Raw genomic sequence first — 56,060 nt, 5'->3', positions numbered from 1 at the left:
TAATGTTCGTGATCTATCAACGCAGTCGGACTCTTTATGCTGCCAGAGCAATCAATGAAATGCTTGTAGCAATGGCTAAAAAATTTATTTCATATAGACCCGACGTCCCAGAAGATATTTTTGACAAGATCACTATTAAGGTTAATGAACCAGCAATCCATGCATTGAGAGCTGCGAACCATTCGCTACACTTTGCCCTGGACTTGTCATGTAAATTGCTTCTCGCGAAAAAAGGGACAGAATTTATAACATCTGATAATCCCGTGGTGTTCTACAATCAAGCTTTGGAAGGATGCCACTCTCACCAAGGAATAGGTACAGCGTCTAAAGGACTACAAATTTTCTTCCCGATTTCCCCAGAAATATCGATATTGTTCTATGACGCCAGCATCTATAAAGTTGGTGGCAGACGCGAACAGACAATCCAAATTACCGAACAGCACGACATGGATCAGATCAACATCCTGATGCTAGCGAATGCCGAAGAGAACATTTATTTTCTTACCAGCGACCGGATAAATTTAAGGGAAATAAAGCAAGGTAAAAGATTTCGTATTGAAAATACCGGCAAGCTCCATACCCTACCTGGAAAGAGGACCGAACAGGAACACTCCGACATACTCATACATCAAGGAATTCGACCAAAAACGGGGCTTCGGCTTTCTTTTTTGAAGGAGCTAGCGACCGCCGTCGAACTGAAGTTTTTAGTTAATAGCGGACACCTTCGTAATCCTGGCTTACTTCGCGACCCCGCACTGGTGACGTGGGATAAGCGATGGCAGGAGAGTGTTGAATCAGGCAACCAACAGAATTTCTTTGAGTTCATTGCCTCTCAGTGACAAATACATCGTAGGTTCGCTAGCAAACAAACCACTTGGCCCGACGCCTCCCAATCACACACATGAAACCTTCCAAAGCTGATCAAGCTTAGTTGTGTAGTTCTGACTCATCATCTCGCGCCTCATACCCCATTGGGGATTGGTAGGTACACTGGCTGATCGCAGTGTCCCTCTACCCCACCGTTCGTTGATTTGGTCCAACACTGTCATCACCCGCGTTGCCTCTGCCGGCTGCGATTTAGCGAACAGGTCATCGATGTACTCACCAGGCTGGCATAGGTCGAGCAGCATTACCTCTGCCTTGCTATAATTGAAGCCTGGTCGAAATACACGATCAAGCGCACCTACCGCCGCCTGGATGAGCAGGCGCACGTCGTCAGTGGGGTAAGGCATATCTACCACCACACCATTGGCGTATTTCGCCTCTTCCGGATTGAACATGCCGGTACGGATGCTCACGCGTACCTTCTTGCACAGCGAGTTCTGGGCGCGAAGCTTCTCAGAAGCTCGCATCATGTAGGTGACCACCGCCTCTTTGATAGGCGGCAGCTCCGTCAGCCGCTGGCCGAACATTCGACTGCAGCAGATCTCCTGCTTTGGCGGATCCGGCTCGTCCAGCTCCAAGCAAGGCGTGCCGCCCAGCTCCCTGGCCGTCTTCTCGATCACAACGCTGAACTTCTTACGGAGCGTCCATGGTTCCGCCTTAGCCAAATCCATAGCAGACTTGATTCCCATAGTATCGAGGTGAAGTTTCATCTTTCGGCCAACGCCCCACACCTCCGCCACATCCGTATTACGCAGCACCCAGTCTCGCTTAACCGGATCAGTGATATTGACCACACCACCGGTCTGCGATTGCAGGCGCTTCGCAGTGTGGTTTGCCAGCTTCGCCAGGGTCTTTGTATAAGCGATACCAACACCAACAGGTATGCCGGTGCAGCGAAGTACTTGGGCGCGGATCTGCCGGCCTAAGGCATCTAAACCACCCACACCGGTCAGATCGGCGAATGCCTCGTCAATGCTGTACACCTCAACAGCCGGCACCAGCGATTCAATCACGCTCATGACGCGCAGGCTCATATCCCCGTACAGCGCGTAATTCGACGAGAAGGCCACAATCCCGTGCTTTCTGAGCTTGTACTTAATCTGAAAATACGGTTCGCCCATTTTGACGAAGGGAGAGGCTTCATAGCTACGCGCAATGACACAGCCATCGTTGTTACTCAAGACTACGATTGGGACGCGCGCCAGGTCCGGGCGAAACACGCGCTCACAGCTAGCGTAGAAACGGTTGCAGTCGACAAGTGCGAATACAGGCGATTTAGACATGACTGCGCACTGTGCTGGTGATCACGCCCCAGATTGATAGCTCATCCCCTTCGAGAACATAACGCGCCGGGTATTTGGGGTTCTCTGACAGGAGGATCACCTCCCGGCCGCGCTTACATAGACGTTTGCAGACGGGTTCATTGTTCAGCAGCGCCACTACAACATGCCCATGAGCAGGCTCAATGGCACGATCCACCACCGCGAGGTCTCCTTCGAAGATACCAATCCCTTGCATGCTTTCCCCGGTGATTGCTACCAGATACACATGCGGTGCGCGGATATTCAGAACCTCATCCAATGAGATGTGCTGCTCAATATGGTCCGCTGCCGGCGAAGGGAAGCCAGCCGGAACCTGGAACGAACACATAGGCAGCTTCGCGCCTGCCTCAGGGATAGGACCTAGAATGGTGAAGCTCATGATGCGGCCTTTTACATATACTGTACGAATGTACAGTTAACTTTGAAGGACGCTTGCGGTCAATTTTTCTGTAGGGGATTTCGACAGACGGAGAAGGCGTATGTGCGGGCGATTTGTGCAGTACGAAGGGATGGCGGTCTTCATTGAAGAACTGAGCCCCCAAATAGAGCTATTCAGCGGCTATGACGCTCAGCCAATTGATCGCTACAACGTCGCTCCGTCGACACGGGTTCAGTTGCTGCACACCGCAGAGGACGGGCTGCATATCGATGCAGTTAAATGGGGATAGGCGCCGTTCTGGGCCAAGGGCAAACGCCCCGACCCGATTACCCGTAAGTTTCGGAACCCCTCTCAGAAACCGCCTCTGCCTATCCAAACCCCGAAAACGCAAAAGCCCCGCAATAGCGGGGCTTTCGTGTAAATCTTGGCGGGAAACCAGGGATTCGAACCCTGGAGACGCTATTAACGTCCGCCGGTTTTCAAGACCGGTGCATTCAACCACTCTGCCAATTTCCCTTGTGCATCACAGGATTATAGTAGCCCATCCCGTGTCAGCGGGCGCCATAATACCCGAATGAAACACACTGTCAAACTCTCTGCATCGCTTGTTACAGGGCGTCTGTTATGATCTTTGCGACTGAACGTTTCAAAACTGAAGGAGTGTCGCCATGCGCGAACAGAATTACGCAGTGAATGGCAACGCGCAGGCTGAGCAGCTTGAAGTCAGCCGCGTGTTGCGCAACACCTACGGCTTGCTCGCCCTTACCCTCGCATTCAGCGGCGTGATGGCTTACGTGGCCCAGCAGATGCGCGTCGGTTACCCGAATATCTTTGTCGTGTTGATCGGCTTCTACGGTCTGTTCTTCCTGACCAACAAGCTGCGTGACTCGGCCTGGGGCCTGGTGTCGGCGTTTGCCTTGACCGGTTTCATGGGCTTTATCCTCGGCCCGATCCTTAACCGTTACCTGGGCATGGCCGGCGGTGCGGAAGTGGTCAGTTCGGCATTTGCCATGACGGCCCTGGTGTTTGGTGGTCTGTCGGCCTACGTGCTGATCAGCCGTAAGGACATGAGCTTCCTGGGTGGCTTCATCACCGCAGGTTTCTTCGTGTTGCTGGCGGCCGTGGTGGCCAGCATGTTCTTCCAGATCAGCGGCCTGCAACTGGCGATCAGCGCGGGTTTTGTGCTGTTTTCCTCGGTGTGCATCCTGTTCCAGACCAGCGCCATCATCCACGGCGGTGAGCGTAACTACATCATGGCGACCATTAGCCTGTATGTGTCGATCTACAACCTGTTCATCAGCCTGTTGCAGATCTTCGGCATCATGAGCCGCGATGACTGATCAGCCAGCGCAATAAAAAATGCCCCGTATCGCGAGATACGGGGCATTTTCATTTTCAGGCCCGATAAAGCTCAGTACTGATTGGGTTCCATTTCCAGCTCGACCTTGAAGCGCTTGAAGATATCTTGCTGGATGCTTAGCGCCAGGCTGGCAATCTCCTGCCCGGTGGCAGTGCCGTAATTGACCAGCACCAGCGCTTGCAGCTTATGCACGCCCGCATCGCCCTCCCGGAAGCCCTTCCAACCGGCCTTGTCGATCAGCCAGCCGGCGGCGAGTTTCATTTGGCCGTCGGCCTGAGGGTAGGCCACCAGGTCCGGGTACTGGCTTCGCAGCTCTACAGCCAGGGCTTGAGGTACCAGCGGATTCTTGAAGAAGCTGCCCGCATTGCCCAGCTCCGCCGGGTCTGGCAGTTTCTCGCGGCGAATGCTGCAGATCGCGCGGCTCACATCGCTTGGCGTGGCGTGGGTGATGCCCTGCGCGGTCAGGCGCTGTTGCACGGGGCCGTAGTCGAGTTTCAGGTGAGTGGCGCGGCTAAGGGCAAAGCGCACCCGCAGGATCAGCCAACGCCCGACTTCGTGCTTGAACAGGCTGTCACGGTAGGCAAAGTTGCATTCGTCCAGGCTGAAATCCCGCAGCTCGCCCGTCTGGCGGTCCAGGGCGGTGAGGCCGACGAAGACATCCTTGATTTCTACGCCATAGGCACCGATGTTCTGCATCGGCGCCGCACCGACCGTGCCGGGGATGAGGCTGAGGTTTTCCAGGCCGCAGAAGCCGTGTTCAAGGGTCCACAGTACAAACGGATGCCAGGCTTCGCCCGCTTCGGCTTCGACCACCACGTGCGTGCCATCGTCGCTCAGCACGCGAATGCCCTGGGTCGCCATACGCAACACCAGCGCCGGAATATCCTGGGTCAACAGTAAATTGCTGCCGCCACCGATCACCAGCAACGGCACCGCGTGCGCGGCGGCATAGGCGAGGGCCTCGCGCACGTCAGCATCACTGTGGGCCTCGGCGAACAATTGCGCGTTCACATCGATGCCAAAGCTGTTGAATGGCTTGAGCGATACCTGCGCAAGCACTTGCAAGGTCATAACCGCCCCTTCAATTCGATCACCAATAAATCACAGGCGCGTTCAATCAGGCCCAGGACCCGTTCGAAACCTTGCTCACCTTCATAGTAAGGGTCTGGCACTTCGTCCACTTCGCCAGCAAAGCGACGCAGGAACAAATCCAGCTCTGCCTTGCCCTGCCCCGGCTGCATGGCCTTGAGGTTGCGCAGGTTGCTGCTGTCCATGGCCAGGATCAGGTCATAGCGGGCAAAGTCCGCGCGGGAAACCTGCTGGGCACGCTGGCTCGACAAATCATAACCTCGCGCCAGCGCCGCACGCTGGCTGCGCTGGTCCGGTGGGTTGCCGACATGCCATTCGCCGGTACCGGCAGACGCCACCTCAACCTGGCCCGCCAAGCCGGCTTCGCGCAATTTATGGCGCAAGATGCCTTCAGCGGTTGGCGAGCGGCAGATATTGCCCAGGCATACAAACAGAACTTCCATCAGGCGCCCAGCAGGCGACGGACGCGTTCGAGGTCTTCCTGGGTGTCGACACCGGCTGGCGGTGCTTCCAAGGCATCGCCCACGTGGATACGCACGCCGTGCCAGAGCGCACGCAGTTGCTCAAGGGACTCGGTGTTTTCCAGCCAGCACGGGCCCCAGCTGACGAAGTCATGCAGGAAACCGGCGCGGTAGGCGTAAATGCCGATGTGGCGGCGATACGGCACACCTTCCGGCAACACGTCAGGGTGCTTGGCGAAGGCATCCCGTGCCCAGGGCAGCACTGAGCGACTGAACGTCAAGGCCAGGCCGTTGATATCGCTGACCACCTTCACCACGCTCGGGTTGAACAGCGTCTCAAGGTCTTCGATCGGCTCGGCCAGGGTCGCCATGCGCGCTTCGGCGTCGGCAGCCAGGTTGGCCGCGACCTGGTCAATGATGCTCGGCGGGATCAACGGCTCGTCACCCTGCACGTTCACCACAATGGCGTCGGGTGCCAGGCCAAGCTTGGTCGCCACTTCGGCCAGGCGGTCAGTGCCGGAATTATGGTCTTCGCGGGTCAGTACCGCTTCGGCGCCAAAACCTTTGCACGCCTCGATAATACGAGGGTCATCGGTGGCCACTACCACGCGCTCGGCGCTACTTTTGCACGCTTGCTCCCACACCAGCTGGACCATCGGCTTGTCGCCGATCATTTGCAACGGTTTGCCCGGCAGGCGCGTCGAGGCATAGCGCGAGGGAATCACAACGGTAAAGGCGGTGGTCATTTATCCAGGCGCTCATCGGTGGTCAGGGTACGGGCTTCGCTTTCGAGCATGACCGGGATGCCATCACGGATGGGGTAAGCCAGGCCGGCACCTTTGCTGATCAGCTCGGTTTTGTCGGCGCTGAGCTTGAGCGGGCCTTTGCAGATCGGGCAAGCGAGGATATCGAGCAGTTTGGTGTCCATGAGTGTTTCCTGGAAAGAAGCGTTTTAAGGCAAGAGACGGTTGGGCAGCAGACGCATCAGCTGCGTGTCGAACCAGGCGACGAACGCCGGCGACGGTACCGCATCCACCGCAAGGTACCACCAGTCGGGCTGGGCAAAGGCGCGGCACTTCACCGCGTCCTTTTCGGTCATGACCAGCGGCAATGACGGGGTAAAACTCAAGACCTCGGCGCTGTAGGGCGCGTGGTCGGCAAAAGCATGGGGCAGCGGCTGCCAGTGTAGCGTTTCAAGGGTATTGAAGAAACGTTGCGGGTTGCCTATGCCGGCCACCGCATGCACCTGCTGGCCCTGCGGGAAATAGGTGACCGGCTGGCGCTCGCCGCTGTGCAGGTTGACCAGCGCTGTGGGCTGCAGGCGGAAGGCAAAACCCTCTTCACGGTCCGAGGCGGCACCGTTATAGAGCACCGCATCCACACTGTGCAGGCGCTCCACTGGTTCGCGCAACGGCCCGGCAGGCAGGCAGCGGCGGTTGCCGAGGCCGCGGGCGGCATCGATCAGCACCAGTTCAAGGTCGCGTGCCAGGCGGTAATGCTGCAGGCCGTCATCCGAGAGGATCAGGTCCAGGGGCTCACTGGCCAGCAGGGCCTTTACCGCGCGACTGCGATCGGGGTCGATCATCAAAGGGACGCCACTGCGCTGCACGATCAGCAAGGGTTCATCACCGGCCACCTCGGCACTATGGCCAGCCTCGACCCGCCACGGCAACTGCGGCGGCTTGGCACCGTAGCCTCGACTGACCACGCCCACGCGCAAACCGCTGCGGCGGCAGTGCTCGATCAACCACAGGATCAACGGCGTCTTGCCGGTGCCACCTACAGTGATATTGCCCACCACGACCACCGGCACCGGCGCTTGATAAATCTCGCCCTCGCCCGCCACAAAGCGCGCACGCTTACGTTGCACCACGCGGCGATACAGCGATTCCAGCGGCCGCAACAATGCCAGTGCCGGGTGGCCCTCGTACCAGGCCTTGAGTAAGCGATCGGACATGGCCATCAGGGCGGGCTCGCCGCCTCGACGGTGGTCATGCGCAAATGGCTGAAACCGAGCTTGCCGGCAGCGTCCATGGCGGTGATCACCGCTTGATGCGGGGTCTTGCCATCGGCGCTGATGGACAGCGGCAACTGGGTGTCGCCGCCGGACTCCTTCTGCAAGGCCTCCATCAGGCTGGCAAGGTCGTTTTTCTCCAGCAACTGGTTATTCACCGAAAACACCCCTTCGGCGCTGATGGCGATGTCCAGTTGCTTGACCTGCTGGTCTTCGGCAGGCGAGCCGCTTACCGCTTCAGGCAAGTCGACACGCAGCTGGGTCTCGCGGGTGAAGGTGGTGGTCACGACAAAAAACAGCAGCAGGATAAACACCACGTCGATCAACGACGCGAGGTTGATATCGACATTTTCCCGTTGCTTGCGGCGAAATTTCACGCTTTGCCCTCGACCAGGTCTACATCACGGTCGCCCTGCACCACCTCTACCAGCTTGATGGCTTCCTGTTCCATGCCGACCACCAGCTCATCAATGCGCCGCTGCAGGAAACGGTGGAAGAACACCGAAGGGATCCCCACCATCAAGCCCGCTGCGGTGGTGATCAAAGCCTTGGAAATGCCCCCGGCCAGCACCGACGCGTTGGTGGTCATACCCGAGCCCGTGAACGCACTGAAGATATCGATCATGCCCAGTACCGTGCCGAGCAAACCCAGCAACGGCGCCATGGCAGCGATAGTGCCAAGGGCGTTGATGTAGCGCTCCAGTTCATGGATAACCCGGGCGGCCGCTTCTTCAATGCACTCTTTCATGATCTCGCGACCATGCTTGGAATTGGCCAGGCCGGCGGCGAGGATTTCACCCAGTGGCGAATTGGCACGCAGCTCCTTGAGTTTTTGCTTATCGAGCTGCTTGTTCTTGATCCAGCCCCAGACTTGCCCCAGCAAGTGCTCGGGGGTGACGCGACTGGCGCGCAGGGTCCACAGGCGTTCGGCGACGATGCCGAGTGCGACGATGGAGCTCAGAATGATCGGCAACATCATCCAGCCGCCGGATTTGACCAATTCCCACACAGTGAATGTCCCCTCGAAAAAGTGCGCCACTTTACCATATAGGGTCAACAGAGGGGTTCACCGGCTACAGGTCCGTCTGTCGCGGTTCGAGACCTTGGCAACGCCTGATTACGGTAACGGTTCGCGCCAGAAACGACGTTGGCTGCGCGCAACCGTCGCCGGCGCAAACGCCCCCAGGCGCAGGCGTACAGCACCCTGCTCGGCACTGTCGTACACCCGGCTGCCCAGCGTCTGGTAGCGCTCCAGGACCTGCGGATGAGGATGGCCGAACGTATTGCTGCGCCCGCGGGAAATCAACACCGAGGTGGGCGCCAACCGCTGCACGAAAGGCCAGGACGAAGAGCTGCGGCTGCCATGGTGCGGGGCTTGTAGCCAGTCGGTCGGAACGGCCAGCGGGGAAGCCAGAAATGCCTGCTCAGCAGCGCGATCAATGTCGCCGGTGAGCAGCAGGCGTTCGCCATTGGCCTGGACGTGCAGCACGCAGGACCTCGGATTGCCCTCAAGCCCACCCACCCACTGCCACAGTTCAAACGACACGCCGTCCCATTCCCAGCGCTCGCCGCTGCTACAGGGCTGGGTGGCGAGAAAGGCTGGCAAGCCCTCGGTTTCGCCGCCCACCACGCGTTTGACGGGCAGCCCCCGAGCCACTGCTGCCGCACCACCGGCGTGATCGGCGTCGGCATGGCTGAGCAGCATCATGTCCAACTGCCCTACCCCGAGTTTTTTCAACGACGGCAACACGACGCGCGCGCCGAGGTCGACAGGCCCAGAGCGCGGTCCTGCATCGTAGAGCAAGGTGTGGTGGCGGGTACGCAGGATCAGTGCTTGCCCCTGGCCGACATCCAGTTGCAGCACCTCGACCTGTCCGTGGGGCACCCACTCCCGGGGCGGAAAAACGGCCATCAACAGTATGGGCCAGCCCAACACCCGGAACGGCACCCCTTTGGGCAGCAGTAACACCACCGCGCCCACCAGGCTGACCAGCCAATACCCCTGCGGCACCTCGGGCGGCACCCAGGCCGGCAATTGCCCGGCCAGCAACGCCAGGCCCTTGAACAATCCGTCCAGCGCGCCGCCGGCCAGCCACAGCACAGCTTCCCCCGCCAGCGGCACCCACAACAACGCCGTGCCCAGCAGCGCCAGGGGCAGCACCACCAGGCTGATCCACGGCACGGCAAACAGATTGGCCACCGGTGCGCTGAGGCTGATGGGCAGACCCAGCACCAGCAACACCGGAAACAAGCCAATGGCAATCAACCACTGGGGCCGGGTCCACGCCTGCCAGACGCTCCACGGCCCCAAGCGCCCTCCAAACGCCAGCAGCAACACCGCGACCGCTGCAAACGACAGCCAGAACCCCACCTGCAGGCTGGCCAGGGGCTCCAGCACCAGCACGCCGTTCAGCGCCAGCAACAACGGCCACCACAGCCCCAAATGGCGAAAACGCAAACGCCACAGCAGCACCAGGCCGACCATCACACAGGCCCGCTGCACCGGCACACCAAACCCTGCCAGCAGGCCATAACCCAACGCTGCGCCAAATGCCAGGCCGCACGCCCACGGCAGCCACGGCCAGGTTCGGGGCCAGCAACCATAGCGCGCCAAAACCGCGACCAAGCCGTAGATCAAGCCCGCCAACAAGCCGATATGCTGCCCGGAAATCACCAGCAGATGCACCGTGCCCGTGTCCTGCAACACCTGCCAATCCTCAGGCGCCAGGCCGGAACCGTCGCCCAATACCAGCGCCGCCAAGCCTGCCTCGCGGCCTTGGGCATCCACCGCCATCAGGCGCTGGCGAACAGCATCGCGCCAGGCATTGCGGGCCGGTGCGAGACGTTCACCGTCTTTTACCGTTGCAGTGGCACCGATACGCTGGGCCAGCAGCCAGGCTTCATGGTCAACCCCATGGAAATTGAGCAGGCCCGCAGGCCGCTTGAGCGTCAACGCCAGGCGCCAGCGTTCGCCGCTGTTGACCACTGGCCCGCCGTGCCAGGACACGCGTATACGTTTGGGCAGCCGCCCCTTGCGCGACCGGCCGTCGGCCAGTTCAAAGCGCACGCCCGTGCCCGTCTGCTGGGGCAAGCCGACGATACGCCCCTCCACCCAGCGAGTCTGCCCGTCCAGGGCAGGCTGCAATCGATCATCCAGCGCCCGCTGCGCGCTGAAGCAAGCCCAGCTCAACCCCACCAGGAAAAACGCCAAGGGATAGGACCGAAAAGGCAACAGCATCAAGGCCAGCGCCAGCATGGCCAATAGCACGGCGCCGGGCGGCAGCGCCGGCAACCAACGCAACGTCAGCAACCCCAGCGCCAACGCCAACATCCCTGTCTTCATGGATCATCCTTTTCCCGTGATCCACTCAGTCTTAGCCGGCTGAACGACAGCGCCTATGATGTTTTGTCACAAAGTCTGAATTTTCTGTTTATAGAATCCGGGCATACTTGCCCCTCGAATTGACCTGGACCCCTTATGCCCCGGCGCTTATTCAAACGGTACATGCCCGATCCCAGCAGTATCAGGGAACACAAGTCATTACAGTTTCTTGGCACGCTGCTGCATGACCCCAACCTCTGGCACCTGAACCGGCACTCCGTGGCGCGCGCCATGGCGGTGGGTTTATTTGCGGCGTTTATCCCGATTCCGTTGCAGATGTTGCTCGCCGCAGTGCTCGCGATCTCGGTACGCGGCAATATGCCTATTGCCATCAGCCTGGTGTGGTTGACCAACCCCATCACCATGCCGGTGGTGTTCATCTGCACCTATATGACCGGCGCCTGGCTGATGAATGTACCGCCACGCAGCTTGCCCGATAACCTGACGTGGGAATGGATCAGCGGCCAGTTGAGCACACTGTGGCAGCCGTTCCTGCTGGGTTCGGTGGTATTGGGGGTGGTATTGGGCGCCTTGGCCTATTGCCTGACCATGGCGTACTGGCGCTGGTGGGTGGCGCACCAGTGGAAAAAACGCAAACTGCGCCGGCGCTGAGCGCTAACGGGCCAGCAAACGCAAATGCACCCGCAGGCCCTGCCCGGTATTTTCCGCCCATAAGCGACCGCCCTGGCGCTGCACGGCGTTGCGGGCAATGCTCAGGCCCAGACCGAAACCGCCATCGCCTGGCCGCGAGCCGTCTAGGCGGGTAAAGGGCGCGAAGATACGCTCCAAGTCCCCCTCGGCAATCCCCGGGCCCTGATCCTGCAGCCAGATATGCCAATAGTCGCCCTCACGACAGCCGTCGAGTTGCACGCAGCCGCCCGTGGGCGAGTGGCGTATGGCGTTGCGCAGGATATTTTCCAGGGCCTGGGCCAGTGCATTCAGGTTGCCGCGCACCCAGCTGTCTGCCGGTAGCAGGCACGGCAAGCGCGAGGCCGGCCAACCGCTTTCAAAACACGCGTTCTCACGCAATATGTCCCATAACGCCTGGAGCTGAATATCTTCCTGGGGCAGCGGCGTCGTTTCGCTGTCGAGCCAGGCCAGTTGCAGGCTGTCTTCCACCAGGCGCTGCATGGCGTCGATTTCCCGGCCCAGGCGTTCGCGCAGTCTGGCCAGGTCTTGCTCACTGTCGCAGGCCACCCGCAGGCGGCTCAAGGGTGTGCGCAGTTCATGGGACATATCGCGCAGCAACTGCTGCTGCAAACGCACCGTGCCCTGCAAGCGTTCGGACATGTGGTCAAAGGCGCGGCCCAGCTCGCCCAATTCATCCTGACGGCTGGTGGCATCACGGGACATCCGCGTATTGAGTTGGTCGGCACGCCAGGCATTGGCCTGCTCGCGCAATTGATTGAGGGGCATGATCAGCAGCCGATAGAGGCCGATGCACAGCAACAGGGTAAACAGACCGGGAATCACACCATTGGTGACCACTCGCCAGAACAGTTGATAGCGCCCTGGCATAAAGCGCTGCGGCAATTCGATCACCAGCGACCCCGCGCTAGGGTCGACCGGAAAAGGCACCTTCATCCAGGGCAAACCGATGACATGCCGGCTGACCGGCCAATCCAATCCGCGCAAGAACGTCAGGCGCTGGCTTTCCTTGTCACTCAAGGGCGTGCTGCCCAGGGACTGCAGGTCATTACCGATCACCCCGACCCAAGTGCTTTCACGTTCGGCCATCCGCTGCAGCCAGGCATCTACGCCCGCGCTGCCTTGTGTGCTCCACGCCAGTTCGGCGCCCGCGGCATAACCAGTGAGAATCTCCCGCGACTTGTCGGACAGGTACGCGCTCTGCTGCTCCATGTAGCGCCCCCACGACCAACTGAGCCAAATCATCAGCAAACAGAAGGCGATCAACAGGCAGGCCAGCTTCCAGAACAACGAGTGTTTGCCGGGCAGTCGCTCAAAGCCCTTCATCGTGACCGCTCAGCACGTAGCCCTTGCCCCACACGGTGCGCACTTCACGCTCGATGTAACCGATGGCCTTGAGCTTGCGGCGGATCTGGCTGACGTGCATGTCGAGACTGCGGTCATGGGGCGCATAACCGCGCTGCAACACCTGCTGATACAGGAAAGCTTTGCTGAGGACTTCTTCGGTATTGCGTTGCAGGGTTTCCAGCAGGCGGTATTCGCTGCGCGTGAGCCCGGCCCACTGGGCCTGGCAGCACACATCGCAGCGCTCATCATCAAAGTGCAGCACCCGGGTATCTTCGGGGGCCGGGGCACGCGGCGGCTCGGGTCGGCGGTCCAGGGCAACGCGGCGCAGAATCGCTTCAATACGCACGCACAGTTCAACCATGCTGAACGGTTTGGGCAGATAGTCGTCCGCGCCCAGGCGAAAACCGCTGATACGATCGGCTTCAGCGCCCAGGGCCGACATCAGGATCACCGGCATGGCGTGGCTCTGGCGCAAATGGGTGAGGATCGACAAACCGTCCAGCCCCGGCAGCAGAATGTCCATCAGCACCAGGTCGAAGGCCTGGGCGCGGGCCAGTTGCAGGCCCTGCTGGCCGTTCCGGCACCAGGTCACCTGGAAGCCACTGCGGCCAAGCTGCTCGTGCACATAGGCGCCCAACACCGGGTCGTCTTCGATGGTCAGGATACTGGGTAGGCCAACTGCTGCGGGAGTCATTAGCGTCTGCAAGTCATTCTCAATCACTGATTATTCAAGATTAAACGTTCACAGGCAATCGCCACCCGGCGCCGAATGGCCCGAAGATTGCCGCATGTCATTAATTTGCAAGATTCCAGGCCGCGCAAATGGCTACACTGCGCAGGTGGCGCGGGCCGGATGCCGGCGTGGATGATTGATAACAACGTGGTAGCAGGAGAGTGGCGTGCTTAGAAGAATGGGGATAAAAGGCCGCGTACTGTTGCTGACCTTATTACCGACCAGCCTGATGGCGCTGTTGTTGGGCGGCTATTTCACCTGGATGCAGCTCTCGGAGTTGCAGACCCAGTTGCTGCAACGCGGCGAAATGATCGCCGAGCAATTGGCCCCCTTGGTGGCACCTGCCCTGGGCCACAACAACACCGACCTGCTGGAGCGCATCGCGACCCAGTCCCTGGAGCAGCCGGATGTGCGCGCGGTGTCGTTCCTGGCGCCAGACCGCTCCTCCCTGGCCCACGCCGGCCCGACCATGCTCAACCAGCCACCCACCGGCAACAGCTCGCACCTGTTGCAGCGCACCGGCAACGATGCCACTCGCTATCTATTGCCGGTGTTTGGCCGCCATCGCAACCTGGCGGGCGAGCTGATTCCGGATGAGGCCGACCGCCTGCTGGGTTGGGTCGAAGTGGAGCTGTCTCACAATGGCATGTTGCTGCGTGGCTATCGCAGCCTGTTCGCCAGCCTGCTGCTGATCGCCATCGGCCTGATGTGCACCGCCGCCCTCGCCCTGCGTATCAGCCGTACCATCAATTCGCCGATCGGCCAGATCAAGCAAGCAGTGGCCCAGCTCAAGGACGGTAACCTGGAGACACGCTTGCCACCCTTGGGCAGCCAGGAGCTGGACCAACTCGCGTCGGGCATCAACCGCATGGCCGAAACCCTGCAAAATGCCCAGGAAGAGCTGCAACACAGCATCGACCAGGCCACCGAAGACGTGCGCCAGAACCTGGAAACCATCGAGATCCAGAACATCGAGCTGGACCTGGCACGCAAGGAAGCCCTGGAAGCCAGCCGTATCAAGTCGGAATTCCTGGCCAACATGAGCCATGAAATCCGCACGCCGCTCAACGGCATCCTCGGTTTTACTCACTTGCTGCAAAAAAGCGAATTGTCGCCGCGCCAGCTCGATTACCTGGGCACTATCGAAAAATCTGCGGATAACCTGCTGGGCATCATCAACGAAATCCTCGATTTCTCGAAGATTGAAGCCGGCAAACTGGTGCTCGACAGCGTGCCTTTCAACCTGCGCGACTTGCTGCAAGACACCTTGACCATCCTCGCTCCCGCCGCCCATGCCAAGCAGCTCGAACTGGTGAGCCTGGTGTACCGCGACACGCCGCTGGCGTTGGTGGGCGACCCGCTGCGGCTCAAGCAGATTCTGACCAACCTGATCAGCAATGCGATCAAGTTCACCCGCGAAGGCACCATCGTGGCCCGGGCCATGATCGAGGATGAGCAGGAAGACAGCGTGCAATTGCGCATCAGCGTGCAGGATACCGGCATCGGCCTGTCCAACCAGGATGTGCGCGCCCTGTTCCAGGCATTCAGCCAGGCCGACAACTCACTGTCGCGCCAGCCCGGCGGCACCGGTTTGGGCCTGGTGATTTCCAAGCGGTTGATCGAGCAGATGGGCGGCGAAATCGGCGTCGACAGCACGCCGGGGGAAGGCTCCGAGTTCTGGATCAGCCTGAACCTGCCCAAAACCCGCGACGACGTCGAAGATTTGCCCGCCGCGCCGCTGCTGGGGCGGCGCGTGGCCGTGCTGGAAAACCACGAACTGGCGCGCCAGGCCCTGCAACATCAGTTGGAAGACTGCGGCCTGGAAGTCACGCCCTTCAACACCTTGGAAAGCCTGACCAACGGCATCACCAGTGCGCACCAGACCGAACAGGCCATCAGCCTGGCGGTGCTCGGTGTCACGGCCAATGACATTCCGCCCGAGCGCCTCAACCAACACCTGTGGGACCTTGAACACCTGGGCTGCAAGGTGTTGGTGCTGTGCCCGACCACCGAGCAGATGCTGTTCAACCAATCGGTGCCCAACCCCAACAGCCAATTGCAGGCCAAGCCCGCCTGTACCCGCAAGCTGCGCCGCTCCCTGGCCGACCTGATCAGCCCGCGCCCTTCGCGCAGCGAACCCGGTGAGCCATTGTCCAGCCGTGCGCCACGGGTGCTGTGCGTGGACGACAACCCGGCCAACCTGCTGCTGGTACAAACCCTGTTGGAAGACATGGGCGCCAAGGTGCAGGCGGTGGAAAGCGGTTACGCGGCGGTCGACGCCGTGAAGCAGGAAACTTTCGATTTAGTGTTGATGGACGTGCAAATGCCCGGCATGGATGGCCGCCAGAGCACCGAGGCGATCCGCCAGTGGGAAAGCGAGCGCCACGGCACGCCGCTGCCGGTGGTGGCCCTCACGGCACACGCCATGGCCAACGAAAAACGCGCCCTGCTGCAAAGCGGCATGGATGACTACCTGACCAAACCCATCAGCGAGCGGCAATTGGCCCAGGTGGTATTGAAATGGACCGGCTTGGCTTTGCGTAACCAAGGCCCGGAGCGCACCCACGAAGGTGCGGCCCAGGGCGTGCAACTGTTGGTACTCGACCACGAAGAAGGCCTGCGCCTGGCCGCCAACAAGGCCGACCTGGCCGCCGATATGCTCGCCATGCTGCTGGCCTCCCTGGAGGCTGATCGCCTGGCGATTACCGTCGCCCGCGAAGCCAATGACAACCACGCCTTGATCGAACGCGTACACCGCCTGCACGGCGCCACCCGCTACTGTGGCGTACCGCAATTGCGGGCCGCCTGCCAGCGCGCCGAAACCCTGCTCAAGCAGGATGACGCCAAGGCCATGGCTGCGCTGGATGAACTGGACATGGCGATTGCACGGTTGGCCAGTGAAGCCAGAGTCAGCGCCTGACTACTGTAGGAGCGAGCTTGCTCGCGAAAAACCAGAGAACACCGCGTTAAACCAGAATGAACGCGTTATCGTTGACGTTTTTCGCGAGCAAGCTCGCTCCTACGGGTACGCATCTATTTTGTCATTGCAGGGAGCCTTTTTAATGCGCGTCATTCTCTTCAGCAGCCAAACCTACGACCGCGAGAGTTTCCTCGGCGAACCGCTGCCGGCCGGCCTGGAACTGCAATTCCAACCGGCACGCCTGAACCTCGATACCGTGGCCCTGGCCGAACACCACGAGGTGGTCTGCGCCTTTATCAACGACGACCTCAGCGCCCCCGTGCTGGAACAACTGGCCAAGGGCGGCACGCGCCTGATTGCCCTGCGCTCGGCGGGCTACAACCATGTCGACTTGCCCGCCGCCCAGCGCCTGGGCCTGAGCATCGTGCGCGTACCCGCCTATTCGCCCCACGCGGTGGCTGAGCACGCCGTCGCGCTGATTCTGGCGCTCAACCGTCGCCTGCACCGTGCCTACAACCGTACCCGCGACGGTGATTTCAGCCTGCACGGGCTCACCGGTTTCGATCTGGTCGGCAAAACGGTCGGCGTGGTTGGCACCGGGCAGATCGGCGCGACCTTCGCCAAGATCATGGCCGGCTTCGGCTGCCAGTTGCTGACCTACGACCCCTTCCCCAACCCGCAGGTGCAGGAACTTGGTGCCCGCTACGTGAGCCTGCCTGAACTATTGGCCGAGGCGCAGATCATCAGCCTGCATTGCCCGTTGACCGCCGACAGCAAACACCTGATCAATGCCCGCTCGCTCGCGCAGATGCAACCCGGTGCGATGCTGATCAACACCGGGCGCGGTGGCCTGGTCGATACGCCAGCACTGATCGAAGCACTCAAGGTTGGCCAGTTGGGCTACCTGGGGCTGGATGTCTACGAAGAAGAAGCTCAATTGTTTTTCGAGGACCGGTCGGACCTGCCCCTGCAGGATGACGTGCTCGCCCGCCTGCTGACCTTCCCCAACGTGATCATCACCGCGCACCAGGCCTTCCTCACCCGTGAGGCCCTGGCGGCAATTGCCGGCACCACGCTGGCCAACATCGCCGCGTGGGCCGATGGCCGGCCGCAGAACCTGGTCGAGGGATGATCAGCGGTCACATACCGGGCTCATGATAGGCCAGCACCCGTGATAGGATGCCGCGCCTATTTGGAGGATCCATGGCCGAACACGATTTCCGCTTCAGCTTGCTGAGCCCGCAACACACCCTGATCGAATGCCGCGCCCTGGTGCCGGGCCGTTACCAGGTCACCGGCAACGGTGGTTCGATCAAACATGGCGACGTCCTGATCGTCAGCCTGCGCGGCAGTAAAACCCTGTCGATGCGACTGACCGTCGAAGGTGACGCACGCTACTCCATCCGCCCGGCGGGCCAGTGGGTCGCCATGGCCCAAGGGCCGAAGTTCGGCGAACTGGAAATTCACACCTGGAAGGTCAACTGCGACAGCTGCGACGCCGTGCTGGAGTTTGAATTCGCCGTAGAAACCAAACTGACCAAGGCACCCCTGCAACCGGCTGCCAACGCACGTATCAAAGAACTGGGCTGGGCCAGCGAAGGCGATAAGCATCGTTGCCCGAAATGCCAGCAGGCCGCGCAATGAAAGGCCCGCTGCTGCTCGCCGCCCTCGGCGTAGGCCTGGCAGGCTGCGCCGCCGATGGCGCCAAGCTCGAGCGCGACCACAGCTACGTGGTGGAATGGATCGGTGAGCGGCCGTTGATGGACTACGCGCACCTGACCGTCACCCTGGGCGCCGATGGCCGGGCCTATGGCAATGGCGGCTGCAACCACTGGTTTGCACCGTATACCGTCGAAGGCAACAAGCTCAGCTTCGGCCCGGTCGGCAGCACCCGAAAAATGTGCGCCGAAGCCCTGATGGAGCAAGAGCATCGCTTCTTCCAGGCCCTGCAAAGCGTCCAGCGCTGGGACATCTCGCCGATCGAGCAGACGCGGTTCTGGCCGGCCGAAGGCAAGCCAATCCGCTTATGGCTCGAAGAAGGCTAATCTAGGCGCACGCTCCTGTATTAACGCGGTGTCCTCTGGTTCTGTGGGAGCTGGCTTGCCTGCGATGCGGACGACGCGGTGTATCAGGTACACCGCAGCGATGCCATCGCAGCATAGGTATCTACACAACTTCGAGGCGACGCTGGACCTGTGGCGAGGGAGCTTGCTCCCGTGACGGCCTGACAGCCGATGCCAATCTACCCTGACACCCCGCGATCAACCTGTGGGAGCGGGCTTGCTCGCGAAGGCGGCCTGGCAGTCAACACAGTTGTGTTGTGTACATATCCATTCCTGCGGTAACGGCCGCTTAGGGTTCCGCTCTGACAGCGGCTCACTTTTGAAAAGCGCAAAAGTAAGCAAAACGCTCTTGCCCCACCACTCGGCACCTCGCCTAGGCTCGGTGTGCCCGTAATCCGCCAGTGATTTGGGGGGCCGCCGCCACGCGCCATCCATGGCGCGGGGCGGCTAAACCGGCATCCCTGCCGGTTTACCCCCCAAATCCCTGTCGAATTCCGGCCAGCGTGGTTTAACGGGGCGCCTAAGATCAAAAGCAGATCAAGAGCGACTCGCTTCGCATCGTGGTTACCGTCTGCTGTTACAACCCACAAAGTTGTGTAGATACCTATCGCCTTCGCAGGCAAGCCAGCTCCCACAGTTTTAGCCTTTCAGGGCCTTGAGCTTGGCCAACACCCCTTCCGCCGTCTGCTCACCCATCAACTGCTCACGCACCTTGCCCTTGTCGTCGATGATGTAGGTCACCGGCAAGGCCTCGCTGCGCGGAATCTCGAAAATCCCGTCCGGGTTCTGCGCCAGTACCGTGAACTTGATCCCCAGCTTGTCGCTGGCGGCCTTCAGTTCTTCACCCTGCACATTGTCGAAGTTGACGCCGAACACCCCGACATTCTGGCCTTTCAACTGTTCTGCCAGGGCATTGAGTTCGGGGATTTCCGTGCGGCACGGGCCACACCATTCGGCCCAGTAGTTGACCACCAGCCACTGTTTGTCCAAGCGTTCGGCCGCCACTTTCTGGCCATATTGGTCAACGCCGTAATCGTTACCGCAGCCGCTGAGCAGCAGGGTTGTGATGATCGCCAATGCACCGATCAGTCGCCTTGTCATGGGGTATTCCTTCGCAAAAATGAACGTTGGCTGCGGCCTATCGCCTCTTACGGTTTAAGGACAGGCGCCAGCGCAGGTAGAATACCCGCCACCTTACGCAAGATGCGACCCGCACATGACCGATCTGACGCTTTATCACAACCCGCGCTGCTCGAAATCCCGCGGTGCGCTGGAACTGCTCGAAGCCCGCGGCCTCACCCCGACCGTCGTGCGCTACCTGGAAACCCCGCTGAATGCCGCGCAAATCAAGGCCCTGCTCAAAAAGCTTGGCATCAGCGCACGCCAACTGCTGCGCACCGGTGAAGACGAATACAGAACCCTGAACCTGGCCGATGCCAGCGTGAACGAAGCACAGTTGATCGCCGCCATCGCCGCCCATCCCAAGCTGATGGAACGCCCGATCCTGGAAACCGCCGATAAAGCCATCATCGGCCGCCCGCCCGAGAACGTGCTGGAGATTCTGCCGTGAGTACGCCCTATGTGCTGGTGTTGTATTACAGCCGCAACGGCTCGGTGAGCGAGATGGCCAGGCAGATTGCCCGGGGTATCGAGCAAGGCGGCATGGAGGCGCGGTTGCGCACGGTGCCGGCGATTTCCACCGAGTGCGAAGCGGTGGCGCCGAGCATTCCCGACGAAGGCGCACTGTATGCCAGCCTGGACGACCTGAAGCACTGCTCGGGCTTGGCCCTGGGCAGCCCGACCCGGTTCGGCAACATGGCCGCACCGCTCAAGTACTTCCTTGATGGCACCAGCAACCTGTGGCTTACCGGCGCGTTGGTCGGCAAGCCAGCCGGCGTGTTCACCTCCACCGCCAGCCTGCATGGCGGCCAGGAAACCACGCTGATGTCGATGCTGCTGCCGCTGCTGCACCACGGCATGCTGATCACCGGCCTGCCCTATAGCGAACAGGCCCTGCTCGACACCCAGGGCGGCGGTACGCCGTATGGCGCCAGCCACCATTCCGGGCCAGACGGCAAGCGCATGCTCGACCAACATGAAATCACCCTGTGCCGGGCCCTGGGCCTGCGCCTGGCCAAGACCGCCACGCTGCTGGAGAACGGCCGTGGCCAGGAAGCCTAAGGTCCTGCCGCCACGGGAGTGGCTGGAGCCGCGGGTCAAGGTGGCACGCGCGCTGAGCCTGCTGGCGTTTTTAGGCCTGGTGGGCTTGTTGTGCGCGTATTACCTGTTTGTCGCCGACCTGCATGGGGCGCGCCCGTGGGTCATCCTGCTGATCGAGCTGGTGCCGCTGCTGATACTTGCGCCAGGCATGCTGATGGGCAGCGCACGCGGGCATTCGTGGATGTGCTTTGTGGTGAACCTGTATTTCATCAAGGGCGCGCTGGCCGCGTATGACCCGAACCGCCAGTGGTTTGGTGTGCTGGAAATGCTCGCGAGCCTGGCGGTGTTTTGCACGGCGTTGCTGTATGTGCGTTGGCGGCATCAACTGAACCGGCGACTGGCCGAAGCCCCGGGCGCCTGAAAGTCAGCCTTCGCGAGCAAGCCCGCTCCCACAGGTGGAATGCGTTCCCCTGTGGGAGCGGGCTTGCTCGCGAAGGCATCACCGCGGTTTCAATGGTTGACGGTATAGGCCAACATCATCGACAGCTGACACATCGGCCGCCCGCTCTCGGCATGCCACTGGTTGAAGGCGCCCTGCACCGTCGCCAAATCGCGCAGGCTGGTCGGGGCCTTGTCGACGATCTTCTGCGCATTCAGCGCCGCCACCACGTCATCGCTCGGCACAAAAGTGTCCTTGCCGACCATACGCAAAAAGCGCGGCGCCGACAGCCCGCCCAGCTGGTGGCCATGCTTGCTCAGGTACTTCCACAGCCCGACGATATCAGTCACCGGCCAATCGGCGATAAATGCGCCGAAGCTGCCTTTTTCCTGTTCGATATCCAGGATCATCTGCGCATTGCGCGGCACACTCTTGAGCTTACCCAGGTGACGAATGATGCGCGTGTCCTGCATCAGCCGTTCCAGGTGCTCGGCGCCCATCAGCACGACTTTTTCCGGGTCGAAGCCAAAGAACACCTGCTCGAACGCCGGCCATTTGGCATCGACCACGCTGTGCTTCAAACCGGCGCGGAACACTCGCAGCGCCAAGGTCGACAGGTAACGGTCATCGGTGATCTTGCGCAATTGCGCCGGGGTCTTGGGCACCGGCAGATGGGCTTCCAGCTTGGCCGCCGAACCGAAGCGGTTCAGACAATATTCGTGCAGCCACTTGTAATCACGCATGCCCTCTCCTGTCAGTCGAATTGAAAACGGCGCCCGCAAGCGCCGTGTACTAGAGCCTTGGGAAGGCTCAGAGGTTCACTACATTGACGAAACGCGATGCGGCGGTCTCGTCGATTTTCAGGCTGGTGAAGTCGAACAGGTTGCGGTCGGCCAATTGCGACGGGATCACGTTTTGCAGGCTGCGGAAGATACTTTCGGTACGCCCTGGGGTCTTGCGCTCCCAGTCCACCAGCATCTCCTTGACCACCTGGCGCTGCAGGTTTTCCTGGGAGCCGCACAGGTTGCACGGGATGATCGGGAATTGCTTGAAGTCGGAGTAAGCCTGGATGTCCTTCTCGTTGCAATACGCCAGCGGGCGGATCACTACGTTGCGCCCGTCATCGGCACGCAGCTTGGGCGGCATGGCCTTGAGCGAGCCGTTGAAGAACATGTTGAGGAAGAAGGTTTCGACGATGTCATCGCGGTGATGACCCAGGGCCATCTTGGTCGCGCCGATCTCATCGGCAAAGGTGTAGAGCGTGCCACGGCGCAGGCGCGAGCACAGCGAGCAGGTGGTCTTGCCTTCCGGGATCAGTTCCTTGACCACCGAGTAGGTGTCTTTCTCGACGATGTGGTACTCCACGCCCAGCTCTTTCAGGTAGGCCGGCAGCACGTGCTCGGGGAAACCGGGTTGCTTCTGGTCCATGTTGACCGCCACGATCTCGAACTTGATCGGCGCGACCTTTTGCAGGTGCAGCAACACGTCGAGCATGGTGTAGCTGTCTTTGCCGCCAGAGAGGCAGACCATGACCTTGTCGCCGTCCTCGATCATATTGAAATCGGCGACTGCTTCACCGGCCAGGCGACGCAGGCGTTTTTGCAGTTTGTTCTGGTTGACTGTAAGAGTGCCCATGGCGCTTGGATCCGCAAAGGTGTGTGACGAAAAGCGCAGCATTTTACCGGCAAGACTGGCGCAGTTCCAATGTGGGAGCTGGATGCCATGAATCCTGACAGACCGCACCGCGATTAGCGCCCGTGTTTACAGCGCAATTTGCTCTAAAGGCCCTACGGTTATTCCGGTCATCCCTTCCTATACTGCGACTTGAGGTCGCACATCTATCCAGACCTTTCAGGCCATTTGGCCCGTGGGCGCTCCGATGGGGGGCGATGGTAATAACGACAGGAGTGACTGGCATGATCCATCACGTCGTGGGGCTGTTTACCCATCCCGACCAGGAATGGCGGGAAATCCGTGGCGATAAAGAAGAAAGCATCGGCCACATGTACCTCACTCATACCCTGATTCTCGCGGCGATTCCCGCCATTTCCGCCTTTATCGGCACCACTCAGGTTGGCTGGGTTATCGGCAACCGCGCTCCGGTGATGCTGACCCAGGAAAGCGCGCTGTGGATGACCCTCATGTCTTACGCGGCCATGCTGTGCGGCGTGGCGGTGATGGGCGCGTTCATTCACTGGATGGCCCGCACCTACGACGCCAGCCCAAGCATGGCCCGCTGCGTGGCGTTTGCCACTTACACCGCTACACCTTTGTTTATCGGCGGGCTGGCGGCGCTCTACCCGCATATGTGGCTGGGCATGGTGGTGGGCACGGCGGCGATCTGCTACACGGTGTACCTGTTGTATGTAGGGCTGCCGACCTTCATGAGTATCGACCCGGATGAAGGCTTCCTGTTTTCCAGTTCGGTATTGGCCGTGGGCCTGGTGGTGCTGGTGGCGATCATGGCCTTTACCGTGATCGTCTGGGGCCTGGGCGTCGGGCCGATCTACACCAGTTGACCGAAAAACCCCGCAGGCAAGGCCACCGCAAGGTGGCTTTGTGCGTTATGCATGACCATTCGGCGCCTGACAGATTCGGAAACACCCAGCTTTGCGGCATACTGGGCGTCTCTGGAGATATGTACAGCATGCCCGAGCAACTCAATACCCGCGTCGAAGATTGTTTCCTGCAAGCCGAATCCTTTTTCAAACGAAGCTTCAAACGCCCCCAGGTCAGCCTCAAGCTGCGGGGCCAGAAGGCCGGTGTCGCGCATTTGCACGAGAACCTGCTGCGCTTCAACCCTCAGTTGTACCGTGAAAACAGCCAACACTTTCTCAAGCAGACCGTGGCCCACGAAGTGGCGCACCTGATTGCCCACCAATTGTTTGGCGAGCGTATCCAGCCCCATGGCGAGGAATGGCAGCTGATCATGCGCGGGGTTTACGAACTGCCGCCCGACCGTTGCCACACCTACGAGGTCAAGCGCCGGCAGGTGACTCGCTATATTTACCGCTGCCCGTGTGCGGACAGTGATTTTCCGTTTTCACCGCAGCGCCATGGGCTGGTGGGCCAGGGGCGGCGGTATTTGTGTCGGCGGTGTCGGCAGACTCTGGTGTTCACTGGAGAAACTCGGGTGGAATGAGGGCCTCTTCGCAGCATAGGTATCTACACAACTTCGGTACGACGCTAAACCTGTGGCGAGGGAGCTTGCTCCCGTGACGGCCGGATAGCCGACGCCTATTTACCTGACGCCCCACGACCCAACTGTGGGAGCGGGCTTGCTCGCGAAGGCGGCCTGACAGTCGACACCGTTATACCGAGTGCATATCCATTGCTGCGGTAACGGCCGCCTAGGGTTCCGCCCTGACGGCGGCTCACTTTCGAAAAGCGCGAAAGTAAGCAAAGCGCTCTTGCCCCACCACTCGGCACCTCGCTTAGGCTCGGTGTGCCCGTAATCCGCCAGTGATTTGGGGGGCCGCCGCCACGCGCCATCCATGGCGCGGGGCGGCTAAACCGGCATCCCTGCAGGTTTACCCCCCAAATCCCTGTCGAATTCCGGCCAGCGTGGTTTGACGGGGCGCCTGAGATCAAGATCACAAGCAGATCAAGATCAAGAGCGACTCGCTTCGCATCGTGGTTACAGGAGGCTGCTGCGAACTACACAGTTGTGTAGATACCTATGCTCATCGCAGGCAAGCCAGCTCCCACATTTGGATCTGTGAACGCAATCAAAATGTGGGAGCTGGCTTGCCTGCGATAGCGCCCTTTCAGTCAACCCACAACCTTGGCCTGGCGCAATTGCTTTATCCGCTCAACACCGACCCCCAACTCCACCAACACCTCATCACTGTGCGCCCCCACCGCCACCCCAATATGCCTGGGCGCCGGCAACCCCTCGGAGAACTTCAGCGGGCAGGCCAATTGCGCTTGTGTCGAGCCATCCCCCCGGGGCACCTGGCTGACCAGCTCCCGCGCCTTCAACTGTGGATGCTCCACCGCCTCACTCAGACTCAACACCGGCTCCACACACGCATCCACCCCGGCAAACACCTCACATAACTGGTCAAAACTGCGCTTCTCGAACTCCACCTGCAACGCCTGCTTGAGCACGGCCTGGCGTTCGGGCATCAGGCTGTGTGCCGCCAGTTCCGGCCGCCCCAATGCCTCGCACAGCTGCTGCATAAACCCCGGCTCCAGACTGCCCACCGACATCCAGCGCCCATCGCGTGTGCGGTAGTAGTCATAGAAACTCCCGCCATTGAGCACATGGTTCTCCCACCCAGGCTCGACCCCGCAAGCCAGGTAACCGGCCCCAGCCATGGCGTTCAGGCTGAACGAGCAGTCGGTCATGCTCACATCCAAGTACTGCCCCACCCCGCTTTGCTGCCTGGCAATCACCGCCGCCAGCAAGCCCACCACGGCGTGCAGCGAACCGCCCGCCACATCCGCCAGTTGTACGCCCAGGGGCAACGGGCCCGTGTCCTGGCGCCCGGTATGGCTGGCCACGCCGGCCAGCGCCAGGTAGTTGATATCGTGCCCGGCGCGGTCCTTATAGGGGCCGGTCTGGCCGTAGCCGGTGATCGACACATAGATCAACCGCGGGTTGATCGCCTTCAGCGCCTCATAGCCCAGCCCCAGTCGCTCCATGACGCCGGGGCGGAACTGTTCGAGCAGGATGTCATAGCCCTTGACCAACTCACGCACGATCTCGATCGCCTCGGCCTGCTTAAGGTCCAGGGCCAGGCTGCGCTTGTTGCGGTTGAGGTAGGCGTGGCTGGCCGACGTGCCACGATCATGGGGCGGCAATACCCGCAACAGGTCCATCCGCGTGGGCGATTCGATACGCAGCACCTCGGCGCCCATGTCCGCCAGCATCAAGGAGGCAAACGGGCCGGGCAGCAAGGTGGAAAAATCCAACACTTTAAGGGACGCCAAGGGACCTGACATAGGGACTCCAGTTGGGTTGCGAATCCCCACAGACTAGGCAGCCGGGCACCTGTCGGCAATCGTCAGAACGATCAACCACAGTGACCGTTTTGATCACGGCGGGCTTTTTCGCGGCGGCGGCTTTATCATTGGCCGACGTTTGTTGGCAGAGTCTTCCATGAAGTTCGCGATTGCACTGTATAGCGCCGCCCACGCGCCCTCCTCGCGCCGCGCCCTGTTGTTCGCCCAGGCAGCGCTGGCCGGCGGGCATGAGATTGTGCGGCTGTTTTTCTACCAGGACGGCGTGTACAGCGCGTCCAACAACATTGTCGCGCCCCAGGATGAGCAAGACACTGCGCGCCAATGGCGCGAGTTTGTCAGCCAGCACCAGCTCGACGGCGTGGTGTGCATCGCCGCCGCCCTGCGCCGGGGCGTGCTGAATGCCGAGGAAGCTGCGCGCTATCAACGCAGCGCGGTCAACCTGGAGGCACCCTGGGCGTTGTCGGGCCTGGGTCAATTGCATGACGCAATCCAGGACGCCGACCGCCTGATCTGTTTTGGAGGGCCGTGACATGTCCAAATCCTTGTTGGTGATCAGCCGCCAGGCGCCGTGGTCCGGCCCGAGTGCGCGGGAAGCGCTGGATATCGTGCTGGCCGGTGGCGCGTTCGATCTGCCCATTGGCCTGCTGTTCCTGGATGACGGCGTGTTCCAACTGGCGCCGAACCAAGCTGCCCAAGCCGTGCAACAGAAAGACCTGAGTGCCAACCTGCAGGCCCTGGGCTTGTTCGGCATTGACGACGTGTTCGCGTGCAGCCATAGCCTGTCCGCACGCGGGCTGCCGCCACCCGCCAACGCGCAGGCGCTAGACAGCCAAGCCATTTCCCAACTGATTGACCGTTACGACCAGGTGATTACCCTCTGATGTCGACTCTACATGTGGTGTCTCATTCCCCGTTTACCGACAGCCGCCTCGACAGCTGCCTGCGCCTCTGTGGCGCCGAGGACGCCATCCTGCTGTGTGGTGACGGTGCCTACGGCCTGCACACGCCCGCCCTGCAAACCAAAGGCGTCAAGGTGTTTGTATTGGCCGAAGACATGCAGGCGCGCAACCTGCCGCTGCCCGACTGGGCTGACAGCGTCGATTACCCAGGCTTCGTGCAACTGTCCATCGACTACGACAAGGTCAACACCTGGCTATGAACACCCTGATCGTCGGCGCACGCGCCCTGGAACTGGACAAGGACGGCTACCTTGTCGACCTCAACGACTGGTCCGATGAAGTGGCGAATGCCCTGGCCGCTGCCGAAGCCTTGGAGCTGACCCCGGATCACTGGGAAATCCTCACCCTGCTGCGCCAGTTCTACACCGAATTCCAGCTGTCCCCCGCCACGCGCCCGCTGATCAAGTACACCGCCTTGAAGCTGGGCCCGGATAAGGGCAACAGCCTGCACCTCAACAAACTGTTCAACGGCACTCCCGCCAAACTCGCCGCCAAGCTGGCGGGCCTGCCCAGGCCGACGAATTGCTTATGACCGACTTTGCCCCCCTGACTCTCGTAACGCCCCAAGAGCATCCCTTTGCGCAGTTCGTGCGCATCCTCGGCAAAGGCAAGCGCGGCGCGCGCAACCTCACCCGTGAGGAAGCGCGGGAAGCCATGGGCATGCTGCTCGACGAAAAGGTCGAGGACACCCAGCTCGGCGCCTTCCTGATGCTGCTGCGCCACAAGGAAGAAAGCCCGGAAGAACTCGCCGGCTTCACCGAAGCCGTCCGTGAGCGCCTGCACGCGCCAGCATTGAACATGGATATCGACTGGCCGACCTACGCAGGTAAAAAGCGCCACCTGCCGTGGTTCCTGCTGGCAGCCAAATGCCTGGCACAGAACGGCGTGCGCATCCTGATGCACGGCGGCGGCGCCCACACCGCGGGGCGCTTGTACACCGAGCAATTGCTGGACAGCTTGCAGATCCCGCTGTGCCGCGATTGGCAACAGGTCGAAAGCGCCTTTGCCCACGGCAACCTGGCGTTTATCCCGCTGGGTGATTGGGCGCCACAGTTACAACGCATGATCGACCTGCGCAACACCCTGGGCCTGCGCTCGCCTATCCACTCCCTGGCGCGCCTGCTCAACCCGCTGAATGCGCGCTGTGGCCTGCAAAGCATTTTCCACCCCGGTTACCAGGGCGTGCATCGTGATGCCAGCGGCCTGCTGGGTGACAACGTGATTGTGGTCAAAGGCGACGGCGGTGAGATCGAGGTCAACCCCGACACCCTCAGTCACTTGTATGGCAGCACCGACGGCCAGAGCTGGGACGAAGAGTGGCCCGCCCTCTCCGACCAGCGCCACGTCAAGCCAGCCACGCTTGAGCCCGAGCACCTCAAAGCGCTGTGGCGCGGCGACGTTGAAGACAGCTACCCGCAACTGGCGTTGATCGCCACCATGGCGTTGGCCCTGCGCGGCCTTGGCCACCCGCGGCAACAGGCGTTCGAATTGGCCCAGCAGTACTGGGACGCACGGGATAAATCGATTTAATCGATCATTCACGCCGGTTCTTTGCGCTTTTAGTTCGAACTCATCCCTTTAGACTGGGCTCCAACGCTTATCAGCCAAGGAGCCAGTCATGGGTTTATTGATCGAAGGACAGTGGAAAGACCAGTGGTACGAAAGTAGCGCTGATGGCGCTTTCCAACGGGAACAGGCACAACGCCGCAACTGGGTGACCGCCGATGGCGCGCCAGGCCCGAGTGGCGAAGGCGGCTTCAAGGCCGAGGCCGGTCGCTATCACCTCTATGTGTCCCTTGCCTGCCCGTGGGCGCACCGCACTTTGATCCTGCGCAAGCTCAAGGGCTTGGAAAGCCTGATCGACGTCTCGGTGGTCAGCTGGCTGATGCTGGAAAACGGCTGGACCTTCGACAAGGCCCACGGCTCCAGCGGCGATAGCCTCGACGGTTTCAACTTCATGCACCAGCGCTACACCGCCGATACCGCCGACTACACCGGGCGCGTCACCGTGCCGGTGCTGTGGGACAAAAAGCTCAAGCGCATCGTCAGCAATGAATCGGCGGAGATCATCCGCATGTTCAACAGCGCGTTCAATGAGCTGACCGGCAATACCCTGGATTTTTACCCCCAAGCCCTGCGCCCGACCATCGACGCCCTCAACGAACGCATCTACCCCGCCGTGAACAACGGCGTGTACCGCGCAGGCTTCGCCACCTCACAACAGGCGTATGAAAGCGCGTTTGATGATGTGTTTGCCGAGCTGGATCATCTGGAACAGCACCTGGGCAGCCATCGCTATCTGGCCGGCGAGTACCTGACCGAAGCCGATGTGCGGCTGTTCACCACGCTGATTCGTTTTGATGCGGTGTATTACAGCCACTTCAAATGCAACCTGCGGCGGATTGCCGACTATGGGAATTTGTCGAACTGGCTAAGGGAGATGTATCAGTGGCCAGGCGTGGCCGAGACGGTGGATTTCGAGCATATCAAGGGGCATTACTATGCCAGCCATCGCACGATCAACCCGACGGGGATTGTGCCGAAGGGGCCGTTGCAGGGGTTTGATACCGAGCATGATCGCCATGCATTGCAAGGCAAAGGTGTGTGGAGCTGACGTAAACCGCCTGTAGGAGCGAGCTTGCTCGCGAAGAACGCCAACGATAACGCAGCGCTACCAGGTAGCCCTCGGCGTCCTTGAGTTTTTCGCGAGCAAGCTCGCTCCTACAGTGGGTCAGTCGTTCAGACTTGGGACTGGGCGCCCTCGAACCACTTGAGCTTCTCACGCAGTACCACCACCTCACCCACGATCACCAATGTCGGCGCATGCACTTCATGCTCCGCCACCATGCGTGGCAGGTCGGCCAGGGTGCCGGTGAACACGCGCTGGTTGGATGTGGTGCCCTGCTGGATCAGCGCTGCTGGGGTATCCGACGCGCGCCCGTGTTTGATCAACTGCTCGCAAATAATCGGCAAGCCAATCAGGCCCATGTAGAACACCAGGGTCTGCGACGGCCCGACCAGGTCCTGCCAGGGCAGATCAGAGGTATTGTTCTTCAGGTGGCCGGTGATGAAGCGCACCGATTGGGCATAGTCGCGATGCGTCAGCGGAATCCCCGCATAAGCCGCGCAACCACTGGCTGCGGTGATGCCCGGTACCACCTGGAACGGGATGCCGTGGGCCGCCAATTCCTCGATCTCTTCGCCACCACGGCCAAAGATGAACGGGTCGCCACCTTTAAGGCGCAGCACGCGCTTGCCTTGCTTGGCCAGGTCGACCAGTTGCTGGTTGATCTGGTCCTGGGGCACAGCGTGATCGGCGCGACGCTTGCCGACGTACACGCGCTCGGCATCCCGACGGCACAGTTCCAAAATCGCCGGCGCCACCAAACGGTCGTACAGCACCACGTCGGCTTGCTGCATCAGGCGCAATGCACGAAAGGTCAGCAAATCCGGGTCGCCTGGGCCCGCGCCCACCAAGTACACCTCGCCGGGCGCATAAGGCGGCGCGCCATTGACCTTTTCGATCAACAGGCGCTCAGCCTCATCGCCCTGCCCGGCCAACTGGCGGTCGGCAATCGGGCCCTGGAACACTTCTTCCCAGAACGCTCGGCGTTGCTGCACATCCGGGTACAAACCTTTGACCTGAGCCCGAAAACGCGCGGCCAGCCCAGCCAGTTGACCGTAGGTGGAGGGAATCCAGGTTTCCAGCTTGGCGCGGATCAGGCGTGCCAGTACCGGCGCGTCACCGCCGCTGGAGACGGCAATCACCAAGGGTGAACGGTCGACAATCGCCGGGAAGATCACGCTGCATAGCGCTGGCGCGTCCACCACATTGACCGGCACGCAGCGACGCTTGGCATCACTGGATACTTGCGCATTCAGTGGCTCATCGTCGGTGGCCGCGATAATCAGGGTGCAACCGTCCAGGTCGGCCTCCTGATAACCGCGCAACATCAGTTCCCCGCCACTGCCCAGCACCAGCTCACGCAGCTGGCTTTCGATCTGGGGAGCAACCACCCGCAACACCGCGCCGGCGTCGGCCAGCAGCCGGGATTTGCGCAAGGCAATCTCCCCGCCACCGACGACCAACACACGACTGCCGCGCAGGTTATGAAACAGCGGCAGAAATTCCATTTAGCGGATGACCTCAACGCCCGCCATGTACGGCTTGAGCACCTCAGGTACACGGATCGAACCGTCGGCCTGCTGGTAGTTTTCCAGCACGGCCACCAGGGTACGGCCTACGGCCAGGCCCGAACCGTTGAGGGTATGCACCAGCTCCGGCTTGCCGGTTTCCGGGTTGCGGAAACGCGCCTGCATGCGACGGGCCTGGAAGTCACCGCAGTTGGAGCACGACGAAATCTCGCGGTATTTGTCCTGGCTCGGCACCCACACTTCCAGGTCGTAGGTCTTCACGGCGCTGAAGCCCATGTCGCCGGTGCACAGGGCCAGTACGCGGTAAGGCAGTTCCAGCAGCTGCAACACGCGCTCGGCGTTGGCAGTCAGGCCTTCCAGGGCGTCCATGGAGGTCGACGGCTCTACCACCTGCACCATCTCAACCTTGTCGAACTGGTGCTGGCGGATCATGCCACGGGTATCGCGCCCCGACGCGCCGGCTTCGCTACGGAAGCACGGGCTGTGGGCCACCAGCTTCAACGGCAGTTGCTTGGCGTCGAGGATTTCGCCGGCGACGATATTGGTCAGCGACACTTCGGCCGTCGGGATCAGATACAGGTCGGCTTCGCCGTCGCGGCTGATCTTGAACAGGTCTTCTTCGAATTTGGGCAGTTGGCTGGTGCCCATCAACGCCGGCGCCTGAACCAGGTACGGGGTGTAGGCTTCTTCGTAACCGTGTTCGCCGGTGTGCAGGTTGATCATGAACTGCGCCAGGGCACGGTGCATGCGCGCAATCGGGCCGCGCAGCAAGGCAAAGCGTGCGCCGGACATTTTTGCTGCGGTTTCAAAATCCAGGCCACCGGTCAATTCGCCCAGGGCGACGTGGTCCTTGATCTCGAAATCGAAAGCTTTGGGCGTGCCCCAGCGGCGCACTTCGACGTTGCCGTCTTCGTCTTCGCCGACCGGCACGGATTCGTGGGGCAGGTTCGGAATGCCCAGCAGGATCGAATCCAATTGGGTCTGAATGCCTTCCAGCTCGATTTTGCCGTCGGACAGCTCAGTGCCCATGCGCTCGACATCCGCCATCAACGGCGCGATGTCTTCGCCGCGCTGCTTGGCCTGGCCGATGGACTTGGAGCGCGCATTACGTTCAGCCTGCAGTGCTTCGGTGCGGGTCTGGACGGTCTTGCGCTGTTCTTCCAGCGCTTCGATGCGCGCAACATCCAAGGCAAAGCCACGGGATGCCAGGCGGTCCGCTACGTCCTGAAGGTTGCTACGTAACAGTTTGGAATCGAGCATGTCGGTCTCTCGTTATCAAAGTTTGGTCAAGGACAGGCCAGCCCAGGTGGCGAGCAGCCCGCCGAATACGCTGATGGCCGCATAGCCAATCGCCAGCGGCACTTGCCCGCTTTCCAGCAGGCGCACGGTATCCAGTGAAAAGGATGAAAAAGTCGTCAGGCCGCCAAGAAAGCCAACCATCAGGCCGGCACGTACCTCGACAGGCACTTCCGGGCGTAACAAAAACAGGCCGTATAACACGCCGATCAACAGGCAGCCCACGATATTAACGGCGAGCGTCGCCGTATAGAAGTGTTTCGGCCAATTGGCGTTGATCCAATTGCCGGTAGCAAAGCGCAGCAGTGTACCGGCGATACCTCCCGCCGAAACCGCGACCACTAAAGGAATCATGATTTTCTCCGCTGCCGAGGGCTCAGACGGTCGAGAGTGGCCAGATGATTGAGCTTCTCACCGATCTTCAGCTCCAGGCCACGGGGCACTGGCTGGTAGAACGGCTGCGGCTCCAGCTCATCCGGGAAGTAGTCTTCGCCGGCCGCGTAGGCGTCCGGCTCATCGTGGGCATAACGGTATTCGTCGCCATACCCCAGCTGTTTCATCAGCTTGGTCGGCGCGTTGCGCAGGTGCAGCGGCACTTCGAGGGAACCATGCTCGGCGGCCGCACGCAGAGCTGACTTGAAGCCCATGTACACCGCGTTGCTTTTCGGCGCGCAGGCCAGGTAAGTGATGGCCTGGGCCACCGCCAACTCGCCTTCCGGGCTGCCGAGGCGCTCCTGCACTTCCCAGGCGGCCAGGCACAGGCTCAGGGCACGTGGGTCGGCATTGCCGATGTCTTCGCTGGCCATGCGCACCACGCGGCGTGCCAGGTACAGCGGGTCGCAACCGCCGTCGATCATGCGCGCAAACCAATACAGCGCGCCGTCAGGGTTGGAACCGCGTACGGATTTGTGCAGCGCCGAAATCTGGTCGTAGAAGGCTTCGCCGCCCTTGTCGAAACGCCGGCGCGTGTCACCGAGCAGGCTTTGCAGCAGGTCGACGCCAATCTCGCCGCCGTCTTCGGCCAGGTCGGAGGCGTTCTCCAGCAAGTTGAGAAAGCGGCGCCCGTCGCCATCGGCGGCGGTCAGTAAAATCTTGAAGCCTTCATCGCTGAGGCTCAACTGGCGCTTGCCCAGGCCCTTGTCTTCGCTCAAGGCACGGTGCAGCAGCTTGTGCATCGCCGCTTCATCCAGGCTCTTGAGCACATAGACCCGCGCCCGTGAAAGCAACGCGTTGTTCAATTCAAAGGAAGGGTTTTCGGTGGTGGCGCCGATAAAGATCAGCGTGCCGTCCTCGACATAAGGCAGGAACGCATCCTGCTGCGACTTATTGAAGCGATGCACTTCGTCGACGAACAGGATAGTGCGCTTGCCGTACTGCCCGGCCTGCTGCTTGGCGACTTCCACCGCCTGGCGAATCTCCTTGACCCCGGCAAGCACCGCCGAGACCGTTTCAAAGTGCGCGTCCGAGACTTTCGCCAGCAACCGCGCCAGGGTGGTTTTGCCCACGCCCGGCGGGCCCCAGAAAATCATCGAATGCAGCGCACCCTGCTCCAGGGCTTCGCGCAAGGGCTTGCCGCGAGCGAGCAGGTGTTCCTGACCGACGTACTCATCCAGGTTGGTCGAACGCAAGCGCGCGGCCAATGGCTGGGCAATCGGGTCACTTCGAAACAGATCCATGGGCAGCGTTTGAAACCTCTGGGCAGTTTATTCCTGGATCACGTCGGCACCCTTGGGGATGTCGAACTTGAACTTGGACGCGGGCACCGGCTGGTTGGCCTTGACCCCGGAGAACAGGATATCGGTGCGCTGGCCGACGCTGTCGACCAGGCGCATGTTGTTGATCACGCCGTTGCCGAACGACAGGGACAGCGTGTCAAACAACGTGTCCTTGGATTTTGGCTTGAGGGTGAACTCGATGACGTTGCTGGTCTGCTTGGAGGTGATGTCGAAGCTGTCATTGATTTTCGACACATCGCCCGACAGCAGCAACGCTGGGGTCTGATTCAGGCGCGGATCGAGCTTCTTGATGGTGGCCTGCTCCAGGTCCGGGTCCCACAGCGTGACTTTCTGACCGTCGGAAACGATGGTCTGCTCCGCCTTGCCTTCGGTATGCCAGTAGAACAGCCCTGGGCGCTGCACGGCCATTTCACCGGCGGTTTCCTGCAACTGGGTGCCGCCAGCATCCAGGGTCAGCTGGGAGAAGCGCGCGGTGAGGGTCTGGGATTTGTCCAACAGGTTCTTCAGGCTGGCGACAGAAGCCGGGTCAGCGTGAGCCGAAACAGCGGTCAGGGCCAGGGCCGGCAACAACAGCATGCGGATAAAGCGCATGGGAGTCCTCATTGAGTAGTCAGGGCACGCCGCGTGTTGCCACGCGGCGCGGGATCAGTCGCGCATCTGCCCGGGGGCGATGACTTCACGCGAGCCATTGGTGTTCATTGCGGTCACGACGCCGGCCATTTCCATGGCTTCGATCATGCGGGCGGCACGGTTGTAGCCGATTTTCAGCTTGCGCTGCACCGCCGAAATCGAGGCCCGGCGGCTTTCCAGTACGAAGGCCACGGCTTCGTCGTAGAGCGCGTCGGTTTCAGCATCATCGTCGCCACCGCTGCTGCCACCGTCGAAGCCGCTGCCGGCCTCTTCCACGCCAGCGAGAATGTCGTCGTTGTATTCCGGCGCGCCGCGCAGTTTCCAGGCTTCGACCACGCGGTGCACTTCGTCATCGGAAACAAAGGCACCGTGAACGCGAATCGGCAGGCTGGTGCCCGGCGGCATGTAGAGCATGTCACCGTGGCCCAGCAGTTGCTCGGCGCCACCCTGGTCGATGATGGTGCGCGAATCGATCTTGCTGGAGACCTGGAACGCCATGCGCGTCGGGATGTTGGCCTTGATCAGACCGGTGATCACGTCCACCGACGGCCGCTGGGTCGCAAGGATCAAGTGGATACCCGCCGCCCGCGCCTTCTGGGCGATACGGGCGATCAGCTCTTCAACCTTCTTGCCGACGATCATCATCATGTCGGCAAACTCATCGACCACCACCACGATGGTCGGCAGCTTGGTCAGCAGCGGTGCTTCATCGTGAATGCTTTCGCGCTTGTACAGCGGGTCGGTCAGCGGTGTGCCGGCGTCCTGGGCTTCCTTGACCTTGGCATTGAAGCCCGACAGGTTACGCACGCCCATCTTCGCCATCAGCTTGTAGCGGCGCTCCATCTCGGCAACGCTCCAGCGCAGGGCGTTGGCGGCGTCCTTCATGTCGGTGACCACCGGGCACAGCAGGTGCGGGATGCCTTCGTAGATCGACAGTTCCAACATCTTCGGGTCGATCATGATCAGCTTGGCGTCATCCGGCCCGGACTTGAACAGGATCGACAGGATCATGGCGTTCACACCCACCGACTTACCGGAGCCGGTGGTACCGGCCACCAGCAAGTGAGGCATTTTCGCCAAGTCGGTGATCACCGGCTTGCCGCCGATGTCATGGCCGAGCGCCAGGGTGACCGGCGATTTGAAGTTGTCGTATTCCGGGGTCGACAGCACTTCGGAGAAACGCACGATCTGCCGGTCTTCGTTGGGGATCTCGATACCCACGGTGGTCTTGCCCGGGATCACTTCCACCACGCGCACGCTGGTCACGGCCAGGGAACGCGCCAAGTCTTTGGCCAGGTTGGAAATGCGGCTGACTTTTACCCCGGCGGCCGGTTGGATTTCGTAACGGGTAATCACCGGGCCCGGATGGATAGAGTCCACCGACACTTCGACGCCGAACTCCTTGAGCTTGATTTCCAGCAGGTGGCCGACGGCCGCCAGGGATTCCGGGGAATAGTTGAGTTGTTTCTTTTCGGCCGGGTCCAGAATCGAGATCGGCGGCAAGGTGCCTTCGACGGCGCTGTCGATAAACAGCGGTGCCTGTTTCTCTTTTTGCACGCGATGGCTGGGCTCCGGCGCCTTGGGCGGTGCCGGGGCGATCACCGGCGGCACCTGCTTTTCACGGTCCGACATGTGCTTGCTCAGGGCCTGCTCGCGCTCGATCAAGCGCTCCTTGACCTTGGCTTGCTCGCGTCGATCCGGCGTGCTTGGGGCCACCACCTCGTTGACGCGGGTGTCCACTTCACGCAGCTGCGCCACCATTTGCTTGCGCTCGACACGGGCGGCCCACCAGCGGTTGGCGGCGCCCTGGAACAATTCGAACAGATCGAGGGTGATCTTGCCGGTCACGTCCATCACCTTGAACCACGACAGGTCGGTGAATACCGTGAGTCCGAACAGGAACAGCGCGATGAACATCAGGGTGCTGCCCTGGATATTCAGGGTCCTGCGCGCCAGGTCGCCAAGGCTTTCGCCCAGGGCCCCGCCCGCGCCCGCCGGCAGGCCGGTCGGCGCATGGAAGTGGATATGTGCCAGCGCAGCGCCCGACAGCACCAGGAACACCAGACCGATCAGGCGCCAGGAAAACAGCCAGCCGCTCCACTGCCACGGCTCGTGACGCTGGCGGAAGATCTGCCAGGTCTTGATCGCCAGCAACAGCGGGAAAATGTAGGCGAAGTAACCCAGGATCATGAAGAGGATATCGGCGCTGTAGGAACCTACCGGGCCGCCGAAATTCTGCACATCATCAATCTTGCTGTTATGGCTCCAGCCCGGATCGTCCTTGCCATAGGTGAGCAAGGCCATCATCAGGAACAGGCACAGCGCACCGATGGCAATCAGTGCGCCTTCCTTGAGTCGGTAATGCAGGTGCTGGCGCCAGGCCGGTACGACTGCTGCTTTAGGTGCTGCGGCGGATTTCTTCAAAACGGGTCTATTCCTGCGCCTTTAGCGCGTCCATCTGTTGAATGACTACACACGACTGCTCTATCCGGAGCAGCTGAAAAATGAACGAATGTTGCTGAATCTACTTTTAACACCCGGTGACGGATAGGTGAAATGGCGATAACGCCACAATGGCCGCATTGTACGGGTTTGCGTGCGCGATGCCACACACTTGCCGCTCACCTGACTGCACGCACAATTTGAGCATGCATTGCCTTTGCTGACAAAGGCTTATGAGCTGTATTTAGCAATCCAGGCAAGCTTGGCAAAGGGCTGGCATGCGCCAGACCCGATTACGACCACACCCGGTGTGCAGAGTTGCAGAAACACCCGCTCATGCTAATCCACGTCAATAGCCTATTCGGGCTGGCCCCGTGGCGCTGGGTCGTCAATAATCAACGCTTGCGGCGCAGGTGAATGACCTGCCACTCCCCTCCCCTACCGTAAGCCTGGATGCCATGCTGACCTGGTTACAACGCGACACCCTGACATTCCCACCCTTGGCCAAGGCCATGCGCGAACCCAACGGCCTGCTCGCCGCCGGTGGCGACCTGTCGGCTGAACGACTGATCCAGGCCTACCGCCATGGCTGCTTCCCCTGGTTCTCCGAAGGCCAGCCTATCCTCTGGTGGTCACCCGACCCGCGCACAGTGATATTCCCCGACGAGCTGCATGTTTCCCGCAGCCTGGGCAAATTATTGCGCCAGCAGCGCTATACCGTGACCTTCGACCAGGACTTCGCCGCCGTCATCCAAGCCTGCGCCGCGCCCCGCGCCTACGCCGATGGCACCTGGATCACCGAAGGCATCCAGCAGGCCTACCTGGAGCTGCACCAACGCGGCTACGCGCATTCCGTCGAGGTCTGGGACCAGGGCGAACTGGTGGGCGGCCTGTACGGCCTGGCGATGGGCCAGTTGTTTTTTGGCGAGTCCATGTTCAGCCGCGCCGACAACGCCTCCAAATTCGGTTTCGCCACGTTGACCCGGCAACTGCAAGCCTGGGGGTTTGTGCTGATCGACTGCCAGATGCCCAACGATCACCTGCACAGCCTGGGTGCCCGTGGCATACCGCGCAGCGTCTTCGCTGACTTCCTGCACAAACATCTGGACCAACCCAACGCTGGGCCGTGGGTTTCCTAGGCGACTTTCGCGCACGTGGCTTACACTTATTTCAAAGCTTATCCCGAGGGTTGATCATGACCGAGCTGGCGCGCTTGAAGTTCTATGCCACTCAAGCCCACTCATGCAGCTATCTGCCCGACGAGCAGGCCACCACGCTGTTCCTCGATCCCAGCCAGCCCATGGACGTGCATGTGTATGCCGACCTGTCCGAGATGGGCTTTCGGCGCAGCGGCGACCACCTGTACCGCCCCCATTGCCAGAACTGTAATGCCTGCGTGCCTGCGCGTATCCCGGTGGCGCAGTTTTCGCCCGACCGTAACCAGAAACGCATTCTCAAGCGCAACGCCGACCTGACCGTACACGCCACTAACCCCCAATATAGCGAAGAGTATTTCGATCTCTACCAACGCTATATCGAGCAGCGTCATGCCGACGGCGATATGTTTCCGCCCAGCCGCGACCAGTTTTCCACGTTCCTGGTGCGTGACCTGCCCTTTTCGCGCTTCTACGAGTTCCGCCTCGACGGCCGCCTGCTGGCCGTGGCGGTCACCGACCTGCTACCCAATGGCCTCTCGGCGGTGTACACCTTCTATGAACCGACCGAAGAGCGCCGCAGCCTCGGGCGCTTCGCCATCCTCTGGCAAATAGGCGAAGCGCTGCGCCTGGAACTGGAAGCGGTGTACCTCGGATACTGGATCAAGAACTGCAAAAAGATGAACTACAAGACCCAATATCGGCCCATTGAGCTGCTGATTAATCAAAGATGGGTCACGCTTAACTAGAACCCCTTGGCGTGAACACCCTTTTTCGGGCACAATGCACGCCGCTTTTGCCTGGCGCAGTTGCACCGGGCCATTCACTGGATACCGAGGGCTTTACTGCATGTCGAAAGAAGACAGCTTCGAAATGGAAGGCACTGTCGTCGACACCCTGCCCAACACCATGTTTCGTGTGGAGTTGGAAAATGGGCACGTCGTAACCGCGCATATCTCCGGCAAGATGCGCAAGAACTACATTCGTATTCTTACCGGTGACAAAGTGCGCGTCGAGCTGACGCCCTATGACTTGAGCAAAGGGCGCATCACTTACCGCGCTCGCTAAGCAAGTCAATACAAAACGCCCGGTTATGCCGGGCGTTTTTGTGTGCGCGCGATTTAACAGTCACCACTGTCCCTGTGGAGCTGGCTTGCCTGCGATGGCGGCCTGACAGCCGACATCTCTCTACCTGACACCCCACAATCCAACTGTGGGAGCGGGCTTGCTCGCGAAGGCGGCCTGGCGGTCAACACCGTTGGATTGTGTACATATCCATTGCTGCGGTAACGGCCGCTTAGGGTTCCGCCCTGACGGCGGGTCACTTTGGAAAAGAGCCCCAAAGTAACCAAAGGGCTCTTGCCCCACCACTCGGCACCTCGCTTAGGCTCGGTGTGCCCGTAATCCGCCAGTGATTTGGGGGGCCGCCGCCACGCGCCATCCATGGCGCGGGGCGGCTAAACCGGCATCCCTGCCGGTTTACCCCCCAAATCCCTGTCGAATTCCGGCCAGCGTGGTTTGACGGGGCGCTTAAGATCAAAAGCAGATCAAGAGCAAGAGCGGCTCGCTTCGCATCGTGGTTACCGTTGACGGCCACAACCTACAAAGTTGTGTAGATACCGATACTGCGATAGCGGGGGGCCAGCTAACCATGTGCTACTGAAGGACCGCCATCGCAGGCAAGCCAGCTCATAAATCGTATTTCAGGCAGCAAAAAGGCGCCTTTCGGCGCCTTTTGCAATGTTGCAGCTAACGATCAGGCCATTTCCGCCGTGGTCTCGAACTCGAAGGTCAGCTCGCCGTCCTTCAGGTCGATATGCACCACGCCGCCATGGTCGGAGAGTTCGCCGAACAGGATCTCTTCGGCCAATGGCCGTTTGATCTTGTCCTGGATCAGACGCGCCATTGGGCGTGCGCCCATTGCCGCATCGTAGCCGCCTTCTGCGATCCAACTGCGGGCCGCCTCCGTCACATCCAGCTGCACGCGCTTGTCTTCCAACTGCGCTTGAAGCTCGGTGAGGAACTTGTCCACCACGCTTTTGATGACCTCATGACTGAGGCGACCAAACTGGATAATGGTGTCCAGGCGGTTGCGGAACTCCGGCGTGAAACTCTTCTTGATCACTTCCATGGCATCAGACGAGTGATCCTGATGCGTAAAGCCGATCGAAGCCCGCGCCGCGGTTTCAGCACCAGCGTTGGTGGTCATGATCACGATGACGTTGCGGAAATCCGCCTTGCGCCCGTTGTTGTCGGTCAGGGTGCCGTGGTCCATGACCTGCAACAGCAGGTTGAAGACTTCCGGGTGAGCCTTTTCGATTTCATCGAGCAACAATACGCAGTGTGGCTGCTTGGTGATCGCCTCGGTCAACAGGCCGCCCTGGTCGAAACCGACATAGCCCGGAGGCGCACCGATCAAGCGCGATACAGTGTGGCGCTCCATGTATTCGGACATGTCGAAACGGACCAGCTCGATACCCATGGCCTTGGCCAACTGGCGAGCCGCCTCGGTCTTGCCGACGCCGGTCGGGCCTGCGAACAGGAACGAACCGACTGGCTTGTCCGGCGACTTGAGGCCCGCACGGGACAACTTGATCGCCGTGGACAACGAGTCGATGGCCGCATCCTGGCCAAACACGGTGAGCTTGAGGTCGCGCTCCAGGTTACGCAGCAGCTCTTTGTCGGAACTGGTGACGTGTTTTGGCGGAATCCGCGCGATCTTGGCCACGATATCCTCGACCTGAGGCACGTCGATGCGCTTCACGCGCTTCTCGACCGGCTGCAGGCGCTGGTAGGCACCCGCCTCGTCGATCACATCGATGGCTTTGTCTGGCATGTGCCGGTCGTTGATGTAGCGCGACGCCAGCTCAGCCGCCGCACGCAAGGCCTCATCGGTGTACTCGATGCCATGGTGCGCTTCAAAACGCCCCTTGAGCCCGCGCAGGATGCCGATGGTGTCTTCAACCGACGGCTCGGACACGTCGACTTTCTGGAAGCGACGCGCCAGGGCACGGTCTTTTTCGAAGATGCCGCGAAATTCCTGGAACGTGGTCGAACCAATGCAGCGGATATCACCCGAGGACAGCAGCGGCTTGAGCAGGTTGGAAGCGTCCATCACCCCACCGGAAGCCGCACCGGCGCCAATGATGGTATGGATCTCGTCGATGAACAGGATGGCCTGCGGGCGTTTTTTCAGCTCGCCGAGCAACGCCTTGAAGCGCTTCTCGAAATCGCCACGGTACTTGGTCCCGGCGAGCAACGCGCCCAGGTCAAGGGAGTAGACGACACTACTGGCCAGCAGGTCTGGCACCTGGTTGTCGACAATGCGCTTGGCCAGGCCTTCGGCAATCGCGGTCTTACCCACGCCAGCCTCGCCCACCAGCAACGGGTTGTTCTTGCGACGACGCGCAAGGATCTGCGCTACACGCTCAACCTCATGCTCACGCCCCACCAGCGGATCGATCCGCCCCTGGCGCGCCATTTCATTGAGGTTACTGGCATAGGCATCCAGCGGGTTGCTGGAAGAAGAAGACTCTCCGCCCTCCTCGTCCTGCATGTCCTGCTCACCCTCGTAATGATCGCCGTGCCCAGGCACCTTGGAGATACCGTGGGCGATGTAGTTGACCACATCAATACGGGCAACGCTCTGCTGCTTGAGCAGGAACACGGCCTGGCTTTCCTGTTCGCTGAAAATCGCCACCAGCACGTTCGCGCCTGTGACCTCACGCTTACCGGAGCTCTGTACGTGGAACACAGCACGCTGCAATACCCGCTGGAAGCCCAGGGTTGGCTGGGTTTCGCGGTCCTCGTCATGCACGGGGATCAGTGGCGTAGTGGAGTCGATAAACTCCTGCAGGTCATGCTTGAGCTTGTCAAGGTTGGCGCCGCACGCACGTAGAACGGTGGCGGCAGCTTCGTTATCCAAAAGTGCCAGCAAAAGGTGTTCGACGGTCATGAATTCATGACGCTTCGAACGAGCCTCCTTGAAGGCAAGATTGAGGGTGACTTCGAGCTCGCGGTTTAACATAGCTTCACCTCATACCCAAGTGGTCGGCGTTAACCGTCCTTCTCGATTTCACAGAGTAGCGGATGCTGGCTTTCCCTGGCGTACTGGTTGACCTGCATGGCCTTTGTCTCGGCGATGTCGCGGGTAAACACTCCACATACTGCCCGTCCTTCTGTGTGAACGGCCAGCATTACCTTGGTCGCCAACTCGCGGTTCAGGTTGAAAAACACCTCGAGCACTTCGACGACGAAATCCATCGGTGTGTAGTCATCATTAAACAAAACCACCTTGTACATCGGCGGCGCCTGTAAAGCAGGCTTCGCCTCCTGAACAGCAATGCCTGCAGAACCGTCGTCGTCATGTTCCTGATCCGGGCGATCCTGATTGAATGTTAGTCGAATCTGGCTGTTTGCATGCATGGGAAAGAAAGGTTCGTCAGTGGTTCAATTACAGTGGTGGGGGCGACCTGTCAGAATTTCAACTCTGACCCTTTGGTCACCTTGACTATCGGCGAAACGGTGTTACAACGAATAGAGCCCACAGTGGGCAAAAAAGGTCCGCGCAGTCAACCTTATTTATTCGGGTTAGGACGGATAGACAGGATGATACTCCAGTGATGGAGTCTGGTGCAGAGGGATATGGCGATGCTAAGTGGTAAGGTCAAGTGGTTCAACAATGCCAAGGGTTACGGCTTCGTCAATGAAGACGGCAAGGATGAAGACCTTTTTGCGCATTTCTCAGCGATCAAGATGGATGGCTACAAAACACTGAAAGCGGGACAGCGTGTCAACTTTGAAATCATTCAAGGGCCAAAAGGCACGCATGCCGTAAATATTGTAGATGCGCCTGCCACTACAGGCGTGAAAGAAACAAAGGTAGAAAAATCAGAGAAGCAACAGGCCTGACCAGCCACTGAAATTAAGCACTCAAAGCAAACCGGCCACCCCGATTCATCAGGGCGGCCGGTTTTCTCTGCCTGTTTACATATGCTTGATCAACGCATCACCAAAGCCCGACGACGACACCAGCGTAGCGCCATCCATCAGACGCTCGAAATCATAGGTCACGGTCTTGGCCGAAATCGCGCCGTTGGTGCCCTTGATGATCAGATCCGCCGCCTCGACCCAGCCCATATGCCGCAGCATCATTTCCGCCGACAGGATCAATGACCCAGGGTTGACCTGATCCTTGCCCGCGTATTTAGGCGCAGTACCGTGGGTAGCTTCGAACATTGCCACGGTGTCCGACAGGTTGGCCCCCGGCGCAATACCAATACCGCCCACCTCCGCCGCTAGGGCGTCGGACAGGTAATCACCATTGAGGTTGAGCGTGGCGATCACGTCATATTCAGCCGGGCGCAGCAGGATCTGCTGGAGCATGGCGTCGGCAATGGCATCCTTGACCACCACATTCTTGCCGGTCCTGGGGTTCTTGAACTGCATCCACGGCCCGCCGTCGAGCAGGGTCGCGCCGAACTCTTCAGCCGCCACCTCGTAGGCCCACTCCTTGAAGGCCCCTTCGGTGAACTTCATGATGTTGCCTTTGTGCACGATGGTCAGCGAATCGCGGTCGTTATCCACCACATACTGCAAGGCCTTGCGCGCTAGGCGCTTGGTGCCCTCTTTGGAGACCGGCTTGACGCCAATCCCGCAATCCTGGTCGAAACGGATCTTGGTAACGCCCATTTCTTCCTTGAGAAACTTGATCACCTTGATCGCTTCCGGCGAACCGGCCTTCCACTCGATGCCCGCGTAAATATCCTCGGAGTTCTCACGGAAGATGGTCATGTCCACGTCGCCAGGCTTTTTCACCGGGCTGGGCACGCCTTCGAACCAGCGCACCGGGCGCAGACACACGTACAGGTCGAGTTGCTGGCGCAGCGCCACGTTCAGCGAGCGGATGCCGCCACCGACCGGCGTGGTGAGGGGGCCCTTGATGGACACCACGTAATCCTTGACCGCATCCAGGGTTTCCTGGGGCAGCCAGGTATCCTGGTCGTAAACTTGAGTGGCCTTTTCGCCAGCGTACACCTCCATCCAGGAGATTTTGCGCTTGCCGCCGTAAGCCTTTTCAACAGCGGCGTCGACCACCTTGATCATCACCGGGCTGATGTCGACGCCAATACCGTCACCTTCGATGTAGGGGATGATCGGTTGGTCAGGAACATTGAGAGAATGGTCTGCATTGACGGTGATTTTGTCGCCGACTGCCGGAACCTGAATCTTCTTGTATCCCATGCTGAACTCCATCTATGGATTGAACATCTGGCTGCGTTCGAGCCTACTCCAGATAAATGGCGACTGAAACCTCACGCCATGCTCATTTGCATCGAAAACAGCATATTTGGTGGCCTACAAGCCTGAAAGCAAAGGGAAAAGCGCCAATCTTGAGCACATCCCACCACCCTGTGCGCCTGCGACCTTTAGACCAATGGACGAGCCTCCTTTTTCATGAAGGCTCAGCGTAAGCATAGCGACCTATGTATAATGCCGCCGCTGACCAAAGAGTCACGACGGCGGACCGCTCTAGAACGTAGCCTTTCGCCAGAAAGCCGGACTATTACCATAGCCCACCCGCTTGACGCTCGACTGATGCAAACCAACATCACCGCGAAGAAACCTCGACATTTCGCTCATGGATGACTTTGAACGAACGCGCTCTACCCGGCGCATCTCGAGTTTCTGCGCACGCTTTCAGCAAAGAAGAGAGTTAATCCGAATATGCCCACCCGCTCGAAGATCATCTACACCTTCACCGACGAAGCCCCAGCCCTCGCCACCTATTCACTGCTGCCTATCGTAGAGGCCTTCACCGCTTCCGCTGATATTGCCGTGGAAACCCGCGACATTTCCCTCGCCGGGCGCATCCTCGCAAGCTTCCCCGAGCAACTGGGCACCAAGGCCATCCCGGACCACCTCGCCGAACTGGGCGACCTGGCCGTTACGCCTGAAGCCAACATCATCAAGCTTCCCAACATCAGCGCCTCGACCCCGCAGCTGCAAGCCGCGATCAAGGAACTGCAGGCCCAGGGCTATGCCCTGCCGGACTACCCTGAAACCGTAACCACCGACGCGGAAAAAGAAACCCGTGCACGTTACGACAAGGTCAAGGGCAGCGCCGTGAACCCGGTCCTGCGCGAAGGCAACTCTGACCGCCGCGCACCGCTGTCGGTCAAGAACTACGCACGCAAGCACCCGCACAAGATGGGCGCCTGGGCTGCCGACTCCAAGTCGCACATTGCCCACATGAACAACGGCGACTTCTACGGCAGCGAAAAAGCCGTGCAGATCGAAGCCGCTGACGCTGTCAAAATTGCGCTGGTTGCAAAGGACGGCACCACCACCGTCCTGAAGGAAAAGACCAACGTACAAGCCGGCGAAATCATCGACACCGCCGTGCTGAGCAAGAAAGCCCTGCGCAGCTTCATCGCCGCTGAAATCGAAGACGCCAAGAAGCAAGGCGTGCTGCTGTCGGTTCACTTGAAAGCCACCATGATGAAGGTCTCCGACCCGATCATGTTCGGCCAGATCGTTGCCGAGTTCTATAAAGACGCCCTGGCCAAGCACGCCACCGTGCTGGAACAGATCGGCTTCAACCTGAACAACGGCATCGGCGACCTGTACGCCCGCATCAAGGCCCTGCCGGCCGACCAGCAAGCGCAGATCGAAGCCGACATCCAGGCGGTCTACGCCGCTCGCCCTGCCCTGGCGATGGTCAACTCCGACAAAGGCATCACCAACCTGCACGTGCCGAGCGACGTGATCGTCGACGCCTCGATGCCAGCGATGATCCGTGACTCCGGCAAAATGTGGGGCACCGACGGCCAACTGCACGACACCAAGGCTGTGATCCCGGATCGCTGCTACGCCACCATCTACCAGGCGGTCATCGAAGACTGCAAGGCCAATGGCGCCTTCGACCCAACCACCATGGGCAGCGTGCCAAACGTTGGCCTGATGGCCAAGAAAGCCGAAGAGTACGGCTCCCACGACAAGACCTTCCAGATCAAGGCTGACGGCGTTGTCCGCGTCACCGACAGCCAGGGCAACCTGCTGATGGAACAGAACGTCGAAGCTGGCGACATCTTCCGCATGTGCCAGACCAAAGACGCGCCGATCCAGGACTGGGTCAAGCTCGCCGTCAACCGTGCTCGCGCCAGCAACACCCCGGCCATCTTCTGGCTGGACCCCAAGCGCGCCCACGATGGTGTAGTGGTCGAGAAAGTTCAGGCTTACCTGAAAGACCACAACACCGAAGGCCTGGACATCCGCATCATGGCCCCGGTCGATGCGATGAAGTTCACCCTGGAGCGCACCCGCAAGGGCCTGGACACCATCTCGGTGACCGGCAACGTACTGCGCGACTACCTGACCGACCTGTTCCCGATCATGGAACTGGGCACCAGCGCCAAGATGCTGTCGATCGTGCCGCTGATGAACGGTGGCGGCCTGTTCGAAACCGGCGCTGGCGGCTCGGCGCCAAAGCACGTGCAGCAACTGCTGGAAGAAAACTTCCTGCGTTGGGATTCTTTGGGCGAGTTCCTGGCCCTGGCCGCATCCCTTGAGCATTTGGGTGTGACATACAACAACCCCAAAGCCCTGGTGCTGTCCAAGACCCTGGACCAGGCCACAGGCCAGTTCCTGGACAACAACAAGTCGCCATCGCGCAAAGTCGGCAACATCGACAACCGCGGCAGCCACTTCTATCTGGCACTGTACTGGGCACAAGCCCTGGCCGCCCAGACCGAAGACACTGCACTGCAAGCGCAATTTGGCGAACTGGCCAAAACCCTGGCCGAGAACGAAGCAACCATCGTTGCCGAACTCAACGCCGTACAGGGCAAGCCAGTGGACATCGACGGCTACTACGCGCCGAACCCGGAGCTGACCAGCAAAGCCATGCGCCCAAGCAACACCCTCAATGCGGCGATTGCCAAGTTGAAGTAAGGTTGTAAGGATGCAAAGAAGCCCCGGCCAAGTGCCGGGGTTTCTGTTTATCGGGACTTCATTGAACAAACCCCATCAAATGTGGGAGCTGGCTTGCCTGCGATTGCAGTCTGTAGGAGCGAGCTTGCTCGCGAAAAACTCAAAGGCGCCGCGTTCATTCAGCAAGCACGCGTTATCGTTGACGTTTTTCGCGAGCAAGCTCGCCCCTACAAAAAAGCCTTAATTGACTGGCATTAAGGCAAGCCAGCTCCCACATTGAACATGCCACCTTCCAGATACCGAGGCTAGCAATGACCTGGCTCCCCCACATCACCGTCGCCACCATCGTCGAAGACAACGGCAAGTTCCTGATGGTCGAAGAACTCAAGGGCGGCCGCGCCGTGCTCAACCAGCCCGCCGGCCATCTGGACCCGAACGAAACTCTGACCGAAGCCGCCGTGCGCGAAACCCTGGAAGAAACCGGCTGGGACGTGGAAGCTACCGGCATCGTTGGCATTTACCTGTACACCGCACCCAGCAATGGCGTGACCTATCAACGGGTCTGCTTTATCGCCAAGGCCCTGAGACACCACCCGGAGTATCAGCTCGACGAAGGCATCCTGCGCGCCCGCTGGTTGACCCGTGACGAGCTGATGGCGGTGCGCGACGACTGGCGCAGCGAGCTGATTATCCGCTGCATCGATGATTACCTGGCCGGCCAGCGCCACAGTCTCGAATTGATCCGCCCTTCTCTTTAGCCTTGCGGGCCCAGGCCTGCTAGAATCGCGTCCTTTTTCAAGACACCCGTTGAAACCCTATGCGTGATCCAGCCCCTTCTGACACACAAAAGAAGCGCGTCATCGTCGGCATGTCCGGCGGCGTGGACTCTTCCGTTTCCGCCGTTCTGCTCATGGAGCAGGGTTATGAGGTGGAAGGCCTGTTCATGAAGAACTGGGAAGAAGACGATGGAACGGAATACTGCACCGCCATGGACGACCTCGCGGACGCTCAGGCCGTGTGCGACAAGATCGGTATCAAGCTGCACACCGCCAACTTCGCCGCCGAGTACTGGGACAACGTGTTCGAGCACTTCCTGGCCGAGTACAAGGCAGGCCGCACGCCGAACCCGGACATCCTGTGCAACCGCGAAATCAAGTTCAAGGCGTTCCTCGACTACGCCATGATGCTCGGCGCCGACCTGATAGCCACCGGCCACTACGTGCGCCGTCGTGATATCGATGGCCGCACCGAATTGCTCAAGGGCCTGGACCCGAACAAGGACCAGAGCTACTTCCTGCACGCCGTGGGCGGTGAACAGATCGCCAAGACCCTGTTCCCGGTCGGCGAGCTGGAAAAGCCCGAAGTGCGCAAGATCGCCGAGAAACATGGCCTGGCCACCGCCAAGAAGAAAGATTCCACCGGCATCTGCTTTATCGGCGAGCGTCGCTTCAGCGACTTCCTCAAGCAATACCTGCCCGCGCAACCGGGCGAGATCAAGACCACCGAGGGTGAAGTGATCGGCCACCACCATGGCCTGATGTACCACACCATTGGCCAGCGCCAGGGCCTGGGCATTGGCGGCCTGAAGGACGCAGGTGAAGAGCCGTGGTACGTGCTGGTAAAAGACCTGGAAAACAACGTGCTGGTGGTCGGCCAAGGCAATGAGCACCCGCTGCTGTTCTCCGGCGCCCTGCTCGCTTCCGAGATCTACTGGGTCAACCCTGTCGACTTGAGCACCCCGCGCCGCCTGACCGCCAAAGTGCGTTATCGCCAGAGCGACCAGCCCTGCACCCTGGAAAAGACCGCCACCGGTTACCGCGCCACCTTCGATGACCCGCAACGCGCGGTCACCCCTGGCCAGTCCGTGGTGTTCTATGACGGTGAAATCTGCCTGGGCGGCGGCGTGATTGAAGTCGCGCAAGCCTGGAGCAACCCGGCATGAGCCCGACCCAGGAGCAATTGACGGCCCTTGGCGGTGTGTTTCTCGCTGCGGTATTGGTGGACAAGATCGCCAAGACCGGCCAGGTCACGGAAGCCGGCCTGACCTGCATGCTCGGCAGCCTGCTGATCCGCGACCCCAAGGACACCCTTGAGGTTTACGGCGGCGACGACCTGGCCCTGCGTGAAGGCTATCGCGCCCTGATCGGCGCCCTGGAGCGCGACCCCAGCACCTTGCAGCGCGAACCGTTGCGCTACGCCCTGTCGATGCTTGGCCTTGAGCGCCAGTTGGCCAAGCGCGACGACCTGCTGGACACCATCGGCAAGCGCTTGCCGCAGATCCAGTCCCAGGTAGAACACTTCGGCCCGGCCCACGAAAACGTGATCGCCGCCTGTGGTGCGCTGTACCAGGACACCTTGAGCACCCTGCGCCAGCGTATCCAGGTGCACGGCGACATGCGCAACCTGCAGCAACCCAACAACGCGTCGAAAATCCGCGCCCTGCTCCTGGCCGGTATTCGTTCGGCACGCCTATGGCGCCAGTTGGGCGGTCATCGCTGGCAGTTGGTGATCAGCCGGCGCAAATTGCTCAAAGAGCTTTACCCGTTGATGCGCAACGAATAAGTCGCACCAACAGGCTGTTTTCAAGCCATTACGCGTAATACGCCGGTCAGTTGGCGACGGACCGGCGGATTTTTTCATGTATGATACGCGCCCCATTTCGTTGCCCGACTGTCCGAGAACACCCCATGCAGCTCTCTTCGCTCACTGCGGTTTCCCCTGTTGACGGCCGCTACGCCGGCAAAACCCAGGCCCTGCGCCCTATTTTCAGCGAGTACGGCCTGATCCGTGCCCGTGTCCTGGTTGAAGTGCGCTGGCTCCAGCGCCTGGCCGCTCACTCCGCCATCAGCGAAGTGCCGGCGTTTTCCGCCGAGGCCAACGCTGTATTGAACACCCTGGCGGAAAACTTCTCCCTGGAGCACGCCGAGCGTGTGAAAGAGATCGAGCGCACCACCAACCACGACGTCAAAGCCATCGAATACCTGCTCAAAGAGCAAGCGGCCCAACTGCCGGAACTGGCCCAGGTCAGCGAATTCATCCACTTTGCCTGCACCAGCGAGGACATCAACAACCTGTCCCACGCCCTGATGCTGCGTGAAGGCCGTGATGACGTGATGCTGCCGCTGATGCGCCAGACCGCCGAAGCCATCCGCGAGCTGGCGATCCGTTTCGCTGCCGTGCCGATGCTGTCGCGCACCCACGGCCAGCCGGCCTCGCCGACAACTCTGGGCAAAGAACTGGCCAACGTGGTGTACCGCCTGGAGCGCCAGATCGCCCAAGTCGCCGCCGTGCCATTGCTGGGCAAGATCAACGGCGCCGTAGGCAACTACAACGCCCACCTGTCTGCCTACCCTGAGATCGACTGGGAAGCCAACGCCCGCGCCTTCATCGAAGACGAGCTGGGCCTGGGCTTCAACCCCTACACCACGCAGATCGAACCGCACGACTACATCGCCGAACTGTTCGACGCGATTGCACGCTTCAACACCATCCTGATCGACTTCGATCGCGATATCTGGGGCTACATCTCCCTGGGCTACTTCAAGCAGCGCACCATTGCCGGCGAAATCGGTTCGTCGACCATGCCGCACAAGGTCAACCCGATCGACTTCGAAAACTCCGAAGGCAACCTGGGCATCGCCAACGCCCTGTTCCAGCACCTGGCCAGCAAGTTGCCGATCTCCCGCTGGCAGCGCGACCTGACCGACTCCACTGTACTGCGCAACCTCGGCGTGGGCTTTGCCCACAGCGTGATCGCGTACGAAGCCAGCCTCAAAGGCATCAGCAAGCTGGAGCTCAACGAGCAGAAGATTGCCGCTGACCTGGACGCGTGCTGGGAAGTATTGGCCGAGCCGATCCAGACCGTGATGCGCCGCTACAACATCGAAAACCCCTACGAGAAGCTGAAAGAATTGACGCGCGGCAAGGGCATCAGCCCCGAAGCGCTGCAAACTTTCATCGACGGCCTGGACATGCCAGCCGCGGCCAAGGCCGAGCTGAAGCTGCTCACCCCGGCCAACTACATCGGCAACGCTGTAGAGCAAGCCAAGCGCATCTGATCCAAGCAAGCTCCTTTGAGACGCCCGGCCGCGCCGGGCGTTTTTATTCCTGTCTTAAAAGTGCTTTTTTTCAATAGGTTACACATGAATCCTGATATCCCTCTTCAACTTCTGGGCGGCATCACGGCACGGGAATTCCTGCGCGACTACTGGCAGAAAAAACCGCTGCTGATCCGCCAGGCCATCCCTGACTTCGAAAGCCCGATCGACGCCGACGAACTGGCAGGCCTGGCCCTGGAAGAAGAAGTCGAGTCGCGCCTGGTGATCGAACACGGCGAGCGCCCGTGGGAACTGCGTCGCGGCCCGTTCGCCGAAGACGCTTTCAGCACCCTGCCCGAGCGTGAGTGGACCCTGCTGGTGCAAGCGGTCGACCAGTTCGTGCCGGAAGTGGCCGAGCTGCTGGAGCACTTCCGCTTCCTGCCGAGCTGGCGTATCGATGATGTGATGATCAGCTTCGCCGCGCCGGGTGGCAGCGTCGGTCCGCATTTCGATAACTACGACGTGTTCCTGCTGCAAGCCCAAGGCAAGCGCAACTGGAAGATCGGCCAGATGTGCAATTCCGAAAGCCCGTTGCTGCAACACGCCGACCTGCGCATCCTCGCCGAATTCGAAGAAAGCGCCGAATGGGTGCTGGAGCCGGGCGACATGCTCTACCTGCCGCCGCGCCTGGCCCATTTCGGTATTGCTGAAGACGACTGCATGACCTATTCCGTAGGTTTCCGTGCACCGAGCGCCGCTGAAGTGCTGACCCACTTCACCGACTTCCTCAGCCAGTACCTGACCGACGAAGAACGCTACACCGACGCAGACGCCCAGCCGGTCAGCGACCCGCACCAGATTCAGGGCGACGCACTGGACCGCCTCAAGGGCCTGCTCGCCGAACACATGAGCGATGAGCGCATGCTGCTGACCTGGTTCGGCCAGTTCATGACCGAACCACGCTACCCGGAACTGGTAGCCGGCGAAGAGTTGGGCGAAGAAGACTTCATCAACAGCCTGCAAGACGGCGCGATTCTGGTGCGCAACCCAAGCGCGCGCCTGGCCTGGTCCGAAGTGGACGACGACGTGCTGCTGTTCGCCAGCGGCCAGAGCCGTTACCTGCCGGGCAAACTGCGTGAACTGTTGAAGCTGGTGTGCTCGGCCGATGCACTGCACAGCGAAAACCTGGGCGAGTGGCTGGCCGACGAAGACGGTCGCGACCTGCTGTGCGAACTGGTCAAGCAAGGCAGCCTGGGGTTCGCGGATGAATAAAATTCACGTAAGTGTCGCGGACTGGCGAAAGGATATCGACGAGATTCGGCGCATTCGTGAAGCGGTATTTATCGCCGAACAATCGGTCCCGCCTGAACTGGAGTGGGACGCCGACGATGCCGATGCGGTGCATTTTCTGGCATTCGAAGGCGATTTCCCGATTGGCACCGCTCGACTGCTGCCCAGCGGCGAGATTGGCCGTGTATCGGTGCTCAAGGACTGGCGCGGGCTGAAAGTCGGCGACAAGCTGATGGAAGCCGTGATTGGCGTGGCCGAGCAACGTGGCCAGACCCGGCAGTTCCTGAGTGCGCAGGTGTATGCGGCGCCGTTCTATGAGCGGCTGGGTTTCAAGATTGTCAGCGATGAGTTTCTTGAAGTCGGGATTCCGCATGTGGATATGGTGCGCGAGGGCTGATTTGAGACCGCGTCGCCTTTATCGCAGGCAAGCCAGCTCCCACATGTGAATGCATTCCAAGTGTGGGAGCTGGCTTGCCTGCGATAGCTATTTCAGCAACACCCCAAATGCCCTGCCTGCCAGGGCATTTTGCCGTCTACGATTCAACTTGCGCCCTGCCAGGCCGACAAACTGGCACTATCAAGCAAATGACTCGCAGAGATAACGGACATGTCCCTACGCACCCTGCTCACCGCCCTCCTGATGACCGTCAGCGCTTGCGCCATGGCCGCCACTGAAGTCGTCAACCTGAACAACCGCACCAGCGCCGACCTGTTGCCGGTCGCGCAAAACTTCATCGGCAAGGACGGCACCGTCAGCGCCTACGGCAACCAGCTTATCGTTAACGCCGAGCCCGCCAAGATCGAGGGCTTGCGCGCACTGCTCGGCCAATTGGACACCCCAGCCAAACGCTTGCTGATCACCGTCGATACCAACGAGAACAACCAGCAGAACAGCGGTGACAGCCAGACCCGCATCATCAGCTATGGTACCGCCAGCCGCGATGGCGGCATCCAGCAGATCCAGGCCAGCGAAGGCGTGCCCGCGCTGATCCAGGTTGGCCAGAGCGTGCCGCTGACCTCCACGCAGCAGGACAGCTATGGCCGTCTGCAAAGCCAGACCCAGTATCGCAACGTCACACAGGGGTTTTACGTGACCGCCAGCGTCACTGGCGAAACCGTGCACCTGGCCATCAGTACCAACCGTGACCGGATGAGCCAGGAACGTCCCGATGTAGTGAACGTGCAAAGCACCGACACAACCGTCAGCGGCCGCTTGGGCGAGTGGATTCCCCTGGCCGGCATCAATCGTGAAACCCAGGCGGACAAATCCTCTACAACCCGCAGCTACTCTACTCAGGGCCGCGATGACCTGACTTTACGGGTCAAGGTCGACACCCTGAACTGAGGCACCGAAAACTGACTGGCAAGTCGCATTAGACTAAAGATGTAGTGCTTGAAAAAAAGCACTACAAAACATTTGACGAGCCAAAAAAGCATGGGCATGATGGCCTCGCTCCCGCTAATCAGAGGCCCTGGCAAGGGCCTTCGGATCGCTGCTCTAAGCTACCCACCTGAGCCGATTCGTGTCTGTATCGCCCACAAGGTGTGTTTGACGTTGGTTGCGACTGGAACGAAGTTGTCCCGAGGGACGGAAGCTAACCAGGTAACCCGGCTACACACTGATGGATCGTACAAAGGCCCACGACGCCCGAAGACCGTTCGCAGTTTGCCCTTACCTGCTCAACTCCCCCTTTGAGCCCCATCGTTCATCCCGTCGCCTCCCTCCGTCAGATTTGACTTGAACACCAAAGCTTCTGGTCAGCGAGCAACCCTACCCAGGCAACGAATGCCGGGCTGGCAAACGGATACTTCAAACAAGACGCGACGAGGTTTTTCCCCATGGCACTGACACGCGAACAGCAAATTGCAGCCCTTGAAAAAGACTGGGCTGAAAACCCACGCTGGAAAGGCGTAACCCGCGCTTATTCCGCTGCTGACGTCGTCCGCCTGCGTGGCTCGGTTCAACCTGAGCACACCTTTGCAAAACTCGGCGCCGAGAAGCTGTGGAACCTGGTCACCCAAGGTGCCAAGCCTTCTTTCCGTCCCGACAAAGATTTCGTCAACTGCATGGGCGCCCTCACTGGCGGCCAGGCAGTCCAGCAGGTAAAAGCCGGTATCCAGGCGATCTACCTGTCCGGCTGGCAAGTGGCAGCGGACAACAACTCCGCTGAATCCATGTACCCCGACCAATCGCTGTACCCGGTGGACTCGGTGCCAACCGTGGTCAAGCGCATCAACAACTCGTTCCGTCGTGCCGACCAGATCCAGTGGAAAGCCGGCAAGAACCCGGGCGATGAAGGCTACATCGACTACTTCGCGCCAATCGTGGCCGACGCCGAAGCCGGTTTCGGTGGCGTACTCAACGCTTACGAACTGATGAAGAGCATGATCGAGGCAGGCGCTGCCGGCGTGCACTTCGAAGACCAGCTCGCTTCGGTGAAAAAATGCGGCCACATGGGCGGCAAAGTACTGGTACCGACCCAGGAAGCCGTACAGAAGCTGACCGCTGCTCGCCTGGCCGCTGACGTGGCCGGTACGCCGACCATCATCCTGGCGCGTACCGACGCTAACGCAGCAGACTTGCTGACGTCGGACTGCGACCCGTACGACCAGCCGTTCGTCACCGGCGAACGCACCCAGGAAGGCTTCTATAAAGTGCGCGCCGGTCTCGACCAGGCCATCGCCCGTGGCCTGGCTTACGCGCCATACGCCGACCTGATCTGGTGCGAAACCGCCAAGCCGGACCTGGACGAAGCACGCCGCTTTGCCGAAGCGATCAAGAAGGAATACCCGGACCAACTGCTGTCCTACAACTGCTCGCCTTCCTTCAACTGGAAGAAGAACCTGGACGACGCGACCATCGCCAAGTTCCAGCGCGAACTGTCGGCCATGGGCTACAAGCACCAGTTCATCACCCTGGCGGGCATCCACAACATGTGGCACAGCATGTTCAACCTGGCGCACGACTACGCTCGCAACGACATGACGGCCTACGTGAAGCTGCAGGAGCAGGAATTCGCTGACGCCGCCAAAGGCTACACCTTCGTGGCGCACCAGCAGGAAGTGGGCACCGGCTACTTCGACGACATGACCACCGTGATCCAGGGCGGCACCTCGTCCGTGACCGCGCTGACCGGTTCGACCGAAGAAGAACAGTTCCACTAAGTACCGCGTACACGGCCACTGCGGCCCCACGGAAGACCTAACCGCAGTGCCGCGCAACAATCACGCCCCGACTGGTTCGGGGCGTTTTTTTTGCC

The 56,060-nt window shown here is 60.5% G+C and carries 56 protein-coding genes and 1 tRNA gene (1 of these 57 only partly in view); 31 read left to right on the top strand and 26 right to left on the bottom strand.

From position 1 onward, the window contains the following. Nucleotides 1-839, top strand: partial view of a DUF4238 domain-containing protein gene (locus CRN80_RS21570; protein WP_098951036.1) — the 3' portion only. Its footprint begins 277 nt before the window's first position; the window shows 839 of its 1,116 coding nt (coding positions 278-1,116); the start codon falls outside the window, past its left edge; it ends in the stop codon at nt 837-839. A gap of 54 nt (nt 840-893) precedes the next feature. On the opposite strand, the gene umuC is transcribed toward CRN80_RS21570, so the two are convergent. The 3 genes from umuC to CRN80_RS21550 form a co-directional block, all read right to left on the bottom strand. Beyond that, nucleotides 894-2,168 carry a translesion error-prone DNA polymerase V subunit UmuC gene (umuC, locus tag CRN80_RS21565; RefSeq protein WP_098951034.1) on the bottom strand — a complete coding sequence of 425 codons (1,275 nt, stop codon included), beginning with the start codon at nt 2,166-2,168 and terminating at the stop codon, nt 894-896. Next, nucleotides 2,161-2,586, bottom strand: coding sequence for a LexA family transcriptional regulator (locus tag CRN80_RS21560; protein ID WP_098951032.1), 426 nt, complete (start codon nt 2,584-2,586; stop codon nt 2,161-2,163). The genes umuC and CRN80_RS21560 overlap by 8 nt, the downstream gene beginning before the upstream one ends. A 425-nt stretch (nt 2,587-3,011) precedes the next feature. Next, nucleotides 3,012-3,102 (bottom strand) — tRNA-Ser (locus tag CRN80_RS21550). 152 nt (nt 3,103-3,254) lie between these two features. On the opposite strand from CRN80_RS21550, the gene CRN80_RS21545 reads away from it, so the two are divergent. Continuing rightward, nucleotides 3,255-3,926 carry a Bax inhibitor-1/YccA family protein gene (locus tag CRN80_RS21545; RefSeq protein WP_003192030.1) on the top strand — a complete coding sequence of 224 codons (672 nt, stop codon included), beginning with the start codon at nt 3,255-3,257 and terminating at the stop codon, nt 3,924-3,926. Nucleotides 3,927-3,997: 71 nt separating this feature from the next. Here CRN80_RS21545 and murB read toward each other — a convergent pair whose 3' ends face one another. The 8 genes from murB to CRN80_RS21505 form a co-directional block, all read right to left on the bottom strand. Further along, a complete protein-coding gene (gene murB / locus CRN80_RS21540) occupies nt 3,998-5,017 on the bottom strand; it encodes a UDP-N-acetylmuramate dehydrogenase (RefSeq protein ID WP_098951030.1) in 1,020 nt (339 codons plus the stop codon). Next, nucleotides 5,014-5,478: a low molecular weight protein-tyrosine-phosphatase gene (locus CRN80_RS21535; RefSeq protein WP_098951028.1), complete on the bottom strand. Its 465-nt coding sequence runs from the start codon at nt 5,476-5,478 to the stop codon at nt 5,014-5,016. The genes murB and CRN80_RS21535 overlap by 4 nt, the downstream gene beginning before the upstream one ends. Then, the gene (gene kdsB / locus CRN80_RS21530; protein WP_056783729.1) at nt 5,478-6,242 is read right to left on the bottom strand and encodes a 3-deoxy-manno-octulosonate cytidylyltransferase; all 765 of its coding nucleotides are present in this window, start codon (nt 6,240-6,242) and stop codon (nt 5,478-5,480) included. Before kdsB ends, CRN80_RS21535 begins: the two co-directional genes overlap by 1 nt. Next, nucleotides 6,239-6,424 (bottom strand): Trm112 family protein, encoded by a 186-nt coding sequence (locus tag CRN80_RS21525; RefSeq protein WP_003174668.1) that lies wholly within the window; start codon nt 6,422-6,424, stop codon nt 6,239-6,241. The genes kdsB and CRN80_RS21525 overlap by 4 nt, the downstream gene beginning before the upstream one ends. Before the next feature lie 24 nt (nt 6,425-6,448). Further along, a complete protein-coding gene (lpxK, locus tag CRN80_RS21520) occupies nt 6,449-7,459 on the bottom strand; it encodes a tetraacyldisaccharide 4'-kinase (RefSeq protein WP_098951027.1) in 1,011 nt (336 codons plus the stop codon). Then, nucleotides 7,459-7,887, bottom strand: coding sequence for a biopolymer transporter ExbD (locus CRN80_RS21515; RefSeq protein WP_014718877.1), 429 nt, complete (start codon nt 7,885-7,887; stop codon nt 7,459-7,461). Before CRN80_RS21515 ends, lpxK begins: the two co-directional genes overlap by 1 nt. After that, nucleotides 7,884-8,519, bottom strand: coding sequence for a MotA/TolQ/ExbB proton channel family protein (locus CRN80_RS21510; protein WP_003192043.1), 636 nt, complete (start codon nt 8,517-8,519; stop codon nt 7,884-7,886). The genes CRN80_RS21515 and CRN80_RS21510 overlap by 4 nt, the downstream gene beginning before the upstream one ends. A gap of 108 nt (nt 8,520-8,627) precedes the next feature. Then, complete coding sequence (locus CRN80_RS21505) at nt 8,628-10,853, bottom strand: DNA internalization-related competence protein ComEC/Rec2 (RefSeq protein WP_256588526.1); 2,226 nt, start codon at nt 10,851-10,853, stop codon at nt 8,628-8,630. 135 nt (nt 10,854-10,988) lie between these two features. Here CRN80_RS21505 and CRN80_RS21500 point away from each other — a divergent pair, with 135 nt between their 5' ends. Next, nucleotides 10,989-11,504, top strand: coding sequence for a DUF2062 domain-containing protein (locus CRN80_RS21500; RefSeq protein ID WP_003192045.1), 516 nt, complete (start codon nt 10,989-10,991; stop codon nt 11,502-11,504). Between the two features lie 3 nt (nt 11,505-11,507). Here CRN80_RS21500 and CRN80_RS21495 read toward each other — a convergent pair whose 3' ends face one another. Together CRN80_RS21495 and CRN80_RS21490 are read right to left on the bottom strand one after the other, a co-directional pair. After that, nucleotides 11,508-12,866, bottom strand: coding sequence for a sensor histidine kinase (locus CRN80_RS21495; RefSeq protein ID WP_098951023.1), 1,359 nt, complete (start codon nt 12,864-12,866; stop codon nt 11,508-11,510). Continuing rightward, nucleotides 12,853-13,581 carry a response regulator transcription factor gene (locus tag CRN80_RS21490; RefSeq protein ID WP_098951021.1) on the bottom strand — a complete coding sequence of 243 codons (729 nt, stop codon included), beginning with the start codon at nt 13,579-13,581 and terminating at the stop codon, nt 12,853-12,855. Before CRN80_RS21490 ends, CRN80_RS21495 begins: the two co-directional genes overlap by 14 nt. A 205-nt stretch (nt 13,582-13,786) precedes the next feature. On the opposite strand from CRN80_RS21490, the gene CRN80_RS21485 reads away from it, so the two are divergent. The 4 genes from CRN80_RS21485 (at nt 13,787) to CRN80_RS21470 (ending at nt 18,585) form a co-directional block, all read left to right on the top strand. Continuing rightward, the gene (locus CRN80_RS21485; RefSeq protein WP_032896707.1) at nt 13,787-16,540 is read left to right on the top strand and encodes a response regulator; all 2,754 of its coding nucleotides are present in this window, start codon (nt 13,787-13,789) and stop codon (nt 16,538-16,540) included. 142 nt (nt 16,541-16,682) lie between these two features. Next, nucleotides 16,683-17,672, top strand: a complete 990-nt coding sequence (locus tag CRN80_RS21480) for a 2-hydroxyacid dehydrogenase (protein WP_098951020.1) — start codon at nt 16,683-16,685, stop codon at nt 17,670-17,672. Nucleotides 17,673-17,743: 71 nt separating this feature from the next. Beyond that, complete coding sequence (locus CRN80_RS21475) at nt 17,744-18,184, top strand: hypothetical protein (protein WP_003192054.1); 441 nt, start codon at nt 17,744-17,746, stop codon at nt 18,182-18,184. Further along, complete coding sequence (locus tag CRN80_RS21470; RefSeq protein WP_098951018.1) at nt 18,181-18,585, top strand: META domain-containing protein; 405 nt, start codon at nt 18,181-18,183, stop codon at nt 18,583-18,585. The genes CRN80_RS21475 and CRN80_RS21470 overlap by 4 nt, the downstream gene beginning before the upstream one ends. 657 nt (nt 18,586-19,242) lie before the next feature. On the opposite strand, the gene CRN80_RS21460 is transcribed toward CRN80_RS21470, so the two are convergent. Then, entirely contained in the window at nt 19,243-19,704 is a 462-nt protein-coding gene (locus CRN80_RS21460) for a TlpA disulfide reductase family protein (protein WP_003192057.1), read from the bottom strand. A 115-nt stretch (nt 19,705-19,819) separates the two neighbouring features. On the opposite strand from CRN80_RS21460, the gene arsC reads away from it, so the two are divergent. Genes arsC through CRN80_RS21445 form a run of 3 tightly spaced genes read left to right on the top strand, consistent with a single transcriptional unit; the run spans nt 19,820 to nt 21,184 of the window. After that, nucleotides 19,820-20,173 (top strand): arsenate reductase (glutaredoxin), encoded by a 354-nt coding sequence (arsC, locus tag CRN80_RS21455; RefSeq protein ID WP_098951014.1) that lies wholly within the window; start codon nt 19,820-19,822, stop codon nt 20,171-20,173. Then, nucleotides 20,170-20,784, top strand: coding sequence for an NAD(P)H:quinone oxidoreductase (wrbA, locus tag CRN80_RS21450; RefSeq protein WP_003192060.1), 615 nt, complete (start codon nt 20,170-20,172; stop codon nt 20,782-20,784). Before arsC ends, wrbA begins: the two co-directional genes overlap by 4 nt. Continuing rightward, on the top strand, nt 20,768-21,184 hold the full coding sequence (locus CRN80_RS21445; RefSeq protein WP_098951013.1) for a DUF2069 domain-containing protein: 417 nt from the start codon (nt 20,768-20,770) through the stop codon (nt 21,182-21,184). The genes wrbA and CRN80_RS21445 overlap by 17 nt, the downstream gene beginning before the upstream one ends. 89 nt (nt 21,185-21,273) lie before the next feature. Here the strand turns inward: CRN80_RS21445 and CRN80_RS21440 are convergent, their stop codons facing one another. Further along, entirely contained in the window at nt 21,274-21,945 is a 672-nt protein-coding gene (locus CRN80_RS21440) for a DNA-3-methyladenine glycosylase I (protein ID WP_034127867.1), read from the bottom strand. A 67-nt stretch (nt 21,946-22,012) separates the two neighbouring features. Continuing rightward, nucleotides 22,013-22,837 (bottom strand): tRNA 2-thiocytidine(32) synthetase TtcA, encoded by an 825-nt coding sequence (gene ttcA / locus CRN80_RS21435; RefSeq protein ID WP_014718888.1) that lies wholly within the window; start codon nt 22,835-22,837, stop codon nt 22,013-22,015. Nucleotides 22,838-23,118: 281 nt separating this feature from the next. Here ttcA and CRN80_RS21430 point away from each other — a divergent pair, with 281 nt between their 5' ends. Continuing rightward, nucleotides 23,119-23,721, top strand: coding sequence for a Yip1 family protein (locus CRN80_RS21430; protein ID WP_003192065.1), 603 nt, complete (start codon nt 23,119-23,121; stop codon nt 23,719-23,721). Nucleotides 23,722-23,849: 128 nt separating this feature from the next. Next, nucleotides 23,850-24,344: a SprT family zinc-dependent metalloprotease gene (locus CRN80_RS21425; protein ID WP_032897884.1), complete on the top strand. Its 495-nt coding sequence runs from the start codon at nt 23,850-23,852 to the stop codon at nt 24,342-24,344. 629 nt (nt 24,345-24,973) lie between these two features. Here the strand turns inward: CRN80_RS21425 and CRN80_RS21415 are convergent. After that, nucleotides 24,974-26,149 carry a CaiB/BaiF CoA-transferase family protein gene (locus CRN80_RS21415; protein ID WP_098951011.1) on the bottom strand — a complete coding sequence of 392 codons (1,176 nt, stop codon included), beginning with the start codon at nt 26,147-26,149 and terminating at the stop codon, nt 24,974-24,976. A 157-nt stretch (nt 26,150-26,306) separates the two neighbouring features. Here CRN80_RS21415 and tusD point away from each other — a divergent pair, with 157 nt between their 5' ends. The 6 genes from tusD (at nt 26,307) to CRN80_RS21385 (ending at nt 29,743) form a co-directional block, all read left to right on the top strand. After that, nucleotides 26,307-26,699 (top strand): sulfurtransferase complex subunit TusD, encoded by a 393-nt coding sequence (tusD, locus tag CRN80_RS21410; RefSeq protein ID WP_032896695.1) that lies wholly within the window; start codon nt 26,307-26,309, stop codon nt 26,697-26,699. Nucleotide 26,700: 1 nt separating this feature from the next. Beyond that, on the top strand, nt 26,701-27,051 hold the full coding sequence (gene tusC / locus CRN80_RS21405) for a sulfurtransferase complex subunit TusC (protein ID WP_032896693.1): 351 nt from the start codon (nt 26,701-26,703) through the stop codon (nt 27,049-27,051). After that, nucleotides 27,051-27,329 (top strand): sulfurtransferase complex subunit TusB, encoded by a 279-nt coding sequence (gene tusB / locus CRN80_RS21400; RefSeq protein ID WP_044274586.1) that lies wholly within the window; start codon nt 27,051-27,053, stop codon nt 27,327-27,329. The genes tusC and tusB overlap by 1 nt, the downstream gene beginning before the upstream one ends. Next, nucleotides 27,326-27,661 carry a TusE/DsrC/DsvC family sulfur relay protein gene (locus tag CRN80_RS21395; RefSeq protein WP_098951010.1) on the top strand — a complete coding sequence of 112 codons (336 nt, stop codon included), beginning with the start codon at nt 27,326-27,328 and terminating at the stop codon, nt 27,659-27,661. Before tusB ends, CRN80_RS21395 begins: the two co-directional genes overlap by 4 nt. Next, entirely contained in the window at nt 27,658-28,659 is a 1,002-nt protein-coding gene (locus CRN80_RS21390; protein WP_098951008.1) for a glycosyl transferase family protein, read from the top strand. The genes CRN80_RS21395 and CRN80_RS21390 overlap by 4 nt, the downstream gene beginning before the upstream one ends. Before the next feature lie 88 nt (nt 28,660-28,747). Continuing rightward, nucleotides 28,748-29,743 carry a glutathione S-transferase family protein gene (locus CRN80_RS21385; RefSeq protein ID WP_098951007.1) on the top strand — a complete coding sequence of 332 codons (996 nt, stop codon included), beginning with the start codon at nt 28,748-28,750 and terminating at the stop codon, nt 29,741-29,743. A gap of 125 nt (nt 29,744-29,868) precedes the next feature. Here the strand turns inward: CRN80_RS21385 and cysG are convergent, their stop codons facing one another. The 6 genes from cysG to ftsK are packed head-to-tail and all read right to left on the bottom strand — an operon-like array spanning nt 29,869 to nt 37,370. Continuing rightward, nucleotides 29,869-31,263, bottom strand: coding sequence for a siroheme synthase CysG (gene cysG, locus CRN80_RS21380; protein ID WP_032896685.1), 1,395 nt, complete (start codon nt 31,261-31,263; stop codon nt 29,869-29,871). Further along, complete coding sequence (serS, locus tag CRN80_RS21375; RefSeq protein WP_098951005.1) at nt 31,264-32,544, bottom strand: serine--tRNA ligase; 1,281 nt, start codon at nt 32,542-32,544, stop codon at nt 31,264-31,266. It abuts the gene before it with no gap. A gap of 15 nt (nt 32,545-32,559) precedes the next feature. Next, a complete protein-coding gene (gene crcB, locus CRN80_RS21370) occupies nt 32,560-32,934 on the bottom strand; it encodes a fluoride efflux transporter CrcB (protein ID WP_003192080.1) in 375 nt (124 codons plus the stop codon). Continuing rightward, nucleotides 32,931-34,256 carry a replication-associated recombination protein A gene (locus tag CRN80_RS21365; RefSeq protein ID WP_098951004.1) on the bottom strand — a complete coding sequence of 442 codons (1,326 nt, stop codon included), beginning with the start codon at nt 34,254-34,256 and terminating at the stop codon, nt 32,931-32,933. Before CRN80_RS21365 ends, crcB begins: the two co-directional genes overlap by 4 nt. Nucleotides 34,257-34,283: 27 nt before the next feature. Beyond that, nucleotides 34,284-34,907: an outer membrane lipoprotein chaperone LolA gene (gene lolA / locus CRN80_RS21360; RefSeq protein WP_003174700.1), complete on the bottom strand. Its 624-nt coding sequence runs from the start codon at nt 34,905-34,907 to the stop codon at nt 34,284-34,286. A 54-nt stretch (nt 34,908-34,961) separates the two neighbouring features. After that, entirely contained in the window at nt 34,962-37,370 is a 2,409-nt protein-coding gene (gene ftsK / locus CRN80_RS21355) for a DNA translocase FtsK (protein WP_003192084.1), read from the bottom strand. A gap of 476 nt (nt 37,371-37,846) precedes the next feature. On the opposite strand from ftsK, the gene aat reads away from it, so the two are divergent. The 3 genes from aat (at nt 37,847) to infA (ending at nt 39,610) form a co-directional block, all read left to right on the top strand. Then, on the top strand, nt 37,847-38,527 hold the full coding sequence (gene aat / locus CRN80_RS21350) for a leucyl/phenylalanyl-tRNA--protein transferase (RefSeq protein ID WP_003192086.1): 681 nt from the start codon (nt 37,847-37,849) through the stop codon (nt 38,525-38,527). 56 nt (nt 38,528-38,583) lie between these two features. Then, nucleotides 38,584-39,291 carry an arginyltransferase gene (locus CRN80_RS21345; protein WP_032896674.1) on the top strand — a complete coding sequence of 236 codons (708 nt, stop codon included), beginning with the start codon at nt 38,584-38,586 and terminating at the stop codon, nt 39,289-39,291. 100 nt (nt 39,292-39,391) lie between these two features. After that, nucleotides 39,392-39,610 (top strand): translation initiation factor IF-1, encoded by a 219-nt coding sequence (gene infA, locus CRN80_RS21340; protein WP_002553999.1) that lies wholly within the window; start codon nt 39,392-39,394, stop codon nt 39,608-39,610. Nucleotides 39,611-40,298: 688 nt separating this feature from the next. On the opposite strand, the gene clpA is transcribed toward infA, so the two are convergent. Next, nucleotides 40,299-42,569, bottom strand: coding sequence for an ATP-dependent Clp protease ATP-binding subunit ClpA (gene clpA / locus CRN80_RS21330; RefSeq protein WP_098951002.1), 2,271 nt, complete (start codon nt 42,567-42,569; stop codon nt 40,299-40,301). Nucleotides 42,570-42,598: 29 nt separating this feature from the next. Further along, nucleotides 42,599-42,967, bottom strand: coding sequence for an ATP-dependent Clp protease adapter ClpS (clpS, locus tag CRN80_RS21325; protein ID WP_005789091.1), 369 nt, complete (start codon nt 42,965-42,967; stop codon nt 42,599-42,601). A gap of 225 nt (nt 42,968-43,192) precedes the next feature. Between clpS and cspD the strand changes: the two genes are divergently transcribed. Next, a complete protein-coding gene (gene cspD / locus CRN80_RS21320) occupies nt 43,193-43,453 on the top strand; it encodes a cold shock domain-containing protein CspD (RefSeq protein ID WP_032897881.1) in 261 nt (86 codons plus the stop codon). Nucleotides 43,454-43,528: 75 nt separating this feature from the next. Here the strand turns inward: cspD and icd are convergent, their stop codons facing one another. Continuing rightward, entirely contained in the window at nt 43,529-44,785 is a 1,257-nt protein-coding gene (icd, locus tag CRN80_RS21315) for an NADP-dependent isocitrate dehydrogenase (protein WP_032897879.1), read from the bottom strand. Between the two features lie 483 nt (nt 44,786-45,268). Here icd and CRN80_RS21310 point away from each other — a divergent pair, with 483 nt between their 5' ends. The 9 genes from CRN80_RS21310 to aceA all read left to right on the top strand — a co-directional run bounded on the left by CRN80_RS21310 (nt 45,269) and on the right by aceA (nt 55,965). Beyond that, entirely contained in the window at nt 45,269-47,494 is a 2,226-nt protein-coding gene (locus CRN80_RS21310; RefSeq protein ID WP_098951001.1) for an NADP-dependent isocitrate dehydrogenase, read from the top strand. A gap of 290 nt (nt 47,495-47,784) precedes the next feature. Beyond that, nucleotides 47,785-48,231, top strand: a complete 447-nt coding sequence (locus CRN80_RS21305; protein ID WP_032896672.1) for an NUDIX hydrolase — start codon at nt 47,785-47,787, stop codon at nt 48,229-48,231. Nucleotides 48,232-48,290: 59 nt separating this feature from the next. Beyond that, nucleotides 48,291-49,415: a tRNA 2-thiouridine(34) synthase MnmA gene (gene mnmA / locus CRN80_RS21300; protein ID WP_098950999.1), complete on the top strand. Its 1,125-nt coding sequence runs from the start codon at nt 48,291-48,293 to the stop codon at nt 49,413-49,415. Continuing rightward, the gene (hflD, locus tag CRN80_RS21295; RefSeq protein ID WP_003192101.1) at nt 49,412-50,035 is read left to right on the top strand and encodes a high frequency lysogenization protein HflD; all 624 of its coding nucleotides are present in this window, start codon (nt 49,412-49,414) and stop codon (nt 50,033-50,035) included. Before mnmA ends, hflD begins: the two co-directional genes overlap by 4 nt. Nucleotides 50,036-50,160: 125 nt before the next feature. Then, entirely contained in the window at nt 50,161-51,531 is a 1,371-nt protein-coding gene (purB, locus tag CRN80_RS21290; protein ID WP_044274597.1) for an adenylosuccinate lyase, read from the top strand. An 84-nt stretch (nt 51,532-51,615) separates the two neighbouring features. After that, a complete protein-coding gene (locus tag CRN80_RS21285; RefSeq protein ID WP_014718907.1) occupies nt 51,616-52,782 on the top strand; it encodes a cupin domain-containing protein in 1,167 nt (388 codons plus the stop codon). Then, complete coding sequence (locus CRN80_RS21280; protein ID WP_098950997.1) at nt 52,775-53,197, top strand: GNAT family N-acetyltransferase; 423 nt, start codon at nt 52,775-52,777, stop codon at nt 53,195-53,197. Before CRN80_RS21285 ends, CRN80_RS21280 begins: the two co-directional genes overlap by 8 nt. Nucleotides 53,198-53,407: 210 nt before the next feature. Next, nucleotides 53,408-54,145 carry a secretin N-terminal domain-containing protein gene (locus tag CRN80_RS21275; RefSeq protein ID WP_098950995.1) on the top strand — a complete coding sequence of 246 codons (738 nt, stop codon included), beginning with the start codon at nt 53,408-53,410 and terminating at the stop codon, nt 54,143-54,145. 494 nt (nt 54,146-54,639) lie between these two features. Continuing rightward, a complete protein-coding gene (aceA, locus tag CRN80_RS21270; protein ID WP_003174717.1) occupies nt 54,640-55,965 on the top strand; it encodes an isocitrate lyase in 1,326 nt (441 codons plus the stop codon). The last annotated feature ends 95 nt before the right edge of the window (nt 55,966-56,060 follow it).

The sequence above is a fragment of the Pseudomonas sp. FDAARGOS_380 genome, assembly GCF_002591235.1.
GTDB lineage: Bacteria > Pseudomonadota > Gammaproteobacteria > Pseudomonadales > Pseudomonadaceae > Aquipseudomonas > Aquipseudomonas salmasensis.
Note: the sequence above shows the minus strand (reverse complement) of the source record. Positions and strands in the feature narration are given on the sequence as shown.

Bases quoted from the DNA above. Each gene is read 5' to 3' on its own strand.
- CRN80_RS21280 (WP_098950997.1), top strand. From the start codon at position 52,775: ATGAATAAAATTCACGTAAGTGTCGCGGACTGGCGAAAGGATATCGAC.
- tusB (WP_044274586.1), top strand. From the start codon at position 27,051: ATGTCGACTCTACATGTGGTGTCTCATTCCCCGTTTACCGACAGCCGC.
- CRN80_RS21535 (WP_098951028.1), bottom strand. From the start codon at position 5,478: ATGGAAGTTCTGTTTGTATGCCTGGGCAATATCTGCCGCTCGCCAACC.
- CRN80_RS21385 (WP_098951007.1), top strand. From the start codon at position 28,748: ATGGGTTTATTGATCGAAGGACAGTGGAAAGACCAGTGGTACGAAAGT.
- arsC (WP_098951014.1), top strand. From the start codon at position 19,820: ATGACCGATCTGACGCTTTATCACAACCCGCGCTGCTCGAAATCCCGC.
- kdsB (WP_056783729.1), bottom strand. From the start codon at position 6,242: ATGACCACCGCCTTTACCGTTGTGATTCCCTCGCGCTATGCCTCGACG.
- umuC (WP_098951034.1), bottom strand. From the start codon at position 2,168: ATGTCTAAATCGCCTGTATTCGCACTTGTCGACTGCAACCGTTTCTAC.
- CRN80_RS21365 (WP_098951004.1), bottom strand. From the start codon at position 34,256: ATGGATCTGTTTCGAAGTGACCCGATTGCCCAGCCATTGGCCGCGCGC.
- tusC (WP_032896693.1), top strand. From the start codon at position 26,701: ATGTCCAAATCCTTGTTGGTGATCAGCCGCCAGGCGCCGTGGTCCGGC.
- aat (WP_003192086.1), top strand. From the start codon at position 37,847: ATGCTGACCTGGTTACAACGCGACACCCTGACATTCCCACCCTTGGCC.
- CRN80_RS21470 (WP_098951018.1), top strand. From the start codon at position 18,181: ATGAAAGGCCCGCTGCTGCTCGCCGCCCTCGGCGTAGGCCTGGCAGGC.
- CRN80_RS21390 (WP_098951008.1), top strand. From the start codon at position 27,658: ATGACCGACTTTGCCCCCCTGACTCTCGTAACGCCCCAAGAGCATCCC.
- CRN80_RS21415 (WP_098951011.1), bottom strand. From the start codon at position 26,149: ATGTCAGGTCCCTTGGCGTCCCTTAAAGTGTTGGATTTTTCCACCTTG.
- crcB (WP_003192080.1), bottom strand. From the start codon at position 32,934: ATGATTCCTTTAGTGGTCGCGGTTTCGGCGGGAGGTATCGCCGGTACA.
- CRN80_RS21440 (WP_034127867.1), bottom strand. From the start codon at position 21,945: ATGCGTGATTACAAGTGGCTGCACGAATATTGTCTGAACCGCTTCGGT.
- serS (WP_098951005.1), bottom strand. From the start codon at position 32,544: ATGCTCGATTCCAAACTGTTACGTAGCAACCTTCAGGACGTAGCGGAC.
- CRN80_RS21545 (WP_003192030.1), top strand. From the start codon at position 3,255: ATGCGCGAACAGAATTACGCAGTGAATGGCAACGCGCAGGCTGAGCAG.
- CRN80_RS21490 (WP_098951021.1), bottom strand. From the start codon at position 13,581: ATGACTCCCGCAGCAGTTGGCCTACCCAGTATCCTGACCATCGAAGAC.
- lpxK (WP_098951027.1), bottom strand. From the start codon at position 7,459: ATGGCCATGTCCGATCGCTTACTCAAGGCCTGGTACGAGGGCCACCCG.
- purB (WP_044274597.1), top strand. From the start codon at position 50,161: ATGCAGCTCTCTTCGCTCACTGCGGTTTCCCCTGTTGACGGCCGCTAC.
- murB (WP_098951030.1), bottom strand. From the start codon at position 5,017: ATGACCTTGCAAGTGCTTGCGCAGGTATCGCTCAAGCCATTCAACAGC.
- hflD (WP_003192101.1), top strand. From the start codon at position 49,412: ATGAGCCCGACCCAGGAGCAATTGACGGCCCTTGGCGGTGTGTTTCTC.
- CRN80_RS21560 (WP_098951032.1), bottom strand. From the start codon at position 2,586: ATGAGCTTCACCATTCTAGGTCCTATCCCTGAGGCAGGCGCGAAGCTG.
- CRN80_RS21460 (WP_003192057.1), bottom strand. From the start codon at position 19,704: ATGACAAGGCGACTGATCGGTGCATTGGCGATCATCACAACCCTGCTG.
- cysG (WP_032896685.1), bottom strand. From the start codon at position 31,263: ATGGAATTTCTGCCGCTGTTTCATAACCTGCGCGGCAGTCGTGTGTTG.
- lolA (WP_003174700.1), bottom strand. From the start codon at position 34,907: ATGCGCTTTATCCGCATGCTGTTGTTGCCGGCCCTGGCCCTGACCGCT.
- CRN80_RS21430 (WP_003192065.1), top strand. From the start codon at position 23,119: ATGATCCATCACGTCGTGGGGCTGTTTACCCATCCCGACCAGGAATGG.
- CRN80_RS21525 (WP_003174668.1), bottom strand. From the start codon at position 6,424: ATGGACACCAAACTGCTCGATATCCTCGCTTGCCCGATCTGCAAAGGC.
- CRN80_RS21285 (WP_014718907.1), top strand. From the start codon at position 51,616: ATGAATCCTGATATCCCTCTTCAACTTCTGGGCGGCATCACGGCACGG.
- CRN80_RS21480 (WP_098951020.1), top strand. From the start codon at position 16,683: ATGCGCGTCATTCTCTTCAGCAGCCAAACCTACGACCGCGAGAGTTTC.
- CRN80_RS21395 (WP_098951010.1), top strand. From the start codon at position 27,326: ATGAACACCCTGATCGTCGGCGCACGCGCCCTGGAACTGGACAAGGAC.
- CRN80_RS21305 (WP_032896672.1), top strand. From the start codon at position 47,785: ATGACCTGGCTCCCCCACATCACCGTCGCCACCATCGTCGAAGACAAC.
- clpA (WP_098951002.1), bottom strand. From the start codon at position 42,569: ATGTTAAACCGCGAGCTCGAAGTCACCCTCAATCTTGCCTTCAAGGAG.
- icd (WP_032897879.1), bottom strand. From the start codon at position 44,785: ATGGGATACAAGAAGATTCAGGTTCCGGCAGTCGGCGACAAAATCACC.
- CRN80_RS21500 (WP_003192045.1), top strand. From the start codon at position 10,989: ATGCCCCGGCGCTTATTCAAACGGTACATGCCCGATCCCAGCAGTATC.
- CRN80_RS21505 (WP_256588526.1), bottom strand. From the start codon at position 10,853: ATGAAGACAGGGATGTTGGCGTTGGCGCTGGGGTTGCTGACGTTGCGT.
- ttcA (WP_014718888.1), bottom strand. From the start codon at position 22,837: ATGGGCACTCTTACAGTCAACCAGAACAAACTGCAAAAACGCCTGCGT.
- CRN80_RS21475 (WP_003192054.1), top strand. From the start codon at position 17,744: ATGGCCGAACACGATTTCCGCTTCAGCTTGCTGAGCCCGCAACACACC.
- infA (WP_002553999.1), top strand. From the start codon at position 39,392: ATGTCGAAAGAAGACAGCTTCGAAATGGAAGGCACTGTCGTCGACACC.
- CRN80_RS21425 (WP_032897884.1), top strand. From the start codon at position 23,850: ATGCCCGAGCAACTCAATACCCGCGTCGAAGATTGTTTCCTGCAAGCC.
- CRN80_RS21310 (WP_098951001.1), top strand. From the start codon at position 45,269: ATGCCCACCCGCTCGAAGATCATCTACACCTTCACCGACGAAGCCCCA.
- tusD (WP_032896695.1), top strand. From the start codon at position 26,307: ATGAAGTTCGCGATTGCACTGTATAGCGCCGCCCACGCGCCCTCCTCG.
- CRN80_RS21345 (WP_032896674.1), top strand. From the start codon at position 38,584: ATGACCGAGCTGGCGCGCTTGAAGTTCTATGCCACTCAAGCCCACTCA.
- aceA (WP_003174717.1), top strand. From the start codon at position 54,640: ATGGCACTGACACGCGAACAGCAAATTGCAGCCCTTGAAAAAGACTGG.
- clpS (WP_005789091.1), bottom strand. From the start codon at position 42,967: ATGCATGCAAACAGCCAGATTCGACTAACATTCAATCAGGATCGCCCG.
- CRN80_RS21275 (WP_098950995.1), top strand. From the start codon at position 53,408: ATGTCCCTACGCACCCTGCTCACCGCCCTCCTGATGACCGTCAGCGCT.
- CRN80_RS21495 (WP_098951023.1), bottom strand. From the start codon at position 12,866: ATGAAGGGCTTTGAGCGACTGCCCGGCAAACACTCGTTGTTCTGGAAG.
- mnmA (WP_098950999.1), top strand. From the start codon at position 48,291: ATGCGTGATCCAGCCCCTTCTGACACACAAAAGAAGCGCGTCATCGTC.
- cspD (WP_032897881.1), top strand. From the start codon at position 43,193: ATGCTAAGTGGTAAGGTCAAGTGGTTCAACAATGCCAAGGGTTACGGC.